The organism is Bacillus aerolatus (genome assembly GCF_009183655.1).
GTDB classification, from domain to species: domain Bacteria; phylum Bacillota; class Bacilli; order Bacillales; family Domibacillaceae; genus Pseudobacillus; species Pseudobacillus aerolatus.
In genome coordinates this window covers 1-57,671 of sequence record NZ_WEIO01000006.1, presented here as the reverse complement: position 1 = coordinate 57,671, position 57,671 = coordinate 1, and the positions used below count along the sequence as shown (strand labels likewise).

Here is a 57,671-nt window from a genome sequence, read left to right as displayed (position 1 = left end):
CCCATATATCGCCCGTTCCCCGCTTATCGAGATTGCCGCTCGTGGCGTGATGAACAGAATGGCTGTGCTGCCACTGACTGTATGGGAAAAATGTTAAAATCCCTGTGATTGTTCCAACAATTTTATTTGCTTTTCGGTTTTTAAAGAACGAGTGATGACAGCAATCATGGAAAATGATAAACATCCTCGTCATAAATCCTGCGCCAATTACAGCTAAAGCTAACGTAAGCAGGTAGGAAATGGACAAGCTTTGGTAGGCAAGGAACCAGATGAGGAAAAACGGACCCACTGTATTGATGATTTGCCATACACTGGCTTTCGTATCCGCTTTTTCATAAGGAGCCACTTGCTTCCGCAGCTGTTTGGAGTTTTCTTTATTCATGTTTTATTTCCTTTCCCTTTCTTGATACATTCATTATAAAAAAGGAAAAGAAGTTTTTGCAGTAGCACCCGTCATGTACAGAGTATGACAAATGTCATATCGTCGCCTTATGTTGGCTCTTAAATAATGATTTCAATAATAAACCAGGCAATCATAATGAGCTGTATAATAAACTTGGCGATTGTGCCGCTTAAAAAACCGACAAATGTGGCAAAGCCAATCATGACAGCTTTTCTTATATCTTTTTGGATAATCAGTTCAGTCACGAGAACAGCAGCGAATGGGACAAGCAAAATGCCGAATGGCGGAAAGACGAACGAGCCGACAATGACGGCAAGTGCTGCAATCCGTTCTCCCCACTTCGAACCGCCGTACTTCTTCACAAAATAACTGTTGGCAAGAATGTCGGACACAATAATTAAAATCGTGAACAGCCCCATGGCGATCCAAAAAATAATTGATAATTCATCTCTGTTTATCCCGAAATGATAAAGCAAAAATCCGCCCCACAAAAACAAAATAGAGGGGATCACCGGGAAAATCAATCCGGCGAAACTAATCACAAACAAAACAACAATGCCTATCCAGGCTGCGACATCCATCGCCATCACTCCTCAATTTTTATTATAATAAAATGCGAATTAATTCCGGCAGTTCATGGTAAATACCGACAATCTCATCTAGCTTCATTCGAACGAGACCGCTCGATGAAGGAGCGACGAAATCCTTCACACCTGGAACGACAGATTCTACCTGAAGGCCCCATGAAACGTCTTTTCGGCCGCTGTACTGCTGATACACACCTTTACCGACAAAACAGACAATCTTCGGCTTGTAAAAAGAAATTTTCTTTTTCAATTCCTCTCTGCCTTCATTATATTCCTCTTTCGTTATTTCTTGTGCGTTTCTCGTCGGCCTTGCCACGATATTCGTCAGTCCAAATCCTAAATCTAGCAGTTTGTCATCTTCGATTGGCCTAAACTTTGTGTCGGTTAAACCTGCCCTATACAAAATGGTCCAAAACCGGTTATTCGGGTTAGCAAAATGATGACCGGTTTCACCTGAACGAAGACTTGGATTAAAGCCGACAAACAATATATCCAGATTTTCTTTTAAATGATCCTTAATGGGTTCCAAACTTTCACTTCCTGTCTAATTGTTGATTGTTGTGATCACTCTTCCACTACCTTTATAATAAACGTACATAACGTAAAAGGAGCGTCCTGAATGAATAAAAAAGAAATGGAAGAACAAGTGATCAAGAACTACGAGCGTGATGAACAAATGATGGTATTTATTTTTGCGCAGTGGTGTGTAAATAATGATCTTGATCCTGCGGTGTTGTATAAGCAGGCATATCCGCAGCAATCAGCCAATGAAGCTTTGCAGCAGGCGATTGATTTAACGGTTTCAAAAGAAGAAGCGGGAGAAATTCTTGATGACACGTTATTAAATGTTCTCTCTTTATACGGAAATGACGAACTCGCTTTTATTGTTACGGAAGAAATCGGGCGGCGGAAAAGACGTTAATTACTATTACGATATTTCAAGCCATAAGTTTCAAATGAAAACAACCAAGCTTTGATCTGCTTGGTTGTTTTTTTGCCTATTCTATCTTCACCCGCGCAAAAGCGGCATCGTGCAGCAGCGAAAAGATCCGCCCGATTTAATGATTTCCGTGATGTCCACTTCGATCACTTTATATCCCCGCTCAGCCAGCTGCTTATTCACTTCTTTATTCACCGGAAGACTGAACACTTTTTTATGACCGATGGAAAGTACATTCGTTCCGAGGGTAAACTGTTCTTCTTCTGACACTTCAATTAAATCAAAGCGTGATTCGAGCAGCTGTCTTTCCTGTTTATTTAGTGCTTCCGGAAAAATTAAAGCATCCTCGGGAGATAAAATGTTAAAAACACAATCTAAATGCAGATACTTTTCGTTAAAAGGAATGGGAATCACTTCATACTCAGCCAGCAGTGATTGCAACTCGTCTATCGCCTTTTCATTCGTGCGGCTGCTGATTCCGACATAAATCGTCCGGCCGTCAATGATCACATCACCGCCTTCAATAATCCCTTCATTCAACTGAACGAAAGATAGATGTTCCGCTTTCAGCCACTTTTTCAATTCTTCCTCTTCCCCTTGGCGAATATCACTCGCCATATCAGCTACAAATAAGTGTGAGCCAAGAGTGAAACCAATATCTCGTGTAAATACTTGTTCAGGGTACTTAGGCCGCGGCGGCAGTTGGATTACTTCGACGCCATATTCACGAAGCATCTGTGAAAATTGCCGGTGCTGTTTCATCGCACGTTCAATTTGGATGTTTTCTTCCTTAAAGTGTTCCTGCGTTTCATTAATGACTTCCTCGATCGCCATATATTGCGGCTGACAGAGCACCACTTTATGTAACTTATCGTATTCGCTGCTGCAAGTGATTGGCTGACTTTGTTTAGAAACTAACTCCATGACCGTCCTCCCGGGAATATCTTTTACTAATACTATTCCCATTATGGAAAACGTTATAAACCGATCTTCTTGATAAAGTTTTACTTTTCCGCACTGGTCAAAACATTTACTTAATACCTTTTATTCCTGTAATACTTTTTCTCACGTCTTGAAGCGTGACAGCTATCGCAAAGTTGATAACGAAAATCGGAAGGAAGTTTTTTTCGGCAGCTCTTGCACGTTTTGCCTGTCCTCGTTTCTTCCGATTGCAATTGTTCATGGACCCCTTCACTAATCGTTTCCCGCAGGCGTTCCCAGTAGATCGCCTCCGTCTGCCGTTCCAGCCGATATAAAAAGAGCAGATGCAGGCCGATCGCTTTGTAAGACAGCTCAAGGTCTTCAAGAGTTCCTGTTTTCACTTGTGGTTCAGGAAGATCCGTGCTACTGACAACAGCTTGCATCGTAGCGAGCCATTGTCTCGTCATCTCCGGTTCTTTCGTTGAAAACGGCAAATGCAGGAAGCCATACAGATCTGTCATGGACAGCCTTGCCTCTATTTCACTGCCGCGAATGAATTCATATAAAGCACGTTCTTGAGAAAGGGAGGATTTTTTCGTTCCTTTTGGGCTTTTAAAGCGGTGCCACAACTCAAAAAACGTGCCAAGATCGCGGTAGTGTCTTTGAAATCGTTCAAACACTGCTGTTGTCGGTGCAATCGCAAAAGTCGTCACAGCTTTATCTTCTGTTTCAAGTAAATACGTCATCGTTTTAATATCAGACGTGAAGGCGACCTTTCCGACAGAGTACAACCCTTTTCTCCCGGCACGGCCGGCAATTTGCTTCACTTCCTGGGATGTAAGCAGCCTTCTTCTCGAGCCGTCAAATTTTTCATTCTTTAAAAAAACAATTCGGCGAATCGGCAGATTTAATCCCATGCCGATGGCGTCCGTCGATACAATGACAGATGTTTTTCCTTCAATAAACTGCTGCATTTGCTTTTTTCTCGTTTCCGGGGGCATACTGCCATAAATCATGCTGACAGAAAATCGATTTTTCTTCAGTCTTGCCGCTGTTTCGAGCACTTCCCTTCTTGAAAAACAAACGAGTGCATCTCCTTTTGCTGTTTCAAACAGTTTGAACGGAGCCGGTTCCACTTGAAGCGGGATATCACGGCTGTATTCAATCAGTTCATATTCGCTGTCACCTAGAAGCTGGATCAGCATCTCTTTCATGTTTTTACTGGCAATGATGTGAACTTCGTCTGCGCGGGCGCCTGTAATCGCTTTATACCAGGAAAAGCCGCGGTCTTTATCGGCAATCATCTGTGCTTCATCAATGACGACTACTTCGTAAAAATCTTTTTCATGAAACATTTCCACCGTACAGGAAGCATGGCAGGCAGCTTGAGTTGCCTTTTCTTCTTCTCCTGTTTTCAGCGAGCAAGGAATCCCTTCTTTATTTAATTTTTCATACACTTCAAGAGCGAGCAAGCGAAGAGGCGCTAGATAAAGCCCGCTTTTAGCCTGTTTCATTCTTTCCAGTGCCTGATGGGTTTTACCAGTATTTGTTTCGCCGATATGAAGAACGTAGCGAACGCTTCTTTCAGCTGGCGGTCGGTATGCCTGACCAAAAATCTCTTCAATCAGCCTTTCTTCTTCCGCCTTTCTCCGCTCCAATTCCGCTTGTTCCTGTGCTTTTTTCTGTTCCCTTTCCGCTTTACCTTTTTCATATAGACTTTTATGTACCGCCTCATCAAACGGCAATGAAGCTATATGCAAAAGGTCAGCCAACGCTTCTTCTTCAAGTTCTACGAAACATTTCCACTCTGTATCTGAGAGTAGATGGTCGATCATATCCATTAAAATGTCTGTCGTGAGCACTTCGCTATTCGCTTCTTTATAGTCATTCTTTATTTGCTCCGAAAGATTGTCGAAAATCATCTGTAAAATAAGATCAAATGCATAATTAGCAGCTAATTGTTCATACACAGAGTAATATGTTTCATATTCAAATTCCCAGTGCCACGTTTGTTCAATATGACCCGTCAATTCTCCAAAAAAGTCTCCGACAGTCTCATAGTCTCTTGGATCAAAGCTTCCGGCTTCCGTTAATTGTTCTTCCAGAGCAGCCGTATCTACTTGATAAAATCTTTTTTTCGTTTGAAGATCCTCGTGCAGACGAATCGCCATAGAGTGCCTGAACGGCAAGTAAAGACGTTCTTCGTTTTGTTCGACTATTTTCTCTGCTTCTGCTTCTATTTTGTCATGAAGGACTGTCTGTTCTTTTTCGCGGCGTTGTTCTTCCTGACGGGCAAAAAACTGAGCTCGTGCCTGCTCATAACAAACTTGCCATGTCTCCATCTGCTGTCCATACTTTTGATTCAGCCATTCATTCGGATCAAAAGGCTGATGATCTCTAATTTCATTTCGGAACAATTGATTGATCAGCTTGCGCGCTACATCCTTTGTGACAAAGCCTCTTTCTCTTAAAAAAGCTCTCTTTTCTTTACTGGGAATTTCATTTGACGCTTTGTTAATCCAGACATTCAGCCAAATTTGTTTTGTATATTCTCCTCTGTCTTCAAGGTATTGTGCAAATGAAGGCAGCTTTTCTTTGGTTTCTAAAAAGCGAATGATATCCTCATGAATCTTTTGTTTTGTATGCGAGATGGCTTTTATATGCGTATCGGTAATTTTTTTCATACACGTCTCCTTTCGCATGTTTACTAAATGCAATTATATATGATTGTATAATAAGAAATCGTTCTTGTTGGCAAATCCCAAACACTGGGGTATAATTTAAAAGAAATAACATATTTTAAAAAAGCCATTTCGATGCTGGTAACATCGAAACGGCCATGCAATAGCAGGTCCCTTTAAGGGGATCAGCGTCTAACGTGCTAAAACCGCCAGAGCTGGGTAAACTCAAGGGCGGTTTTAGTCTTTTTTATGGAATGACAAGATGGACACGACCAAGCCTGCAAAAGCGACTGCAAACATGAGTGCTTCAAACGTTGTCATACGGCATCACCTCCCTCCATACAAGTTGGAGGAGCTATGCCGACCACCCTTGAGAACCTATTCTATTGCCTCTTAATTATAACACACACGAGTACAGAACACACGTTCCAACCCACGAAACTCAAGGATAGATTGTTTTCTTGTTAAATGACAGAATCGCTATGACTAATCTTTTTTCCCTTCACTCAATTGATCCAGCATGCTGACTGTGTCAATCAAATGATTATTAAAAATTTGACGGGCAATGTCCAGCAAATCAATAATCATCGGATCTCTCAATGAATACACTACTCGATTGCCTTCTTTCGTGCCGAACACAATATTTTTACTGCGCAGTACGCTTAGTTGCTGGGATACGGAAGAGCCTTCAGACCCAATCATCGTTTGAATTTCATTGACATTTTTATCTCCTTCTGCCAACAGTTCTAAAATCCTTATTCGCACTGGATGAGAAAGTGCTTTAAAAAAATCAGCTTTAAATTGTTGTAATTCTACATTCATTTCGTTTCTCCATTCTATCATTGAACTAAGAATCGTTTTTCAGAACTCTTCTCTATACTGTTTCCTTTACATAATTCCGTGCATTCATGGAAAGCGTACTGCTTACAGCCGATACACTTATCTATATTTAATTTTGTTAAGGCGAAATCTATTGCTTCTCCAGTATGATCAAAGAAATGCTCTTTCCCGATCCTATCATGTAATTTTGTCCGCTTCATCACGGTAGTTGGTTGATGCTGCATACCTGAAAACAGGATGGTGCCGTCCTGTTTTTGAAAGTGCTTAACGATGCTTGTTAAAATGGCTTCCCCCGTCGTATCCATATACGGAACTTTACTCATTCTCAATATTAACACATTCGGGCGGTAATGAATGGCGCTCATGATTGATTGTTCAAACAGCTGAGTGGCTCCAAAAAAGAGCGGTCCTTCAACCGTGAAAAGGTTGATTTGCGGACAGTCGTAACCTCCATTGACCATAGTTGTCCGTACTTTTTTATCTGCAGGATCAAGCAGCACCTGCTCAACCTTAAGAGAGCCGCTCATCCGTTTCACAAAAAGAATGACAGACAACAACAATCCTACTTCTACAGCAATTGTTAAATTGGCAAATACGGTAAGAGTAAAAGTAACAAACAAAATGAGAGAATCGCTCGTTTTTGTCCGTAAAACACGGGTAAATTCTTTTCGCTCACTCATATTCCAGGCAACGGCCATTAAAATCGGCGCCATACTTGCTAAAGGGATAGTAGATGCATACGGAGCTAACAGCAACAGTACGAGCAGAACAGACAATCCATGAATAACACCTGACACAGGGGAAACAGCCCCATTTTTAATATTAGTCGCTGTTCTGGCGATGGCTCCTGTCGCTGCAATGCCGCCAAATAAAGGTGTGATAATATTGGCGATTCCTTGCCCTACTAACTCCCGGTTGCTGTTATGCTTGCTTCCCGTCATCCCATCAGCAACGACCGCTGATAATAAAGATTCAATCGCTCCGAGTATGGCGATCGTAAAGGCAGGGCCAAGTAATAGGTGAACTTTTTCCAAAGTAAGCTGCGGCAGATGAAAATCAGGTAAAGAATTAGGTATTTGACCAAATGCAGAAGCAATAGTTGCCACCTGTCCAGGAAAAAAATACGCAGCTGCAATACTTGAAATAAGAAGCCCAATTAAAGGGCTCGGAATCTTCGGTAAAAATTTAGGAGTAACCATGATGAAAAAGAAACAGATGATGGCGGTTGCTACACTATATAAATTAACCGAATCCAAGTGAATAACAATTTCTCTCATATTAGAAAGAAAGTCTTCATGCTTTTCAATATCACTGAGTCCTAAAAAATTGGCGATTTGCCCAGAAAAAATAATGACAGCAATACCTGAAGTAAAACCAATAATGACAGGACGCGGGATAAACTTTATTAACGCCCCCAGCTTCAGAACGCCCATTAAAAGCAGCATCACCCCGGCCATAAAGCCAGCAACCAATAAGTTTTCATACCCGTATGTCATGACAACTCCGAGGAGAACAGGGACAAATGCACCAGTCGGTCCGCCGATTTGGTACTTAGAACCTCCAAAAATAGAAATGAGGATCCCCGCAATGATCGTCGTATAAATACCGTACTCCGGTTTAACCCCAGAAGCAATCGCAAAGGCCATTCCAAGCGGAATCGCAATTACCCCAACGATGATCCCTGCTAACAAGTCTTTACGAAAATGGCGCATCGAATAATTATTAAAAGAGTGTAGCATATTACCCAATGTAATCCCTTCTTTTCTCGTTTATTAGTATATTCAAACTTTTGAATATACTAATATTATATAGTTAATACAAAAAAGTACAATGACAAAAAAGACCTTATACAAATGTATAAGATCAACTATCGATGGCATTGAAATTAGCAAAAAGTGCGAATGCACACGGGTCTGTCTCTTCCTTTTGGTCACATTTATTAATATAGGAAAAATCCAGCCGGACCGTGAAAATCAATAGTAACATGTTTACGTTTAAACATTGTTAAACTCGCCTAAGCACGATCGCAATTCCCTGCCCGCCGCCGATGCAAAGGGAGGCAAGTCCGTACTTTACGCCTCGTTGCTTCATCTCTAAAGCGAGAGAGTACGTGATGCGTGCCCCGCTTGCGCCGACCGGATGGCCGAGTGCGATCGCCCCTCCGTTGACATTGACTTTTTGCGGGTCGAGTTCAAGTTGTTTAATAACAGCGAGTGATTGCGCAGCAAACGCTTCATTCAGCTCAATGATATCGATGTCACTCCAAGTAAGGTTCGCTTTTTTTAGAGCGAGTTCACTTGCCGGAACAGGACCGATGCCCATAATATTCGGATCGACTCCCGCAATTCCCCACGAGACGATTTTTGCGAGAGGTTTTATATTGGCGCGGGACGATAAAAACGATTCAGAGGCTAGAACAACAGCCGCCGCCCCATCGTTAATTCCGCTCGCATTGCCCGCAGTGACCGTGCCTTCTTTTTTAAAAGCTGGTTTCAACTTGCTGAGGCTCTGCTGTTCGATTCCTTTTCTGATGTGCTCATCTTCTGAAATAGGTTGTTCTCTTTTTTTCTTGTCTGTTACAATCACAGGAACAATTTCTTCATTAAACCGGCCAGAAATTTGTGCTGCCTCCGCTTTTTGATGAGACTGAAAAGCAAATTCATCCTGATCTTCCCGGCTAATGCCGTATTTCTCGGCCAAATTTTCCGCTGTGACCCCCATGCCGCAGCCAATATATTGATCGGTCAGCGTCGACCACAGCATATCATCAATCGGCGGTGCCCCTGCGTGGGAACCGAAGCGGGTATTTCGCAAAACGTGCGGTGCCTGACTCATGTTTTCGGCCCCTCCGGCCAGCGCCGTCTCTGCATCTCCAAGAATGATCGTTTGGGCAGCAGAAACAATTGCCTGCAGTCCTGATCCGCACAGTCTATTGAGAGTAAGTGCCGGCGTCTGCTCAAGGATCCCGCTCTTTAAACCAATGTGCCGAGCTAAATAAGCAGACGCTTTATTTGTATGGATGACATTCCCAAAAACGACATCGTCAATTTCTTCTGGAGCAATCCCGCCCCGCTTCATTGCTTCTATTGAAGCCGCAACTCCCAAATCAATGTCGGAAATTTCTTTCAGTGCCCCCCCAAACGCTCCAAACGGTGTTCTTGCCCCTTCTATCAGATAAATAGATTTCATGTATCATCTCTCCTATCCAAAACTTCTCCTTAAATATACCATATTATGAGCGGTCATTCATTTTTTTGTTCGACTGCCGTACTAACTTGCTTCTTGATTCCAAAATTGGGAAATCGGACCTAAAATCCCCACCCTATTTTTTACTAATTTGTAACTAAGAAACTATTATATGAACAATAACGTTATTTTTATGAAAACTGCAGTACACCAAGCTTCACCTTTAAATTTTCCTATGCTAAAATGCTTTAGGGAGGGTTTAAACTTCCGTTTCTCAGGGAATAAAAAAGAGGGATAGTTTTTTTACAAATAAAAGAAAACTCCTAAAAGTCCCTGAGAGGACTTTTTTTGTTGGTTGATTATATATACAGGAGGTTGGAACTATGCATTTATTGCCACGGGAAATGGATAAGCTTATGATTGTGGTGGCAGCCGATCTTGCCAGGCGCCGGAAGGAAAGAGGCTTAAAATTAAATCATCCGGAAGCAGTCGCTCTTATTACGTATGAAGTATTGGAAGGAGCGAGAGACGGGAAAACTGTTGCTGAATTAATGGAGTACGGAGCGACTATTTTATCGCGGGAAGACGTCATGGAAGGCATTCCAGAAATGATTGATGACATACAAGTGGAAGCAACATTTCCAGATGGAACAAAATTAGTGACTGTCCACAGCCCGATTCGTTAAACATACTAAGGAGGGATCAATACATGGAGCCAGGACAATATATATTAAAAGATGAAGAAATTATTTGTAATGAAGGAAAAACAGTCTTTACAGTTTCTGTTACAAATACAGGTGACCGTCCAATTCAAGTAGGGTCTCACTTCCACTTTTATGAAGTGAATGAAGCTCTCCAATTTAATAGAGAAGAAGCATATGGAAAACGGTTAAACGTTCCTGCTGGGGCGGCAGTGCGCTTTGAACCGGGTGACGAAAAAGAAATTCAGCTCATTCAATTTGGCGGTGAACGCCGGGTTTACGGATTTAACAATAAAGTGGACGGCTCATTAGAAAGAGGGGATGAATCATGAGTTTTAAAATGTCAAGAAAGCAGTATGCGGAAATGTTCGGTCCTACGACTGGAGATTCTGTTCGGCTCGCTGATACGAATTTATTTATCCAAATTGAGAAAGATTATACCACGTATGGCGAAGAGGTTGTTTTTGGCGGCGGAAAAGTTATTCGTGACGGCATGGGACAGCATCCTCTCGCTACTCGTGCAGATGGCGTAGCGGATACGGTCATCACGAACGTCATTATTTTCGATTACACAGGCATTGTTAAAGCGGACCTGGCTATCCGGGATGGTAAAATTTCCGGTATTGGCAAAAGCGGCAATCCGCTCGTCGCAGACAATGTCGATATCATCATTGGCGCTTCAACGGAAATTATTGCCGGCGAAGGATTAATTGTGACAGCTGGTGCGATTGACACTCACGTTCACTTTGTTAATCCCCGGCAGGTTCAAGTAGCACTCGCATCTGGTACAACAACTTTAATCGGTGGCGGCACAGGACCTGCAACTGGCTCAAAAGCGACAACCGTGACGCCAGGAGAATGGAATATCCACCGTATGCTCGCTGCCGCAGAAGGCCTGCCTATTAACATTGGTTTCACAGGGAAAGGCCATGCGGCTTCCATCGCTCCGTTAGCAGAGCAGGTAAAAGCCGGAGTCATCGGTTTAAAGGTTCATGAAGACTGGGGAGCGACTGGCTCATCGCTCGACTATGCTTTGAAGACGGCTGATGAATATGACATCCAAGTGGCCCTTCATGCAGATACATTGAATGAAAGCGGGTTCATGGAACAGACAATGGCTGCCGTGAAAGACCGGGTCCTTCACATGTACCACACGGAAGGCGCAGGCGGCGGACATGCCCCGGATTTAATTAAATCGGCGGGATATCATAACATTTTGCCGTCTTCAACGAACCCTACCCTTCCTTATACCGTTAATACGATTGACGAACATCTGGATATGGTTATGGTGTGCCACCACTTAAATCCTTCTGTGCCGGAAGACATTGCTTTTGCTGATTCCAGAATTAGAAGGGAAACGATTGCCGCAGAAGACATCTTGCAGGACATGGGTGTATTTAGTATGGTGAGCTCGGATTCTCAAGCAATGGGACGTGTAGGTGAAGTCACTTTGCGGACATGGCAAGTGGCAGACAAAATGAAAATGCAAAGAGGTCTCCTTAAAGGTGACAGTAAGCACGCGGACAACAACCGGGCAAAGCGTTACATTGCCAAGTACACGATTAACCCAGCGATTACACACGGTATATCCAACCATGTCGGTTCGATTGAAGTGGGAAAAATGGCAGATCTTGTCCTGTGGTCGCCGGCATTTTTCGGCGTGAAACCTGAAATGGTACTTAAAAACGGTCTTGCTGTTACTGGTTTAATGGGAGATGCTAATGCATCCATTCCAACTCCGCAGCCATATATTTCCCGGCCGATGTATGCCCAATACGGAAAAGCGTTGTCGAAAAGCTCTGTTACTTTTATTTCACAAGCTGCGTTTGATGACGGCGTTCATGAAAAGCTTGGGCTTGAAAAAATCGTTCTTCCTGTTGGCGGCATTCGGACATTATCGAAAAAAGACATGAAACTAAATGCCGAGACACCTGATATTACGGTTGATCCGCAAACGTATGAAGTCAAAGTAAACGGTGAACTGCTCACGTGTGAACCAGTAGACACTGTACCAATGGGACAGCGATATTTCTTATTCTGAGGTGAATGCATTGATTATTGAAAAAGTAATTACGAACTTGGAAAACATGGATCCAAACGAAATTAACAAGCGCCATATGGAAAAAGTGTATTTAGAAAGTGCGCATTTAGTCAAACGAATTCAGCGCGTAAAGACGGATCACGGCAAGGAGCTCGGCATTCGTTTAAAAGAACCGCGTGATCTTTTAGCCGGTGATGTATTGTACATGGATGAGAAAAATATGATCGTCATTGACGTACTGTCAGATGACTTGCTCATCATCAGTCCCCGCAGCATAAAAGAAATGGGTACGATTGCCCACCAACTTGGCAATCGCCACCTTCCTGCTCAATTTGAAGAAGATGATATGCTTGTCCAATATGATTATTTAGTAGAGGAACTACTGCAAGAACTGGGCATCCCTTTTAAACGGGAAGATAGAAAAGTGAAGCAGGCATTCCGTCATATAGGTCATAGTCATGGATAAAAACATGCTCTCTTTGTTTCAACTGTGTGATTCCAACTTTCCAACCGGTGCTTTCAGCCACTCTTTCGGTTTGGAAAGTTACATACAGGCCGATGTAGTAAGAGACCAGAAAACGTTTTTTGAATGGCTTCAAGTGTATGTTCACGAACAGCTCATTTATACTGATGGTCTCGCCTGCCGTCTTGTTTATGACGCGTTGTTGCAGGAAGACCTTCAACAAGTATGGAATCTGGACCGTTTGTTAACAGTCCAAAACTTGCCTAGGGAAACGCGCGAAGGCACTCAAATGATAGGGGACCGTATGTTAAAGCTCTCTCAATCTTTGTATGACTTCCCCGTACTTTCATTATACCGGGAACAAATCAAGAAAAAGCAGTCGTTCGCCCACCCCTCCATTGTGTTTACAATGGTCGCTTATGGTCTTGAGGTTTCAAAGCCAAATGCCATCCTCTATTATTTGTATTCTGCCGTTTCAAGTCTTGTCCAAAATGCTGTACGCGCCATTCCCCTTGGCCAGACAGCCGGACAATTGATTACTCATAAATTTCATCCCGAACTGCAGCGGGCAGTAGAAAAAATTATGCAATTGCCGGAAGATGATTTCGGCATCGTTTCTCCAGGATTGGAACTCGCTCAAATGCAGCATGAGCGAGTCAATATTCGTATTTTTATGTCATAACATTTGATTTCAAAAGAAAAGGAAGTGTTTCAATGGAACCGATTAAAATTGGTGTTGGAGGACCTGTTGGTGCAGGGAAAACAATGCTCGTTGAGAAACTAACTCGTCATTTGGAAGGCGAAATTAAAATGGCTGTCGTCACAAATGATATTTACACGAAAGAAGACGCTAAATTCTTAATGCAAAACGGCGTGTTGGCTGAAGACCGCATCATTGGTGTGGAAACCGGCGGCTGCCCTCATACAGCGATCCGCGAAGATGCATCGATGAACTTTGCCGCCATTGATGAGTTAATTGAGCGGCACCCTGATGTCGAACTCATTTTTGTTGAAAGCGGCGGCGATAATCTGGCGGCGACATTCAGCCCTGAACTCGTCGACTTTTCTATTTATATCATCGATGTCGCCCAAGGAGAAAAAATCCCCCGAAAAGGCGGCCAAGGAATGATTAAATCCGATTTATTCATTATTAACAAAACAGACCTTGCTCCTTTTGTAGGCGCCAGTCTAGAAGTGATGGCTGAAGATACGAAAGTGTTCCGCGGCGATAAACCGTTTGTTTTTACAAACTTAAAAAACGATGAAGGTCTCGATGAAGTCATTGACTGGATTAAGAAACACGCATTATTAAAAGGACTGGATTAATATGACAGACTGGACAGGTGTGTTATCCCTGGACCTAGAAGACCGGAAAGGAAAAACCGTTGCCAAAAACGTATTTTTCCAAGGAGCGTTTAAAGTGATGCGGCCGGTTTACCACGACGATTCGGGACAGGTGTGTTATTACTTGCTAAATCCAGGCGGAGGGTACTTAGATGGCGACCGGTACAGCATGAAAATTACAGCTGATGAAGGCGCCAAAGCCACTTTAACGACCCAGTCTGCAACGAAAGTGTATAAGACCCCTAAAGATCATGCCTACCAGGAGACCGAGATTATCTTAAAGAAAGGCAGTTATGTGGAATTTCTTCCTGATCCGCTGATTGCTTATGAAAATGCCCGCTATCAGCAGAAGAATATTATTCGAATGGAATCCGGGGCTACTTTTCTTTATACAGACATTCTCACTCCAGGCTGGTCCCCAAGCGGAGAAAGATTCACATATGATACCATTCAATTAATCAACGAAATTTATCTTGATGAAAAGCTGGCGGTATTTGATCACATTAAACTGACACCAGCTAAGCAAAAAATGTCAGGTCTAGGCTTTATGGAAGGCTTTACTCACCTCGGCTCGATGATCGTCGTCGGTGAACAAACGAATAATGGCCTCCTCGACCGGTTATATGAAAGGATCGAAGCGAACGAATCTAATATGAAGTTCGGTCTTTCAAAGCTGGCCGTGCCTGGTTTCAGCATCCGGGTTCTTGCTAACTCTACTCAGGTTATCGAACGAACATTTGCGGAATGCCACCGGCTGATCAGCGAGGAATGGTTTGGTCTTACCCCGAATTCTCTAAGAAAATATTAATCGAATGACATCCGGCAGCTTTAACAGCTGTCGGATTTTTTATGAAAAAGAAGTGCTTTTCCTTGAAAAAGTAGAATATTTGTTTTAAATTAGGGAAAATACTGAAGTATAAAATGTCCTGAGGGGGTTTAGGAATTGTCTGAAGAAAATAATGAAGAACCAGTATTAGAAGACTTTGAAGTGGAACCTGTGTTTGAAGATCGTGTGCATGAAAGACATGCCTTTACGTTTAAAATTGAAGGAGACGAATTTAAAGGCCATTTCCATGAAGATGAAATTCACTGGCTGCATCCTCACCCAAAACAAATGATTGGTGAAGAGAAAGTAGATGCGATCGAGTCAACTATATACGAATTAATGAGACAATACGGTATTTCAAGCGGAGTGAATGACTTTGAAATAAAGCCTGCTTTCGAAGACAGGGTGCACGAACGCCACCAATTCACTTTGCAAGTGCAAGGAGAGGAATATAAGGGCTTTGTTCACGAAGGTGAAATCCAATGGTTCCATCCTCAGCCCCAGCAAAAGCTAGAAGAAGAACATGTTCAGGCAATCGAAACTGAAATCCATGAAAAAATAGCGGATCATAAAAAAGGGGTAAAAGAACAAGATTTGAAAAAGGCAGCGGAATAACTTTTCATCCATAGTCAACTTAAAAAAGGCCAGCTTTATCGGCTGGCCTTTTTTCCTGCATTTAGTTTACTTTTTTGTCCCATTCTTCAATGTTCCACAATACGCCAAAGCCATGATGACCGAGCGTGCGTGTACTGATTCCTGTTACATTCTTATTCAATCCGTAAAGAGCTTCCAGATAAACAAGAAAGTTATATGGCGGATCAACAGCCAGCTCTTCTTGGAATTGTTTATAATAGGTTTTTCTCATTTCCCTATTTGCCGTTGTCCGTGCTTTCATAAGCAAGTCATCAACCTTTTCATTTCGATAAGAACCGAAGTTATATTGGCCGTCTCCTATTTCACTGCTGTGGAATAAACGGTACGTATGATCATCGGGATCGAACTCACTGCCCCAGCCAATAATCAAAGCCTCTTCCCCGTCATACTTCACTGCATGCTGATCGACTGGTTTCGGCACGGCTTTAATGCCAAACGGCTTTAGCTGTTCAGAGACGACATTGGCAAGCACTACGCGGACAGTATCCTGTATAGGTGAAACAAGCTCAAACTCAAATCGTTTGCCATCTTTCACGAGTACGCCATCGCTTCCTTTTACCCATCCGGCATCAGCTAACAACTGTTTTGCTTTTTTCTCATTATACGTATAAGCTTCTTTTTGCGAAGCTCCTGCCCATGATTTTTGCAACGGCCCATAAGCCGCTTCTCCCTTGCCTGCCAGTACGCCTTTCACTAATTCTTCCCGATTCACCGCGAGGTTCATCGCCTGGCGTACCCGTTTATCCTGAAACAACGGCAGATCGAAGTTATACATCACTGCCCGGTAATCGGCCGTTGAAACTTCATGTACTGCGTATGGATCATTTTCTTTGACACCAGCCAATTGATTAGGTTCCATAATGGCCAAATCAATTTCTCCTGTTTTTAACTGCAGCGCCCGTGTATTGGCATCTGGCACCGCTTTAAACACCACTTCGTCTAATTTTGGGGCCGCACCATAATAATCGTCGTTTCTTTCCAGGATAATCGTGTGGTCGCTGCCCCATTCTTTTAGTTTAAAAGGACCATTGCCGACCGGATTTTGATTAAATTCCGTTTCATTCATATTTTCACCGCGCAAGATGTGTTCCGGCACAATGCCAATTTTCAGCTTGTCGAGCAGAGACGGAAACGGACGATGAAGAGTCATTTTCACTTCATAGTCACCAGTTGCTTCCACTGATTTAATTTCATTGAATTCTCCGGCAATCGGCGTGTTCGTTGCCGGGTTTTTTATTTGGTCAAAGGTAAACTTTACGTCTTTCGCCGTGACAGGTTTTCCATCTTGCCATTTAGCATCTCGACGAAGTTTAAACGTATAAACGAGCTGATCTTTTGATATCTCCCAGCTTTCTGCTAAATCGGGAGTGACTTGATTTTCTTTATCCGGTTTCGTTAATCCGCGAAAAAGAAGCGTATCAATTTCCTGGCTTTCATCAAGAACCGGATTAACTTTCTCAATTTCTGAATCCATCCCATAAATAAGCTGCTTTTTCTGAGTCGAATCAGCGGGCTTACTGTTTTCTTCGCTGCACCCTGCAAGCCCAGCGAGACCGGCAGCCGCAACTGCAGCTAAAAGAAATTTCCGATAGTTCTTATACATACGCAACCACCTTTGCTGTTTTGTTTTTGTTCCTTTTGCCGACTTCAAAACCTGGCATACACGATAAAAGCTGCTTCGTATATGGATTTTTTGTCAAGATCAATTCATCAGCAGCTGATTCTTCTACAATGGATCCTTTTTCCATTACGTAAATGCGTTGGCAAAGAGCCATGGCCGCCCTGATGTCATGTGTAATAAATAAAATAGCCAGCTGCTCCTTTTTATTTAATGACTGAATCAGCGAAATCATGTTAGCTTGTGAACTCATGTCCAAATTAGCAAATGGTTCATCAAGAACAATCAATTCAGGTTCCACTAACAGAGCACGGGCTAAAGCAGCGCGCTGTCTCATGCCGCCGGACAATTCGTGAGGGTAAAGAAACCGGACAGAAGGAGACAATCCAACTTTTTGGAGAACGGAAAGCACTTGCTCACTTTTGCCTTCCTGTCCTTTTTTCCAGTAGTCATACCCTTCGCCGACGATTTTTTCAATGGTCCAGCGAGGATCGAACGACGCAAGCGGGTCTTGATGCACCCACTGAACTCCTCTTCGCAGTGTTTGGTTTCCCATCCAGGCGACTTTGCCGCTCGTACACGGCTCAAGTTGAAGCATCAACCGGGATAACGTGCTCTTCCCGCCGCCGCTTTCTCCAATCAGCCCAACCGATTCTCCTGCGGCTATATAAAGCGACACGTCTTGAACTGCCGAAGTTATTTCTTTCGTAAACCACTTTTTCCTGACGTATCGCTTCGTCACATGTTCAATTTTCATGATTGGCTTGCCATCAGACTGTTTAACTGTTTCCACCGGGTTTGACAGCAGCCTATAATCCGCCAGCAGCTGCTTTGCCTGTGTTGATTCTGGTTCAGTAAACAGCTTTCCAGCCGGAGAACATTCGACTACTTCTCCATTGCTCATTACAATGACTTCATCCGCCATTTCGGCCGCCACTCCAAGATCATGTGTAATAAATAAAACCGAGCTGCCTGATTGCTGCTGCCATTCTTTCATAAGAGATAGAATATCGAATTGAATTTGCAAATCGAGTGCAGTCGTTGGTTCATCAGCGATTAATAGCGGGGGATTTAAAGCAATGGCAAGGGCTAGTTGAACCCGCTGCCTCATTCCGCCGGAAAGCTCGTGTGGAAAGGAACGGAAAACCCGTTCCGGATCGTGCATCTTCACTTGGCGAAGCAGCTTGACCGCTTCCTCTTTCGCTTCCTTTTTTGATAAAGGTGTATGGGCAGCAAACAATTCTAAAAAGTGATGTCCAATCGTTCGAAGCGGATCAAATGTTTGCCACGTATCTTGAAAAACAATACCTGTTTCTTTGCCGCGGTATTGTCGCTTACGGCTGCTGTTCATAGAAAGCACGTGCTCACCTAAAAAACGGACAGAGCCGGATGTAATTGCTACGTTTTCAGGAAGCAAGTCAATCAGCGCCCTCGCTGTCAAACTTTTTCCTGAACCACTTTCGCCGATCAGAGCCGTCACTGTTTCTTTTTGGACGGAAAAAGTGACATTCGATACAATTACTTTTTCATGATGTGAGACGGTGAGCTGCTCGACTTCAAGAAGACACCCGTTCATTTTCTCTCCCCTTTCTAAACTGCGGAGCCGCCATACGGTCTTGCAGTTTATCTCCTAAAAAGTTAATGACAAGAATCGTATAAGTGATACAAATACCCGGAAATACGGCTAACCACCAGGCTCCTGCGAGCAAGTGGCTCTGGGCCCCCATCAGCATATTTCCCCATGAAGGCTCATGCGGCGGAATACCGATACCAAGAAAGCTGAGCGTAGCTTCTGCAAGGATAGCATGACTGATTCCGCTGATGGCAAGCACGGTAATCGTCGGAATACATTGCGGCAGCATATGCCGGCGCAATAATTGGCCTGTAGAGGCTCCTACTACAGTAGATGCCTGGATGAATACCTCCTGTTTCATTGCTAATATTTCTGTCCGGATCAAGCGGGCAATCGGCATCCAGCTTGTTAAACTAATCACAAGTATGACTGTCGTTAAACTTGCCGGAAACACCATTTGAAGCCCTATCATTAACAGCAATGAAGGGATACTTAACAGCGCATCAATGACCCGCATCATCAGGCGGTCTACTTTGCCGCCTGCAAGGCCGCTGATAGCACCATAAACGACACCCGCCACAATAGATACGAACATGGCTGCCGCTCCAACAGACAAAGAAACCCGTCCGCCGTACAAGAGACGCGCAAACACGTCTCGGCCTAGCTCATCTGTTCCAAGTATGTGGCCGGAGCCTGGTGGCTGCAGAACACGATCCATTCGAATAGCGAGAGGATCATAAGACGTCAGCAGCGGAGCGAACGAAACGGCAGCTATGAGAATAAGAAATAAGCAAGTTGCCAAAATCAAAAACCAAGGGTGTTTTTTGCTCATCTTCTTCCCTCCTCAAGCAACTGACTTCGGAGACGCGGATCAATCCAGGCACAAATAAGGTCCACTAATAAATTAACAGTGATCACAAACACCATACTTAGCAATATAACGGCTAATAAAACAGGATAATCGTGGGCAAGAGCCGATTTCAATGCGAGACGTCCTATACCCGGCCAGGAAAAAATCGTTTCCACTACAATAGAACCCGCTAATGCGACCGCGAGTGACATCCCCGTATAAGATAATAAAGGAATCGAAGCATTAGGGAGCAGGTGATTTTTCAATATCGTCCACTCCGAAATACCGCGGGCTTTTAAAGCGAAGACAAATCCCGTGTCTTTTGTGATAGCAATGTGATTACGCAAGAGCCGGATATAATAACCGGCATGAGATAAAGCGAGGACAAGCGAAGGCATGAGTATAAAGCGAAGTTGTCCGCCTCCCTCTCCCATTCCGGACGTTGGCAAAACCCCTAAATAAACGGAGAAAAAGACCATGAGCATAAGAGCAAACCAGAAAGGCGGAATGGACATAAATATAAAGCTGATGACTGTTACTGCGTGATCGTATAAAGAGCGGCGGCACAGCCCGGACGTCACTCCGAAGAAAACAGCCAGTGTAAAAACGAAAAAATGAGCGGAAAACATCAATAAAAATGTCGGCTGCAGGGACTTTGCCACAACTATTGCAGCATCTTCCCCGGAAATAGAAGACACTCCCCATTCTCCTTGAAGAACTTGTCCGAGCCATTTTCCATACTGAATTGGCAGCGGTTCGTTCAATCCTAAATTTTCTGTAATGCGAAATCGGTCGGCCTCACTCAGTTTTTGAAGCTGATCTCCATACATAGCAGCGGCCGGGTCCCCGGGAAGCATGCGAATAAAAGCAAAACAAAGCATGCTGCCAATGATCAGAACAAGAAGTGATTCACCGAGACGCTTTAATATAAACTGACCCATTTCTTTCCTGCTTTCTATTAAAAATAGAGTGCTTTTCTATGAACAAAAGCATCACACTCCGCTCTTCATTTTATCATATGAAAACGTTAGTTAACATCTTTGTTCATCCAGGCGAATAATTGATTTAAATATTCCCAGTTTGAATGCTTCTAGTCATTGATCTTGGCCCGGTTCTCCCGTCCATTATGAAAATCAAGGGATTAATATAAAAACGCCTCCTTTTAAAGGAAACGTTTTTATCGGACTCTTTATTGTATTTTCACTTTAGCACGACGATTCCGGAATCCGTTAATAATTCGCAGCACCGTGTCATATTCCATGTGAAAAGGTTCCTCGTTTGTATATGAAAGTAACTCTCTAGTATTCTCATCTTGAAAATTAATCGAGCGATTTAAATAATCTTTAAAGACGTCGAGCGGCTCGTTCATTTTTTGTTCTTCAAGTGTTAACAATCCTCTATCTTCATACGGGATCATTTCGATTTGATCAAAATCGAACGCTTCTTTCACAGCTTCTACTAGCATCGAATTGGTGAGAGGAGCTGTATTCACAATATTGTAGATCTTATTTTTGTTTCCGTAATTCATGGCCCGGGTGATCACTTTTACCACATAATTCACCGGTACGAGATTAGACACCGTATCTTTGTCCATCAGCAGACGATAAGACGGCCGGACAGAAGATACGTTCCTCTCCAGTTTTTTCTTTAACAATTCAATTGTGCGCAAAATGCTGTACAATCCGAATGTTGTATCAGCCTTCCCAGTCATTGAATCACCGATAATGATCGACGGGCGCATAACCATGACATCAAATTTGTCTTTGTAAGTCATCACAAGATGCTCGGCATGGCATTTGCTTTCTTCATATGAATTAGTAAAAGAAGACTGCAGTGGATATAAAGTTTCTGTTCCGACTTTCCTGCTTCCTAACGTGTAGGCAGTACTTACATGGATAAATGTTTTCGCCCCCACTAATTCTGCCAGGTCAAGAACATGCTTCGTTCCTTGGACATTTACGCAAAATGACTTTTCGCGGTCATTCTCATCAAAAGACAACATCGCCGCCGAATGGCAAAAGACGTCTATGTTTCCGATGAGTCTTTGCAGCACAGGTGCTTTTAAGCCGAGGTTCTCTGTTGTTAATTCCCCTTCGACAGCGTGTACATGATTTATGTGTCTGCTGTCTAATTGATCTAACAGCTTATTAAACTTTATTTGATTTCTCATTAATACATAAATGTGATGTCCTTCTTCAATTAGCTTTTTAACGAGATTAGTTCCAAGAAATCCGGTCGCGCCGGTTATAAAAATATTCAATATGTATCTTCCCTCTCGCTGCTTTATTTCCCTCTACTTGTTGTGCCCATATCATTATCCGTTACAAAGCAATGAATGTAAACGGTTTATTCTCTTCTATCATACTATCACGTATGAGTGTGCCTTAAACGTGGGTATTAATGCCAGTTCTCCCTATTAATATACTCATATCCCAGGCGGCTGGAGACCTTTGGAGGGTTCTCTTCTTTTAACGTAAACATTATAGCGAAGCTTGGGTCATTCACTTATTTTTTTATCCGGTCATACAATGAAATAAAAATGACAGGAGGCAGTTTTGATGGCGAAAAAAGCAGGAAATAATGTTTCACGGGCTAAATGGCACTTTTATGAAATTTTAGGTCTTTTTCTCGTTGTATTTTCCCTATTTCTTCTATTGTTGAAGCCTGACTCACTGGCTGACTTATTTAACGCGATTCTTAATGAAGTGAAGCCTGTCGTCGTTGATATTTTCTTAACGAGTGAAATAGGCATTGCGATCATAGCAAGTGTCATCATGGGCCGGATTCTGGAGCGGCTTGGATTTACCGATGGCTTGATCCGGATTTTTGTCCCCGTCATGAAGTGGTTTAAAATTAATCCCGCCGTCATCATACCGAGTGTATATAACATACTTGGCGATATTAATGCCGCTGGAAAAATTGCCGGGCCAATTCTTGTCAAAGCAAATGCGACGAAAGATGAACAAAAGATTGCCGTTGCGACGATGATTCAATCTCCTCAATCGTTCGCCACCTTCGTATTGGGGCTGATTGCTTTAGCTGTTTTTGGTATCGACGCTTTTCCGCTCGTGATCTTATCCATTTTTCTACCGATCCTTGTTGTTCCTTTTCTGCTATCAAAAACAATATATCGGTCCACTAAAAGAGTAGAGTTAGACCAATTACCACGTTTTACACCGAAAATCCCATTCCTTCAAACGATATTTTCTTCTGCAAAAGAAGGAGCGGAACTTCTGTTTTTAACTATCATCCCGGCAGTTGCAGCCGTCTTTTTCTTTATCGGCATACTAAAATTTGCAGGAGTGTGGAGTGCGTTGGAATCCGGTTTATCCTCCTTTCTAATGTTGCTCAGCATTGAACCGTCGACAGGATTAGTTTCTGTATTAGCTGCGCCTACTCTTGCTGTTGCCCAATTGGCTGAATTAAGTCAAGGTATTGACCCAAGACTCATTGTCGGCTCCTTTGTTCTTGCCAATTCGGGTTTGCCGTTGTCGGTCATCTTTGGCCAGGTACCGGCTACATGGGCAGAATCATCACGCTTAAATGAAAAAGAAGTATTAACAGCGGCCGTGATTGGTTTAATTATCCGATTCATTACAGCATGGGCGCTTGGTATGTTTTTAACGCCTTATCTTATCGGGTAGCATATGAACAAAGTGTATTTAATTCGCGGAAAAAAACTGGTTACTGTGTCGGATCATGGGACGATATACAATGGGGGTCTAGTTATCAGTAATGGTAAAATACAAGACATTGGAGATTGGGAACAATTAAAAAACCGGTACTGCACAATTAAAGTGATAGATTGCTCAGACTATGTCATTACACCTTCACTCGTCGATTGCCACACTCATTTGCTGGAATTTGCCCCTTCTTCACTATATCCTGTTTCTCCGGCTACTCATTTATGGGCGGGGAGAGCGATTCTTTTTCATGCTTTATCCTCGGGGATCACGGCTCTCGGAGAACAAATATGCGGCCATCCTTACTGCGACTTTTCAATAGAAGATTATCGGAAAGCGGCTGCTCGTTTGCCAATGGACATTTCATTTGCCGCAACGAGCATCTCGATTGGCTTTAACAATTTGGCTCATTTCACAGCGGTTACGCAGTCTCAGCCAATTGAAAAAAACAGCTTGTCTGACCCGTTATTAGTACGAAAGATTGCCGAGAAAAGCGACTTCCCCGGTGAAAACATCTTCATCAATGCAACTCCTGCCAACTTTACCGCTGAAGATGTACCCCGGGCAGGAGAAATCATGTATAACTTACAAGAGCTCAAACAAGTGGCTGATCTTTATCATAAATTAAACAAAAAGATAGGAGCCCATGTGGCCGGTGAAAAAGGAATCGAATGGGCGCTTGAAGCAGGAGTAGATGTTTTGCATCATGCTCACGGGATTACCGATGAACAGATCGAAAAGGCCGCAAAGCAGCAAGTGAAAATAGTAGCTACTCCAATGGGCGGTACACATTTACCCCCAAATAGCCCGGAGGAAATCGTTAAGCTCGTCAAAAAGAACATTGTTGTGTCCATTGCGACAGATGCTTACCTTCCACCTTATCCGGGCGTTTCATGGCTGCCTTTTCAAACGAATTCATTGCAAGGCCCTGATGTACTCATGCTTATCGCCCAACCAGCTATGCAGCTGTTACAAAAACATCAATTTAACGAAAATGAAATACTCGCCTTGCTCACAGCGAATCCGGCTGCCATTCTAGGGAAAGAAAAGCAATTCGGCCGTCTGGAAAAGGGAATGGACGCTAATTTCATCATTTCAACTGGCATACCAGGTCTTGAGATTAATGATACAGATCAAATTAAAAAAGTATTTTTCCGTGGAGAAGAAGTCATTAACCGGCTTGATCATTGATTTGTTCCTCTTCACTACAACTTAAAAACATCCACCCGGGTTAAACTCCGGGTGAATGTATGACATTAATGGACATATCTGCGGGCACCCGCATATTCTTCTCCGTAACCGGAAGTTCCAATTCCATCAATCCGTACATGGGCCGAGCTGTTAGGCGAATGAATCATTTTTCCGTCACCGATATATATACCTACGTGATGGACCCTGCCTTTTCCTTGTTCTATTTTTTAAAAAGTGTTTTGCAAATTCTTCTTTGGTTATCATTCAAAAAAAGCAAGTGCCAGATTAAGATTTTTCTTCAGCAAATAATTCTTTTTCCTTCCATTTGCCGAACCGAAAATAAGCGAATGCAAAAGAACTGCTGATCACAAAGCTTATTCCCATGCCTAAAGCGATTCCTTGTTCACCAAACAAGCCGGCAAACAGTTCTGTCATCGGATATCTCAACACCCAAAAAGAGATTAGATTTAACACTAGCACTTGAAACATCGCTCCTGAAGCCCGGACAATTCCGTTTAATACAAAATTTAAGCCAAGGAATGGATAGAAAAAAACGACTGTCTTAACATAGTCACGGCCAAATGCTACTGCTTCTTTGTCTGAAATGAATAGCCGGATGCTCCAATTTGCAAGCAAAAAGATCACAATCGCTGCCAACAGCATAATAGCCATATTTAACAAAGTGGCATATAAAGCGATCTCATTCACCCGTTTCCATTTGCGGACGGCAATGTTTTGCCCCGCCATGCTGTTGACTGCAATGCTCAGAGCTTGAGCAGGTAGAATTAATAAACTATCAAGCCGCTGCGCAGCACCGAAGCCTGCTACTGCATGCCCGCCAAAAGAAGTGACAACGCTCATGATGGCAGCCATTCCGGCGGAAATAACCATCATTTGCAGACCTGCCGGAATTCCTTGTTTTAAAATAAGTGACACTTCTTCTTTGCTCGGTAGAAAAGGAACGGAAAACGGGATGAGCTTATTATGCATACTAATCAATAAACCATATAAAAAGGCCGTCCCCTGAGCTGCGATCGTCGCATATGCTGCCCCGTCAATGCCCAGCTTAAACACATGAATAAACAGGGGATCAAGCACCGCATTCAATATGACTGCAATAAGCACAAAACGAATCGGTGTCTTGCTGTTCCCCAATGCTCGGAATACGATGCCGATAAAATTATAGCCAAATAAAAAAAGAATACCGATAAAGTTTATTTGTAAATAACTGACTGCATCCGGGATCATAGAAGCAGGTGTACCGAGCAGCTGCAAAATATCTTTTGCCAGAAAGAAACCGGCCGCTCCTAAGCCAAGCGCCATGCCCGTTAAAATAACTGTAAAGGCGTTGACGTATCTTTTTAAATGATCCGGATCATCCTTTCCTTTTAACTGAGATAAAATAGTCAACGTGGCATTATTTACGCCAATGATAAATGATAATACAGTAAAAATCACAGTGCTAGAAACAGCTACCGCTCCAAGCGCGTTCGCGCCGAGCAAATTCCCCACCCATAAGCTGTCAATTAATTGATAAGAAACCTGCAAAAAATTTGTCAGCATAATAGGGGTGGAAAAAGCGATCAGCTGCCTCCAAATATTTCCGCTAGTAAAATCATGCTGCTTCATTAACTAACTCCTTTTTCTTCTATCATAACGAAGTGAGCTGTTAATTGTTATGAAAATGCCTGTCTCACTCTAGCCTTAACGTCAACGGCAAACTTTTTCTGTTTAAGCATGTTTAGCACCTGTATAAAAAAGGCGGGTTTTATTCAATGCTAAACGTCAGCTGATTAATTTTTTCCATGACATATGTACAAGCAAATCATCCTCCAAAGAATAAAATACATTATATGTTATGAAAATTTATAGGAGGATGAAAATGTCTAAAAATCAGCTTTTTATTGCCACGTTAAGAGGATCTGAAGAAGTTCCGCCTGTTCTCACTGATACAGACGGCTTCGCAAAGTTTAAAGTAAGCAGCGATGAAAGAAAAATTAAATTTCGATTAACAGTAAACAATCTCTCCAATTTTACTCAAGCACATATTCATATAGGTAGAAGAGGGGTGAACGGTCCTGTGGTCGTCTTTCTATTCGGTCCAGTTGACCCTGATATCAGCGTTAAAAAAGGAGTCGTAGAAGGGATCATTACCGAAAGAGACCTCGTCGGCCCCTTAAAGGGAAGACCGCTATCGACATTAATAGACCTTATAAGGGATGGAAAAACATATGTCAACGCCCATACCGCCCAAAATCCGAACGGAGAGATTCGCGGACAAATCAAGCCTTATCATCCTGAAACGGGATATGAGGATAAATAAAAAATTATTCTATCGATAATAAGTCAATTAAGAAAAAATAGACCCCTTTATGTTATTTAGCTAATGAGCAAATTTTCTTCCATAATATTCTTTCTTTAAATTGTTAAATAAAAAAACGCTTGGGTTGCTCCAAGCGTTTTTAGTGCTATTCTGTTTACTATTTTAATTTAAATGGCATTGTTATTAAGTATGCAAATCAAACTATTTTTTCTCTGTTTTCTCCACAGAAACGGAACTGCTTATATGTGAGAAGACTTCTTTTGTTTAAAAAAGAACATCACTTTGCAGCTGGTCAAGCAGTTGTCTGGAATAAGCAGTATCTGATTTCTCGGATAAGACAGCGAGCCTTCCTTCCACCTGTTCTTTTATTTGAGCAGTAGCATCTTCCCGCACGTGCTGAAGCAGATCAACATAAAACGGCAGAAAAGCCGCTGCTATTTTCTCCTCTTCTCCGCGAACGTGATCATGTACGGGGGACATCAGTGCTTTTTCAATTTCATCCCGGACGACTTTATTTCCACCTTCCGCAAAAAATTGTAGCGGTGTCTCGTATTCTTTAAACATAGATTGGAAAAGGCCGGAATGGACAGATTGCAGACCCGGTTCAAAAAACAAATCGGGAAAAGCCGGGAGATCCATTTCTTTCAAGTGGATCGATTCCAAAATGGGCTTCAGTTCTTTTTGCAATGACTGTTGAAGGTCCTTGATACTTTTTCGCATAAAAGTCTGTAAACGAAATGCAGCTGCTCTCATTTCCTGGGCCAGTTCGCCCGCGGCAAATCGAATGATTTCATTCGTCATTCGATGCAGCGCCGTGAATGTTTCATCGAAAGAGTCAAAAGCGGCCGGACTGAAAATCAGCTTGAATTCATCATTGTAGCGATAAAACAAGCGCTGCTTCGCGTAAAATAACAACTCCTCGATCTCTTGCCGCAACGCGTCTTCTTCCGCTGCGAATGAACGGGCTTCTAAATAAGATACAGCTTCGGCTAATTGCCGAGACACTTGCTCCCGGTGCTTTTGTTTAGCTGCTTCATCTTCTTCAGCAAGCCGCACACGTCTTTTTAATTCAATGATCGCTTGTTCGGTGTCCGACTGAGCCTGATGCAGGACAGAAATGACGAGCGCCTGCTTCGTAAACGGATAAAAGTGCTGTTCAAATAAAGCAAGTCCGGAAAGATCAAGTCCCTTCCCACCTGGGAGAAGCTCTTCATCTGCTGAAACCCGGAGAAGTGCCGCATAACGCTTTTTTTCCTCTGATGTAATTAAACGAGCGGCGCTTCTTTTAGCCAATAAAGCGAGATGGCTTGAAACGGGATAAATACGGGCTTGACGGATCCCGCATTTCACTAAATTTTGTTCGACGTGGCGAAGCACATCAAACAAATCACTTGTCGTTGCGGCGAGATCAGCGGCATTGACAATAAAAAACATTTTGTCTTTTTCGATAAAGCCTTTTACCTGGCCGAGCTGCATCAAAAATGCCTCGTCCGCCCGGGAAAAGGCATGATTATAGTACGTTACGAAAACAATGGAATCCGCACTTGTTACATAATTAAATGCCATTTCCGTATGCCGGGCATTCATCGAGCCTGCACCGGGTGTATCAACAAGGACCATGCCCTGCTCTGTCAGCGGCGACGAATAATATAAAACGATACGCTCGACGAAGCATGCTTTTTCTTCAACGCTGACAAATTCGGTATAGTTCTCTGCTGTTTTTCTTTCCGACAGGCCAAGCCGCGTTTTCATTTTTTCATAACCGGAAAGAGCTGCGCGCAAAAATGAAAACTGTTCAAGCGGCAAAGCAGCCAGTGGACTGAAAGATTTTTCCTTGTTCGGATCTTTTTCTTTCCCATCCTCCTTTTCTTGCTTATACTGCTGAATGTTGTGCATTATTTTATCGTGTTCTATTAAAAGCAGCTGAAGATCATCTATGTTGTTTACTTTCTTTCCGCTCAGTTCAAGTGCCTGGTTAATATCTTTCAGCAGCTGATCGGCTGTTTTAAATAAAAGCGTGACTGTGCCATGAGGATGAAAGTCATCAGGAGCGCGAATTTCATTAATAGCGGCCGTTGTCGGGTTAGGTGAGACAGGCAATACATGCTCCCCTAACAGCGCGTTGGCAAATGAAGATTTGCCGGCACTAAAGGCACCGAATAAGGCAATCGTATATTCATTTTTCTCCAGACGGCTGATCCGTTTGCTTAACTTCTCAATTGTCTGTTCCATGTGTCCCACTTTCGATAGCAGTCCTGCTTTTCTTTTTAACTCTATCACATGTCTGTCCAGATCCACTGGAACAAAAACATCTTCTTCCGCCTGACCCATCCACTCCACAGCCGCTTCTCCAATGGAAACGAACGGTTGACTCTTTTGCTCGCTGAATCGCGCAGGCTTTTCAAAAGCCCGAAACGGTTTTTTTTCGATTTTTTCTTTTCCTCGTACGGCAAGCATGGACAAAATCATTTCATATAACTGCTTTTCTTTTTCTTTTAAACGTTCCCTCTTTATCCAAGCGTCTATCTTTTGTTTGATTTCTTCTTTTTCTTGTGACAAAGAAGCTTTTTTCTTCTGGTTATTTACTCTTGCCTGCGGCTCAAGTGACTCAATCAAACCGGCAAACGACTGCCGGTACAATCTCTTCATCTCATGAGTAACATCTTTGGCATAGGTCAGCACATAGTCATCCGTTAACATTGCTCCGCCTTTAACGAGCTGAACTAACAAAGCAGGAGAAAATTCAATTTGGCACTGCCGCACTTTTTCCCTCAGTCGATCCGTTGTTAAATCAAATTCCGCCAAAAGCTTCACGACTGCTTCTTTCAAAGGGATATCGATATAGGACAGTCTGTTTTCGTTCAATGCTGTAAACAGCTGCTCCAGCCGGAATTCCCGTTCTTTCTTCGTTTTCTTTCCGGAAAATAAGCCGCGGACTTGAAACGAGAGTTCGCGGGATTCTAAAAATTGCCGCACGAAAATCCGCGTATAGTAATCCATCAGCTTTGCATTGTTAAATGTGTTAACCAGTTCTTGGTCGAACAGCTTAACAAAAAGAGTATCTCTCGCATCTATCGCTTCCATCTGCCGCTGTAATTCAGCTGTTTCTTCTTCCAACTCTTCCAAAGAATCTACGCCAACTAACAGCTCTTCATACTCGTCAAGTTCTTTTCTTACTTTTTGCTGCTGTTTTCGAAAAAAGTCCATTGCAACGATCAATGCTTCGCGGAGAGCGTGATGAACAATTTGCTGCTGGCGGTCGGAAATCTTACCGGATAAAAGGGCCTTCAACTCATTTATTTGGTTGCATGGATGTCTTTCATCTTTTATCGAGGTAAAATAAAGTCCGTCATAAGATAAGTTATGCTCATCAAATGCACGATGGATCCGTTGCGAAAATTCATCAAAAGACAGCTCACTGGCGATATGTTTGTCTATTTGATTCACGATCAAGTAATTGTTTTTACCTCTTTCCGCCAGCTGCCGGTTAAATTCGAAATTCACCGGAGACTGGACATGGTTGTAGTCCATCATATAAAACACGAGGTCAGCTAGATGAAGTTTTGACAAAGCGCTTATCCGGTGAGCATCATCGGTTGAATCAATTCCTGGAGTATCCAGAATCACTACTCCTTCCGGCAGCTGACCCGTCCGGTGGGATATTTCTACTTCATCTACGCTGTCTCCATTCACACAATACGCTTGAATGTCTTTCAAATCGTACGGGTACCCCAAAGTCTTTACCCCTTGATTTTTAAATTTCACCTTTGCATAGAGCTCTCCTTCTCTCAACTTAACAATATTGGCACTCGTCGGAATGGGGCTTGACGGCAGTACTTGCTCTCCCATTAGCTCATTGATCATTGAGGATTTACCTGCTGAAAAATGGCCGTAAAAAGCGATCACATATTCCATTTTCTCAAGCTTCTCTATTAATTCAGTACAAACTTTGGCGTTTTTTTCGTCCCGATACTCCATCAATAACGCATGAAGTTGTTTTAATTTTGGAAGCAACAGCGAGCGGGTCGGCTTCTGATTGGCCAGCCACTTCTTTAATTGTTCATTCAGCATGTGGGCCTCCTTCTTTCCACTTTTAGGAGTATTTCATCTATTGTACCGGAAATGCCGAATGATTTCTGCAGATGCCCGTCTTACAAATAAAAAAACAGAAGCTGATCCCTGCTCATCAGCTTCTGTTTATCTTTATTATATTTTTTCGGTTATTTGACAGGGGACAGACGGCGTTCGAGCCAGCCGAGCAGCAAATCGGCCATGACAGCCATAAGCGCGGTTGGAATCGCCCCTGCAAGAATAATCGCTGTACCGTTTGAAACATTCGTTCCCCGGACGATGATGTCACCGAGTCCACCTGAACCGACAAACGTGCCAATCGCCGTTACACCAATCGCTACAACGAGTGCCGTACGAAGGCCGGCCATGATGACCGACAAAGATAACGGGAGCTCCACCATGCGCAACAGCTGCATCTTCGTCATGCCCATTGCTTTTCCCGATTCTAAATAAGCATGTTCCACGCCCGTAATGCCGACATACGTATTACGCAAAATCGGCAGCAAAGAATAAAGAAAAAGTGAAAGAATGACTGTATTGGCCCCGAGTCCCATAACGAGCATTAACAGAGCAAGCATCGCCAAGGCAGGCGTTGTCTGAATAACATTGGCGATCGAAAAAACCCAGCCGCTTAACCGGTGCTTTCTGGCAATAAGAATCCCAAGCGGAATGGCAGCCATCGCCGCAAACAAGACCCCATAAGCCGACATTAAAAAGTGCCGATAAAATTCCGTAAGTACGTACGGCCAGTTTTGAGAATAATACGTGAGTAACTGTTCCAATGTTTCCACGGGAAGACACCTCCTCTTTTATTCAAAATAATTGTTTTCTTTGAGAAACTCAGCTGCCACAACAGACGGCTCTTTTAACTTGCCATCCACTTCATAGTTTAACTCTTGTATTTTTTTCGTATCGATTTTGCCGACGAGTTTTTCTAGCTGTTCTTCTATCTCAGGAAACTTCTTTAAAACTTCGCCAGTCGCTACCGGCGAACAATCGTACGGCGGAAAAAACCGCTTGTCATCTTCGAGCAAATACAAATTGTTCGCTTGAATACGGCCGTCCGATGAATACGCTAAGGCGATATCCATTTTGTCACTTTTTAACGCATCATACACGAGCCCGATTTGCATCGGAAAGACATGATCAAAATTTATTCCATACGCTTTCACAAACGCTTCATAGCCGTCCCCTTTTCTTTTCAGCCAAGAAGAGTCAATTCCGAGCCGCAATGTTTCTGCCTCACCGGCGAGGTCGGAAATCTTTTTGTAATTATTTTCTCTCGCAAATTCTTCTGTCACCGTAAACGCATATGTATTATCAAATCCGTAAGAATCAAAGAATTTATAGCCGAATTGCTTTTTAAATTCACGCTGGACAATGTCCATCGCTTTTTCCGGGTCTTTCTCAACTTCCTGTCCGAGCACACTCGTTAAATCTGTTCCGGTGTAGCGTGTGGCGGCAATGTCAATGTCCCCGCCTTCCATCGCTTTTTGCTGAACAAAGTTCGTGCCTAGATTTTTAATGATTACCGTTTCCTGATCGGTATTTCGTTCAATCAGCTGGGCAATCATGTTCGCCAAAATTTCCGATTCGGAAAAACTTTGGGCGCCAATTTTCACTGTCTTATCGGACGCTCCGCCAAGCCCCGGCAGCGAGCAGCCCGTCAATAGCACAGCACAAAGCAATAACGCTGAGATTTTCATGTATTTCGATTTTCTCCTCATGACTTCACCTCCTCAAACCGCTTGTTTCGTTCCTTTTAACCCTCGTGGAACTACTTTCCCTTCCACTCTGGCCAGGAAAAAATCAACGAAAATAGCCATAATGATCGCTGGAACTGCCCCGGCGATAATGTATTCTTCCTGATATAAATTCAGCCCCGTAAAAATATAATCACCGAGCCCACCGCCGCCGATAAACGAAGCAAGTGTCGCCCAGCCGATTAAATAAACGGTAGCTGTCCGGATCCCTGCCATTATGACCGGAAGCGCCAGCGGAAATTCAACAAAGCGGATTCTTTCCCAGCTCGTCATCCCAATGCCGCGTCCCGCTTCAAGCAAATTTTCGTTAATTCCTTTAATCCCTATATATGTATTTCGTAAAATGGGCAAAACAGAATAAAAAAACAGAGCAATAATGGCAGGCACTTTCCCGACTCCGAGGAAAGGGATGAAAAAAGCGAGTATCGCAAGACTCGGCAGCGTCTGCAAAATGTTGACAGCCCCGATCAGCACTGGTGCACTCCGTTTCATTCGAGTTAATAAAATCCCGAGAGGAACGGCGACGAGAATACCGAGAAGCACAGCAATCAAGGAAATATACAAATGCTCCCATGCTTTAATGAGCAACTCTGGCCCATTCGTTTTTAAAAAATCCGTAAACATGCTTTCTCCACCTCTCTACACGGATTCTGTGGTCATTGTATTTTCTTCTCCCCATAAGCTGTCGTACACAATATCAACGAGAGAAGCTCTTGTCATAATACCAACTAACCGCTGATGCTCATCAACAACAGGAACATATTTAAAGCCGCGTTTTAAAATTCGCTGCACCACATCGCGTATCAATGTGTCCTCTTTAACCGAAAATACCTCCCTGTTCACGACTTCAGAGATTAACGTCGCTTTTTTACGGAATTCACTGATCGTTTCAATGTCCACAAATCCTCTTAATACATTCATTTCATCCACGACGAGCAGCGAGTCCACTCGTTTGTCGCGCATAAGTGTGATCGCTTCCTGTAATGTTTTTTCTTCTGTAATGGAAATCGGAGAGCGGTTCATCATTTGTTTAACAAGCTCCACATTTGGTCTCGTCTGCAGCAGACGGTCTTTACCAATAAATTCTTCCACAAATTCGTTGGCCGGGTGGCGGAGAATTTCATCTGGAGTATCGACTTGGACAATTTTACCCGCTTTTAAAATGACAATTCTATCCGCTAGTTTAATCGCTTCATCCATATCGTGCGTCACAAATACAATTGTTTTATCAAGCGTACGCTGTAAATGTTTGAACTCTTCCTGCAAGGAATCGCGGGTGATCGGATCAAGCGCGCCGAACGGCTCGTCCATTAAAATAAGAGGGGGATTGGACGCAAGCGCCCGAAGCACACCAATACGCTGCTGCTGCCCGCCGCTCAATTCATGCGGATATCTATTAAAATACTCTTCGCCCATATCGACAAGTTTTAATAACTCTTTTGCACGCACCAGTTTGTCTTCTTCTTTCCATTTCAACAATTTAGGCACGAGTGTAATGTTTTCTAGAATCGTCATATGCGGAAACAGCCCGATTTGCTGGATAACGTAGCCAATTTCTCTTCTTAACTCTACCGGGTCTTTTTCCATAATATTTTTACCGTTTATGTAGATTGCCCCTTCCGATGGTTCAATGAGGCGGTTGATCATTTTCATTGTGGTCGTTTTACCGCAGCCGCTCGGCCCAATAAAACAAATAAATTCACCTTTTTCAATTTCTAGTGAAACATGATTAACTGCTTTTTTGCCTCCTTTATAAATTTTCGATACATTCTCCAGCTTCAACAAATGAAGTCCCTCCCTTTAACAATGACCTTTTATTATGATATCATCCGACATGATGTGAAGGTGTCCCTTCCAAAGGGAAACTAAAGAGCCACTCATCTTTCAGTAACCTTTGTCCTTCATTTTTTCGTTGTCATTAAATTTATTAACGTTATATTGCCCAATTTATGCATGTTACAAGCATGTTAATTTATGGTGAAATGTATCAATGTTTTAGCGTTTTAATGAAACCATATAAAATAAAAAAGCACAGATATTACAGGTATAAAGACCTGTAATATCTGTGCTTTTACTGCTTATTTATTAATAACTGGCTGAACTTCCTCCAATAGAAGAGGATTGCTTATAAAAGCGAGGCGCTGTTTTTTTCAAAAACACTAATACAGCCATTGTGATCAGCATTTCTGGAAGTAAATAGGAAAGATTGTACAAGAAAGAATATAAGGCAACCGGTGTTCCAGGCGGCGCATAGCTTCCAAACCAGATAACGCCTGAAAGAAAATGACATAATAGACGAAGCGATGTGCCTAATAATAAGCCAACGAAAATACGGGCCGTTGTGATCTGCTTATGAAAAACAGCAAGAGCGCCGAGCCCCAGCACGGCATAAGCGAGCGGATAATCGAGCACGAGCTGCACCGGGTGAACGACGTAGCCGCCTGTCATTAAACTGATTAATCCAGCTAAAAGTCCGGTAACAAATCCGGCCTGCCAGCCCCGGCGGAAAGCCATAATAAATATCGGTACCATCACGAGTGAAATAGAGCCTCCGAAAGCCCAAAGCGCGCCAAACTCCACATAACTTAATATTAATGACAATCCCGCCATAACAGCGATTTCAATCATTGTCACCAGTTTATTTCTCTCCATAAAAAATCCCCCTTTTCTCATCCAAAGGGGTGTGCGATACAATAAAGTTTCCGCTTTCACGAATCTTGTACCTGTCACACTTTCCTACGCTGGTATGACCCAGATCAGGTTCTTAGAGTTGAGGATGAACTCCTCTCTCAGTCTAACGACACCCCTAGTGGACTAATATGCTCTTAATATAGCATAAGTATAGAGGAAAAGAAACATCTCTCTAAATTGATCTTTCCTTCTAAAAGTACTCTTTCACTTCCATATCCATCGCTTTTTCTTTTTGTTCGTCCGACACGTGGGTGTATTTTTGCGTCGTATTTAAGTTCGTATGCCCGAGCAGCTCCTGCACCGTTCGAATGTCTTTGCCGTCACGCACTAAATGGGTAGCAAACGAATGACGCAGCTTATGGCTTGATACGTTTTTCCTTGTCCAGCTCCCTTCTGAGTTGCTCTGCAGGCTCCCGCAAATTTGCTCCGTAATTTCCTGAATTCTTCTTCTGGAAATTCTTTTGCCTTTCCTTGATATAAAGACAGCCTCTTCATGCCCTTTCATTGGATATTGCCGGTCATGTTCAATATAATCAGCCAGTTCCTTGAACAATGTTTTTGGCAGAGGCAAGTAGCGCATTTTGTTTCCTTTTCCCCTGACATTGATTGCTTGTTGAGCAAAGTGAATAGAAGATAAATCAAGATGATGAATTTCCGTCACCCGGAGACCGGCGAAAGCCATTAACCCCAATATCACTTTATTTCGTTTGATGTATTGATGTTGGGACACCTGTTCCACTTGACGGAAAAACTGCTTTAATTCTTCTTTTTCCAAATAAACGGGCAGCCGCCCCGTTGGTTCTTTCGCGGCTTCAAGTTCGGCTGCCGGATTATGGGTAACGAGTTCAAAGTCCATCAAACATTTGTAAAACGACCGGACGGCGGTCAGCCTCCGGTTACGGGTAGCGGCTGTGTTTTTTCGCTTCGTTTTTAATTCATTCATAAACAGCGTAATATGTATTTTCTTCACTTCTTCAAGCTCTGCTTTTTCTGCTTTTTTTCTCGTCAAATAAGCAAGAAAAAATAAAATGTCCCGCTTATAATTATCAATCGTAAAAGCAGAATACTCTTTATTGTCCATATGCGTTTCAAACAAAAGCAGCTCTTCTTCATACCATGATAAAATGAGCTCTTTCTGCACATCCATGTGTCCCGTCTCCTTAAAAGAATTCATCGTTTGCTTTTACTAGTGTACCTTAATTGAACCGCGCATAACAACTCTTATGCGCGGTATTGCAGCTGCGATGAATACAGCTCTCTTAACATCTCTCTCCCGTATCAATATATATATGGCTTTGTCATCGAAAAAGACGTGAAGTCCGTTGCTTGATGAAGATTTAGAACAAAATATTGAGCGTACCAAGAAAAGAGAAAAATGAGAAAACCTGCAGATCGGGAAGATCTGCAGGTTTTCTATTTTGCTAATAGATTGATGCTCGTGACGATGATCGGCATAGATACTATATCAATTAAAAACGAGCCTGCGATCGGAACAATTAAAAAAGCATTTCTGGACGGTCCGAATTTTGATGTAATAGCCGACATATTGGCCATCGCATTTGGCGTCGCGCCGAGTCCATGCCCGATAAAGCCAGAAACCATGACAGCTGCATCGTAATTTTTTCCAAGTACACGAAATAAAATAAATATACTAAACAACGTAACGAAAGTGACTTGTACAAGAATGATCAGCAGCAACGGCAAGGCAAGATCTGCAATCTCCCACAATTTAATGCTCATTAACGCCATCGCTAGGAAAATATTTAATGAAATATCTCCTATAACGAGAACACTTGGCATGTTGATCGTGTCTTCACTATAGCGGTCAATCAAAAAGCGAACGATGACAGCGACAATCATAGCGCCTACATAATTCGGCAAAACAAGTCCCGTGGAACTGGCAAATAGTCCACTTAAAAGTGTGCCAAGCGCCATACATAGGGTAACGAGAAAGATTTGGCGCATCCATGTGCCTTCATCACTTAACCGTTCAAAATGGCGTTTTTTCGGCTCTTCCATTTTTTCCACAACTTCAGTGTCTGACTTTAAATTGTATTTTTTCATTAAATACTTCGCCGTCGGCCCGCCGGCGAGTCCTCCGCACACAAGGCCAAGCGTCGCAGCAGCAAGTCCGATCGTCGTGGCAGTCGATAAGCCTGCGACTTGTTCGATCGTGCCGCCATAAGCAGTCGCGCCGCCATGGCCTCCTTCCATGGAGACAGCTCCCACAAGAATACCGATCAGCGGGTTAATGCCCATTAACTGCGCCATCGTGATGCCAATAATATTTTGCATGAAAGCAAGAATGGCGCACATGCCCCAATAAACGAGCAGCAACTTCCCGCCCAATTTAAGAAGGGTGGTGCTTGCCCCAAGCCCGACTGTTGTGAAAAATGCGAGCATAAATAGACTTTGCAGCGACGTGTCTACCGTTATTTCGATAATATTAAACTTGTTTAATATCGTCACAATAATAGCAAAAAGCAGGCCGCCGACGACTGGAGCCGGTATGCAAAACTTGTCGAAAATCGGCACTTTTTTAACTAAAAAAGACCCTATTAAAAAAACAAATACGGCCAGAAATAAACTCGTAATTTGGCTAAATTCCATTCAATACACTCCTTGTTGATTCTCTCTGTATGCGTTTGCCTTTCTGTAGTATACAAAATGTGATATATATAGACTAATATTATATTTCAATACTAATATAGAATTTGTCTATATCATCTGAAAGGAGTACAGAATGGACTTTCGAAAATTGCATTATTTTGTCGTGACCGCCCAGGAACAAAGCATATCAAAAGCGGCTCTTCTTCTTCACATTTCTCAGCCATCCCTCAGCCACTCCATTAAAAAACTTGAGGAAGAAATAAAATTTTCTTTATTTGAACGAACAGCGAAAGGCATTGAATTGACAGAATCCGGCGAACGCTTTTATATAAGAGCGAGGGAGATTTTACAGCACGTACATAACGTACAAATTGAAATGGAGGAAATCCAGCAAATGGGCGAAGGGAAACTGTCTGTCGGTCTAATCGAATCCGTTCGCAACTGGCTGCCGAAAAAGATTGCTGATTATACGAAAGAGCACCCCAAATTAAAAATAGAGTTAAAAGAGATACTGACACCGGAAGCGATCGAGCAGGCATTAAACAGACTGGACGTTCATTTTGTCATTTCCAATCAGCAGTTTACATCCGAACTCATTCATACACGTGAACTGTATATGGAGCCGCTTGTTATAGGAATGAATCGTCATCATCCACTTGCCCGTTCACGTCAGCTTTATTTAGATGATTTGGCGGCGGAATCTTTTATTGTCTCAAGCCATGGCCAGCAAACGGCTGAAAATTTAATACAATTATTCCAACGTCACAACATGACACCGAAGATTCAATTTGAAATTGAACGGTTTGAGATGGCTTGCCGTTTAATTGAACAAAATGTCGGCATCGCTTTATTACCGATCAACTCAGTCAAAAGCTACCACAGCACAGAACTCATTTACAAAACGATCCAAAACGAATCTCTTTACCGTACCATCTACTTAATGACTTTAAAAAAACGCTACCTCCCTCCCGTCGTCGACGAATTTATTCAGCGCCTCCTCACAACCGAAATCAGTGAACTCATTGATCACCACAGACTTATCGAGCCCTGCTAAAAATATGATAAATCCCGTCCTTTTTGGCGGGGTATTTTATTCTTAGACATGCCTTCTTTCTCTTTTAAAAAGAATGGACATATCAGTATTTACTAGTACATATATGTAAATGGATGCGGGTCATTTCTTTACCTGCCTGAACAACTATTCTTATTAAACGAGGTGTGTATATGAATCATATTGTGAAACCCGGGGAAACACTGTCAACGATTTCCGCTGATTACCGCATCTCTCTCTCTAGATTGATCGCGGCCAACCCGGGAATAAATATTCATCTTATTCATCCCGGACAAAAAATACGCATCCCTGGACTTCCGTCTCCAGGATCTCTTCCTTATGCTATTAACATTTCACTGTCACAGCGAAGGTTAACATTGATTCACAATGGAAAGGTGCAAAAATCATATCCAATTGGTGTTGGGAAAATGCTTACTCAAACGCCGACCGGTGACTTTGTCATTATCAATAAAGCGCCAAATCCGGGCGGTCCTTTTGGAACGATGTGGATGAGTTTATCAAAAAAATCTTACGGCATCCACGGAACGAATAATCCAGCTTCCATTGGAAAATTTGTCTCTCGTGGATGCGTCCGAATGTACAATCGCGACGTGGAAGAATTGGCAAGAATCGTTCCAATCGGCACTCCTGTTCATATTAGACCTTAGGCCGCCAAATAGATATTCATAAAAGGAGTCGAATAGAGCTATTCACATGTTTGAAAACCTTGGAAGGAGGGCATAAAGAAACTGTAAAGGAGGAATCGCAGATGACAGAAGAAAACCATGCCATTCATAAAGACGGCGAATTACGAACAGACAAAGTGGATGATACGCTTGAGCGGATAAGCGAAGAAAGAATGGACAGTATTCTGGCTGATTTTGATTCATTCAAATCGTACTTAAAAAAAAGACTCACAGTTGCTGAAAAAATTGGTTTAAATGAAGAACAGCTCGCACTCACTGCCGAAAAAATCGGCGATTATTTAGCAGAGCATGCCGAACCCAAAAACCGGGAAGAAAAGCTGTTGCAGGAGCTGTGGAAAACAGGCACCCAGGACGAACGCCACCATTTGGCCCACATGCTTGTCAAGCTTGTTGATAACGAATAAAAAGACGTCTGCCTGACGGCAGACGTCTTTTTATTATTTTGCTGTGATATACTGATCTACTTCCACTACCCAGTTAAACGGGTCAGGTTCTTTGCCGTTTTGAATGCTAGTGATGGTGTCATACAGCTTTTTAGCTGTCGGTCCTGTTGCTCCTTGATTAACCGTCATTTTTTCACCGTTCCAGAAAAATTCTCCGATCGGGGAAATAACAGCCGCCGTGCCGGTGCCGAATGCTTCTTCCAGTTGACCGGATTTATATGCTTCGCGAATTTCTTCCATGGAAATGCGGCGTTCCGCCACCGGCATTCCCCAATGTTTCAACAATTCAATGACAGAATTTCTCGTTATGCCTTCTAAAATACTGCCGTTTAAAGCAGGAGTAATAATTTCCCCGTTTATTTTAAAGAAAACGTTCATGCTGCCGACTTCTTCAATGTACTTTTTCTCCAGCCCGTCCAGCCATAGCACTTGAGAATACTCTTTGCGGCTGGCCACTTCCTGTGCTTTTAAACTGGAAGCATAGTTGCCTGCTGTCTTCGCTTCTCCGGTTCCTCCGGCAACCGCACGGACAAATTCGCTTTCTACTAATATTTTCACAGGGTGGATTCCTTCTTTATAATAAGAGCCCACCGGTGATAAGATAATAATAAATTTATATTGGCTAGATGGCGCCACCCCAAGGAAAGGCTCTGTAGAAATGATAAACGGCCGAATATAAAGAGATGTCCCTTCCGCATTTGGAATCCATTCTTTTTCCGTTAAAATTAGTTGTTTCAAGGCTTCGAGAGCTAGCTCTTCATCCAATTCAGGGATGCATAATCGTTCATTTGAACGGTTTAAGCGCTGAAAGTTTCTTTCCGGACGGAATAATAAAATCCGGTTGTCTTCCGTCATATAAGCTTTTAATCCTTCAAATACACTTTGGCCATAATGAAAGACCATGGAAGACGGATCTAATGTAAGCGGCTGGTAAGGCGTGATTCTCGGGTTATGCCACCCTTGTCCCTCCGTATAGTCCATAACGAACATATGGTCCGTGAAAACTTTCCCGAAACCTAGCTCTTCCGACTTTGGCTTCAGTTTTCTTTCAGGGGTAAGATCAAATTGGATAGTATGTTCTGCCATTTTGCACTGTCTCCTTGCTGTATATTAATTTGTTGAAAAGATAAAGTAAGTGAATATTTGTATACATAACATTTTACAATTATTTTGAATCTTTTCACAATAGGTTAGTGCAAAATAATTGTAAAACATTTTCATTTTTTTGTCCAATCGAACTTCTTCACTGCAAAAGTCCTTCTTTTTCCAAGAAATTTTTCGCGACATCTGCCGCTTGTTTGTTTTCCACATTCACTTCATAATTCATTTTTCGCATTTGATCATCCGTCACTTTGCCTGCCAGCTTATTTAACGCCTCTTTAAGCTCCGGGTGCTTTTCCATTGTTTCTTTTCTTAGCAACGGAGCTCCCTGGTAAGGAGGAAACAAGTGAAAGTCGTCTTCTAAGACCGTTAAATGAAACTGCTGCAATTCACTGTCGGTCGAATAAGCATCGATTAAATTGATGTCCCCAGACTTAATAGCCTGGTAGCGAAGTTTCGGCTCCATCGTCTTCACAGAAGGAAAATCGAGATGATACTTTTTTCGGATGCCGCGATAACCGTCTTCTCGGTCAGAAAATTCAAGTGTAAAACCGGCTTTTATTTGTGGTTCTGCTTTTTTTAAATCTGATATTGTTTTTAAGCCGAATCTTTCAGCGATTTTATCCGGTACAGCTAATGTATACGTATTATTGTAATCCATCGGGCCAAGCATGACCATATTAAATTTCTCAAGCATTCCTGTTCTTGCCTGCTCATAAACCTCTTTTCGGTCTGTGCTTGCCGCTTCTTCTTTAAGAAATTCTGAAATCGCCGTACCTGTAAATTCAGGATAAATATCAATATCTTTTGAACGAAGGGCATTAAAGACAAAAGAAGTCTTGCCAAGACCTGGTTTTAGCTCTACTTCTAGTTCAGTGTCCTGCTCAATCAACAGTTTATACATGTTCATTAAAATTTCCGGTTCGCTGCCAAGCTTCCCGGCAATGACAAGACGTTCTTGGTCTGTTTTCAGCAATGACGGAGCCATCATAACAGCAATAACAATAATAGCAGCTGCTCCTGAGGCAATCAGTGAACGTTTAAATGAAATTTTCTCGGCTGCCTTTAAGATGATATCGAAGAAAATAGCTAACAGCGCAGCAGGAATCGCTCCGAGAACGATTAAAGAAGCGTTGTTGCGGTCGATCCCAAGCAGGATAACATCGCCTAGTCCGCCTGCTCCAATTAAAGCGGCAAGAGTCGCCGTGCCCACAATCAACACCATGGCTGTCCGGATACCTGCCATAATGACTGGCATCGCCAGCGGCAGCTCTACTTTGATTAATCGCTGGTGGTTTTTCATCCCCATGGCCCGGGCAGCTTCTGACAGTGACGGATCAACCCCTGTAATGCCTGTATATGTATTGCGAAGAATCGGAAGCAGCGCATAAATAACTAAAGCAATGATAGCCGGCACTCTGCCTATGCCAAATAATGGGATCATTAAACCGAGCAAAGCGAGTGATGGGATTGTCTGCAGAACGGCGGTAATCCCGATTATTCCTTCGGCTGCTTTTCGGTGCCTCGTTAAATAAATGCCGAGCGGAATCGCTATGAGCACCGCGAAAAACAGAGCGATAAAAGATATTTGTACATGTTCAATCAACGATTGCAGCACGTCTCCTTTTCGCTCGTTGAATACGTTGATGAATTCATCCATGTTCTCTTCTCTCCTTTAACGCTTCGGACAAGTAAGCCAGTGCAGATTGCCTAGTCAGCAATCCGATAATCTCGCCATCCTTCTCTACTTGAATCCGATCTTCTTGAATGAGCTGTTCAATGGCTTCTTCGAGCGGAACGCCGGCTGCAATCACTTGGCTGCTTGTGAATTTTTCGCTGACAGACTGCTTTTGAACGGCACTTTCCACCGTTACTGTGTCCTTGAGCAGCGGATTGGCTGTCCCAATAAACTGTTTGACAAACTCATCGGCCGGACGATGAAAGAGCGCTTCCGGTGTATCGATCTGTACGATTCTCCCGTCTTTCATTAAACAAATCCGGTCTCCGAGCTTAAATGCTTCCTGCATATCATGTGTGACAAACACAATCGTTTTATTGATGCGCTGCTGTAGACTGATGATATCTCGCTGGATTTTCTCCCGGCTGACCGGATCCAGCGCACTGAACGGTTCGTCCATTAATAAAATATCGGGATCAGCAGCTAAAGCACGGACAACACCTACCCGCTGCTGCTGCCCCCCTGATAACTCAGCTGGCTTGCGTCCTCTGTACGTCTCCGGATCTAGTCCTACCATCGTCAAGAGTTCATCCACGCGTTTTTTTATTTGCGCTCGGCTCCATCTCTTTAATTCCGGAACAACAGCAATATTTTCTTCGATCGTCATGTGAGGAAAAAGCGCAATTTGCTGAAGAACGTAGCCGATATTCCAGCGAAGTTCATGAATGTCATATTCACTTATTTTTTTCTCTCCAATCGTGATGGTACCGTCTGTTGCATCAATTAATCGATTAATCATTTTTAGTGTCGTTGTTTTCCCGCAGCCGCTTGGTCCGACAAGGACGAAAAACTCTCCCTTACGGATATGAAGATCCACGGAGTCGACAGCAGCTGTCCCGTCTCGATAACTTTTTGAAACTTTGTTAAATTGAATCATTGTACTCCTCTTTTCTTTCTTCTTTTCTTCCTGTCCTTTCTCTAATAAGTCACATTAACAAACGTAGCTTTCTTTCACAACAAAAGAAAACATCCACCTGTTAATAACAGATGGATGCAAATTAAGATGGTGCAGTCGATTGTTTTTGTTCGGGGGGTGAAATCGTCAATATAGGATGTGCCCCGTCCGGCAAAAAGGTTTGTGCCGTTCCCTGTAGCATGGCCGCAAACAACACAAATAAAGCAGATAGCTTCTCTTTCACATGGAATTCTCCTTTCGCCCGCCGATGACTGTTATTGCCATTGATGATATCACAACTTTCAAGCAGTTTCTTCCTTATTTGCAGTCAGCGGTTGGCGGGTAATCGGATTTCCACTTTTGTCCCTTTCCCTTCTTCACTTTCAAAGAAAATCTTCCCGTTATGATGTTCAATGATTTTAAAACTAACCATTAGCCCGAGTCCGGTGCCTTTTTCTTTGTTCGAATAAAACGGTTCACCGAGCCTCGGAATCCGCTCTTGCGAAATACCGACCCCTTCATCAGCCACTTTAATACAGATAGAACCATCTACCGACTGCTTCGTGTGAACGGTGACAATTCCCCCATGTGGCATCGCATCAATCGCGTTTTTAATTAAATTCAAAATCACCTGTTTCAGCTGTTTTTCTTCCACGCGGGCGAGAGGCAGTTCTTCTGTCAGCAAAGGAATGAGTTCTACCCCGTAAAGCAAAGCTTCAGGACCCATAAACGCAATAGTCTCTCTTAAAATTTTATTTACATCTTTTATTTCAAAGTTGGTTTCCTGGTTTGGTTTTGCAAGCATTAAAAATTCCTGCATAATGGATTCGATTCGCTCAAGTTCTGAAAGAATAATTTCACTGTATTTATGATGCGTTTCCTGCCCCCATAGTTGAGTAAATCCCTTAATCGCTGTCAGCGGATTTCTTACTTCATGGGCGATCCCTGCTGCAAGCTGGCCGACAGCTCCCAGCTTGTCTTTTTTATTCAGCAAAATTTCTTTTTCTTTCAGACTCGTAATATCCTGAGTGATCGATGCCAGTCTATTTTGAAATTTACTGTCAATAATTTTGCGGGAACGGAGCCAGATGATGGAGCCATTTTTATGAATCGCCTGGTATTCAATTTCCGGCCCTTCCTCATGCTCACCTCTAATAAATTTTTTAAATCTTTCCCGGTCATCTGGATGCACGATGTTCATAAACACGTGCAAGTCTTTATAAAATTCACTTTTCGGATGGCCAAGCACTTTTTCATAAGAGGGACTGATATAAATAACTTTCTTGGTCAAACAATCATACACGCAAAATATGTCACTTATATTTTCGGATATTTCAAGAAACTTTTTTTCGTTTTCTTTCAGCTCTTCTGCTTTACGGTCAAGCAAAAGCGCTGCTTCAATTTTTTTCGTTACATTTCTTGTTACACAAACGGCTGCGATAAACTTTCCATTCGTATCTTGTACAGGTGAAGCAGAAACTTCCACATGAAGAAGAGAACCATCTTTACTTTGTCGAATAGTTTTAAAGTGCTGAAACGACTCACCAGATATTAACCGCTGTTTTAAAAATTTAAACTCTCCCTGCAGGTGTACAGGAACGATTGGCAAGCACCTTCCTTGCAATTCATTCAAAGTCCAGCCATACTGCTGTTCAAACGCTTCATTAACAGCAATGATGTTTTCTTCGCCATTAAAAATATAAACAGGGTCACAAATCGCACTGAGGAAGGCATCCCACCAATTCCCACAAAATTCTACTGTTTTGTCGGCTATGATCAGCCGTTCATTATTCGTTTCCATTTCTATCCTCTCCCTCTTACTACTATGTCTAAAATCCTCTCTTTTTTCATCAAAAACCGTTCAACAAATGATGAGTTATTCTGACAATCTTTTATATGACTTTTCACGGTTCAGAAGGCTTCTTTTCACAATTCTCGGCAGATGATTTATAATGAAATAAACATGTCGTAAAGCAGAGGTGCCGCTATGGAAATGAATGTATTGCTTCAGCAGTTTCAAGGCCGGACACCGGCGATTTTAGGAAGTGAAAATTTTGCAAAGTTTGCCGTTCTCCTTCCTCTTATTGAAATAGAAGGAGAGACTCATATTTTGTTTGAAGTCCGTTCGTATGAAATGCGCCGCCAGCCCGGGGAAGTTTGTTTTCCCGGCGGCAAGTTCGATCCTGAGGATGAAAATGAACGTTTCACAGCCATTCGCGAGACATCTGAAGAGCTTGGAATTGCTCCGTCAGATATCCACAGCATTTTCCCACTTGATTTTATGCTGTCTCCTTTTGGTACCATCATTTTTCCATTCGCTGGCGTTTTGCCGGCAGCCGATCAATTAAAGCCAAACCCGGATGAAGTGGCGGAAGTCTTTACTGTTCCGCTTGATTATTTATTATCGGCCGTACCGGATTGTCATCACATTCATTTTAAAGTTGAGCCCGAAGAAGGATTCCCCTTCGATTTAATTATCGGCGGAGAAGATTACAATTGGCAGACGCGCAAGATGGATGAGTATTTTTATTTTTACGAAAATCGGATTATTTGGGGGTTAACCGCAAGGATATTAAAACACTTTCTTGATATGATAAAAAAAGCGGGTATAGGCATTAAACCTTCTTTGCCTCTTGACAAATCGTGAAAATTATAGATAATTGTGAATAATTATTAATACGTAAATGATGAAGGGATTAGTAAATAAGTGAAATGCGCCAGAGAATGGAGTCCGCCGGCTGAAAGGCTCCTCGCAGGAAGCTGTCGAACCTGCCCTTTTTACTCATCGCTTATGACAACATAAGCCGTTTCCCTCGTTACGGGTTCAAAGCGGGCGCCCTCAGGCGCCAATAAAGGTGGTACCGCGGACAGCATGCCCTCCGTCCTTTTATCAGGAGGAGAGGCATGCTGTTTTTTTATATAATTGAAAAGGATGATTGACTGTGAAAAAATCCAGGGTTGTTGTGAAAATTGGCAGCAGTTCTTTAACTGACGAACAAGGAAATATCGTAGAAGAAAAAGTGTATGACCACGTGTCCGCTATCGCTAAGCTTCGGGAAAACGGCCATGAAGTGATTGTCGTTTCATCCGGAGCCATTGCTGCAGGCTTTCAATCACTAGGCTATTCTTCCCGCCCGAAGACGGTCGCAGCGAAGCAGGCAGCGGCAGCTGTCGGCCAAAGCCTGCTCATTCAAAAGTATATTTCCCTGCTGGCTCCTTTCCAGCTTGTCGCTGCTCAAATGCTCTTAATAAAAGAAGATTTTTACAGCCGCGACCGCTTTCATAATTTTTATACATCCATGTCTGAGCTTTTAAGAGCGGGAGCCATCCCGATTATCAATGAGAATGATTCGATTTCTATCGAAGAGCTAACGTATGGGGATAACGACATGCTGTCTGCGCTTGTCAGCGGCTTTACGCAGGCAAACGCCTTAATTATCCTCACTGATATTGACGGGTTATATGACAGCAATCCAGCTGTTAATCCGGCCGCGAAACGTTTTCACTTTATACCTGAAGTAACAGATGAGCTGTTGTCTTATGCAGGAGACAGCGGCACTTCAATCGGCACTGGCGGAATGCGCTCGAAGCTTTTGGCAGCGGAAAAATCGCTGTCCCTCGGAGTGCCAGTGTTTGTCGGCAGCGGCACTGGAGAAGACAAACTGCTGGACATTCTCGCAGGAAAAGGAAGCGGCACGTATATCGGCTCTCCATTTAAAAGTCATATGCAAATGAAAAAACAATGGCTCGCCTATCACGCGAAAACAGCCGGTATAATTATTGTGGATGAAGGGGCCGAAAAAGCGATTCTCTTAAGGGGGAAAAGTCTGCTTCCTGCCGGCATTTCAGCAGTCGAAGGTTTGTTTCACGCGATGGATGTGGTGACGGTCATGAATGAAAAAAGAGAGGTGCTTGGAAAAGGCCAAGTCTTTTATTCGTCAATTGACCTTGTAAAAGTAAAAGGCTGGCCGGGCGCAGAGGCCAAAATGTATTCCATCAACGAGCGGGCGGAGGTAATCCACCGCGACAATTGGGTAACAACAAAAATAATGATTTAATTAACAGAACGGAGTGGGACTAATGAGTGAGTTAATGGAAAAGGCGAAGCTGTTAAAACAGGCTTCTTATGAAACAGCAATGCTCTCTGAAGAAGAAAAAAACCTTGGGCTGGAACAGATTGCGGATGCTTTACTAGCAAATACTGATTTTATTTTACAGGAAAATTCAAAAGACATGGAAGCAGGAACATTAGCTGGCTTCGCGCCTCCTTTGCTGGACCGCCTGCAGCTCACAAAAGAGCGGATTCAGCAAATGGCAGATGGGGTCCGGCAGTTGGTTCAGTTAAAAGATCCAGTCGGCGAAACGACCGAAGAATGGACGATTGAAAACGGATTAACTATTCAAACGGTCCGAGTGCCTCTCGGTGTGATCGGCATGGTGTATGAAGCCCGGCCGAATGTCACGGTGGATGCAGCTGCATTATGTTTAAAAGCGGGAAATGCTGTGCTGCTGCGCGGCAGTTCTTCAGCTGCCCACTCCAATATCGCTTTAGTGAAAGTGATGAGAGCGGCCTTGCAGTCTTCTCCTGTACCGGAAGAGGCACTCCAGCTCCTTGAAGATACGAGCAGAGAAACAGCAGCCGAAATGTTCCAATTAAACGAGTACTTGGATGTGCTGATCCCCCGTGGAGGTGCAGGTTTAATCCAGACTGTCATTAAACAGGCAACCGTGCCCGTGCTCGAAACAGGCGTCGGCAACTGCCACATCTACATTGACGAAAGCGCACAAAAAGAAATGGCTATTGCGATTGCTGAAAATGCAAAGTTGCACCGCCCTTCCGTCTGCAACGCAGCAGAATCTTTATTAATTCATGAAGAGTGGCCGCATCGGGAAGAACTGTTGCGCACGCTCCATGAAAAAGACGTCGAGCTTCGCGGTTCTGCCAACTTGACGCAACAATTTTCTTTTATTAAACAAGCAGAGCAAGAAGATTGGCGAACAGAATTTTTAGCTCCAGTCCTCGCTGTAAAAACAGTAGAAGATGTGAAAGAAGCTATTTCCCATATTCAAACATACGGAACGAAACATTCGGAAGCAATCGTTTCTGAAACAGCTGACAATGTCCAGGCATTCTTTCGTGCAATTGACGCAGCTGTTCTTTACCATAATGCCTCCACCCGCTTTACAGACGGCGAGCAATTTGGATACGGCGCTGAAATCGGCATCAGCACCCAAAAATTGCATGCACGCGGGCCGATGGGCCTGCGTGCGATTACAACGGTTAAATCGCTTGTAAAAGGAACGGGCCAAATCAGGAATTGACGAAAAAACCGGCAGTCTCAACTGATGAACTGCCGGTTTTTTATTTCTCATTATTGAAAAGCAACGTGGATATAGTTGCTCTCCTTAAGCGTAAACCCTTGTTCAACGAGTGCTTCCCACATAAAACGATCAAGCGAATATGGACTCTTCTCTTGAAGCTTCGCTGCTTTTTCTTTTTCAATGGCAAATGAATATAACTCATTGTCAATGAAAAAAGAAACAGGAATCAGCTCCGCCGTTTCCTCCCAGTCAAATAACAAAATAGCTTCCTTTTTCCAATCATTCAACTGCATTTCTATGCAATTCACGACATGATAAAAGTAACTTTCATTGTCCATCATCTTTGCGAGGTAGCCTCTCAGCATCCCTGATGTGTTCATCTAATCCCTCCTGCATTAAAGTTCAATCTTGTTATAACCATTCTATTCCCTTCCTTTTAGGTTTTAATCAAAAAACAACAATATTCATTTTCTAGACAAAAAAGGATAAAAGAAGCAAAAAAGCTTCTTTTATCCTTTAAGTCTTGTTTGTTACTTCAGTTCTTGGATCACCATTTGTTCGCCTTCTTTTTTATAAACAAATGTAATCTCTGTTCCTTCTTTCATTTGATCAAACTTTTTCATCGCTTCGCTGTCAGGAGCAACTTGGAAAGCCTGCGGCTGGCCGTCGACTTCAATTTCTACTGTATGTGGATCAGCCACACCGTTGAAAACACCTTTCGTTTCCACAATATCAGCTGGCTGTTCTTCAGATGCTTGCTGGTTGTCCGTGTCTTCTGTTGCAGCTGGTTCCTTTTCTGGTGCAGCCACTTCTTCTTCTTCTGTTGTCGTTTCAGTGTCTGTGTTTGTGTCTGTGCCTTCAGTTGAATCTGTCGCTGTTTCCTCTGATGATTCAGGCGCCTCAGGTGTCTCAGTCGTTTCTGTATCTGCAGGCTCTTCTGTTACTTTCTCTTCTGCTGGCTGCACTTCTGTCTCTGTTTCAACTTCTTCTGTTGTTTCTTCAGCTGGTTCATCTGTTGATTGCTGTTTCGTTTCTGTTTCGGAGCATGCAGCTAACACTCCTCCGGCAAGCAAAACAGCTCCAAGAGTCATCGTCCACTTTTTCATATATATCTCTCCTTTCACCTACTTGTCTTTCCGCCTACATTGTAACATACATGGAATTTTTCGCTAAACAATTACTCACCAAAGCGAAAAAATAGGTCTCAGGATTGATACACACTTCTGTCCGCAAATGGAATGAGTTATCTTTTTTCCTATTCATTTGTCTAGAAAAAGAGATATAATATAAAATTGTATATAGAAATGAGGGGTAAATAATGAAGCAAGAAATTATTCCTGCATTCGATCCGTGGGAATCTTACTTGGATGTGCAGCAAACGGGTCAGCTGCAATTATCGAATGTGGAGTTCACAACGACCACACTTTGCAATATGAGGTGTGCTCACTGTGCCGTCGGCTATACGCTGCAAACGAAAGACCCGGATGCCTTGCCATTTGAGCTGCTAAAAAAGCGGCTTGATGAAGTGCCGAATTTACGGGCCTTAAGTATTACCGGAGGCGAGCCGATGCTGTCGAAATCGTCTGTCCGGAACTATGTGCTGCCGCTCTTAAAATACGCGCATGAACGAGACGTTTACACACAGATGAATTCCAACTTGACGCTGGATCTTGCCCGCTATGAAGAAATCGCTCCTTACTTAGATGTCCTGCATATTTCCCATAATTGGGGAACAACAGAGGATTTTGCTGAAATCGGGTTTGCTAATATGGCGCGCAAGCCATCACTACAGCAGCGCGAAGCTCTTTTCCAGCGGATGATTAACAACAGCCGCGAGCTGTCCCGCATGGGTGTCATGGTATCAGCTGAAACGATGTTAAATAAAAGCACCTTGCCTTACCTTGAAAAAATCCATCGCCAAGTAGTAGAAGAAATGGAATGTGCCCGCCACGAAATTCACCCCATGTATCCGAGTGATTTCGCGAGCGCTCTGGAATCACTTTCCTTAGATGAGATGAGAGAGGCCATTAATGATTTACTGACCTTTCGCGATCCAAATGTGTGGATGTTGTTCGGCACACTCCCTTTTTACGCTTGCAATACAAATGAAAAAGATCAACAGTTGCTTCAGCGGCTGCGCACTGAACGAAATGTGACGGTCCGCAATGATCCTGACGGCCGCTCCCGGCTGAACGTTAATATCTTTAACGGAGATATTATTGTTACAGATTTCGGTGATGCTCCAACTCTGGGGAACATTCAAACAACGACTTTGCAGGAAGCTTTTGAAACGTGGAACCACTCAAAGCTTGCTGCCGAGCTGAACTGTCACTGTCCACATGTTCAATGCCTTGGACCAAACATTTTAGTCAAGCACGCCTATTACAAACAAGAAGATTTTACAACGAAAACAGCCACTGTTTACTAGAACACAAAAAAAGCGACCGGATTCAATTCACTGGTCGCTTTCCTACTATATGTTAAATTTTCCATTTGCTTTTAATAATGCCTGCTTCTCTGAGTGTATCGTAAATAATCACGAGAGCCGGGCCGACAAAAAAGCCGATAAACCCGAGCAGTTTAAATCCGACGAACAAACTCACTAAAGCAGCGAGCGGCGAAATACCCATATTGCTTGAAAAGACTTTTGGTTCCAATATCCGGCGGACAACAGTAATAATGACAAATAACACGATTAATCCGAAGCCAAGAAACTGGTTTTCTTGAAAGAAACTGATGACTGCCCACGGAACAAGAACAGAACCCGTACCAAGGATCGGCAGCACGTCTACAAAAACAATTAATATCGACAGAAGAATAGCATACGGCACTTGTAAAATAGACAAGCCGATAAACGCCATAAAAAAAGTGACAATGCTAAGAAAGACTTGCGCCTTAATGAAACCCACTCCAGCCCGGTTTAACTTAGAAGTGATTAAATACAATTTTTCTTTCGTCGTCTCCCGCAAGTGCCTTTCTGTTTTAATCCGTAATCGAGATAATTCCAAACTGAACAAAAAGACAGCGATTAAATACACTAAAAATTCAATTAAAAATCCCGGTATAGCTGCAGCTAGTCCAAACAACCACTCAACGATCGCTTGCAGCATTCTCGTTACCGACTGCAATGCATTTTCCAGCGTTCGTTCAAACGATGAAAACACATCGATAGGCAGAGATTTAAAGTATTGCTCTGACTCCTTAAGAAACTGCTTCAACGACTCTTCATAAAAGTTATTGGCAAAAGCTGGTCCTTTTTGGGCAAGCGTCACTACCTGGTCAATGACGAGCTTAACAATAAACCAGACAAACAAAACAATAAATAGCAAGTAAAGCAAAAAAGTAACGAGTACAGCCCGAAAACGCGGCCATTTAAAACGCATCATAAACCATTTAACTGAATTCTCAAGCATTATGGCCGTCAGCAACGCTAATAAAAATGGCAATGAGTACGGGATTAAATAAATAATTAATATTACTATAGCGGCTGTAATGATCCATCTCTTTATCATCTTATTATCTACTGCTCCTCATCTAAACGTCTCACTATGTATAACTACTATAATAAACTATTTCTCTTCATAAAGTCACTTTTTAGATTTGATCAAATTAGACTTTTCACAAAGCTTTATTAGTGACAATACAAGAATGCGCATGGTAAGATGAACTATTATTTCTAATGATGTATAAAGAGGTGCAGATCAGTGACAGAAAAATTAGAAAAAGCTACTTTTGCAGGCGGATGCTTCTGGTGCATGGTGAAACCTTTTGACCAATGGGATGGCGTCTGCCAAGTGCAGTCAGGATACACCGGCGGCCATACACAAAACCCAACATATGAACAAGTAAAAACAGGAACAACAGGCCATCTTGAAGCCGTTGAAATTACATATGATCCAGAAATTATTTCATACGAAACGATTCTCGGTTTGTACTGGCCGCAAATTGATCCTACCGATGATGGCGGCCAGTTTCAGGATCGGGGAGATTCTTATCGCACGGCCATCTTTTTTCATACAACAGAACAAAAACAATTAGCAGAAGCGTCAAAAAAAGCGCTTGAAAAAAGCGGGAGGTTTCAAAAGCCTATCGTTACCCGTATTCTGCCCGCCGCTCCATTTTATCCAGCGGAAGACTATCATCAGGACTTTTATAAAAAAAAGCCGAATGAATATGAAGCAGACCGGCTTAAATCTGGGCGGGATGAATTTATCAGTGCGCACTGGACTCAGAAGCATAGCAAGCAGTAAATCGGAATGGTATCATATAAACAGCAACAATGACAGGGAGAAGAAAAATTGCTATGGAGCCAACTCTTACGAAATATGAAAAAGTGATGAACTACATAAAAGAATGTATTGCCAGCGGTGAATGGCCAGTTGGCAGCAAAATTCCAAGCCAGCGAAAACTAGCCGAGCTTTTTTCCGTGAATCGTTCGACGATTGTCACAGCACTTGAAGAATTAAAAGCAGACGGGCTGCTCGAAGGCGTCATGGGAAAAGGCACGATTGTCGTAAATAATACATGGACGCTCCTGGCAGCAAGTCCTCCGTCTGATTGGAATGAATATGCGTCTGTTTCTTTACCAAAACCGTCACCGGCTGCGGAGACAAGTGAAGCGGAACAACCGGCGCATTTGATCGAACTGAGCAAGGGCGAGCTTGCTCAAGATATTTTCCCAACAGATAATATGCAGCAAGTGATGATGCGCCTTGCCGAAAGCTTGGAGCCTTTCGGTTATGAAGAACCAAAAGGCTATCTTCCTTTAAGACAGGCAATCAGTGATTATATGGGAAGACAAGGTACGGAAGTTTCCCCTTCCTCCATTTTAATCGTCTCTGGGGCTCTCCAGGGACTGCAGCTAATCTCCGCCGGCCTCCTGCACAGAGGCTCCACTGTCTTGCTGGAGAAACCTTCTTATTTATATTCGCTTCATGTCTTTCAGTCAGCCGGCATGAACTTGTGCGGTCTGCCAATGGATGAGGAAGGGCTGCAGGCTGCAGCTATTTCAAAAAAAGCGGAGGCTGGCCCTTCTTCTATTTTATACACCATTCCCTGTTTCCATAATCCGACCGGTATATTAATGTCCGAATCACGGAGAAGGGAACTGCTCGACATTTGCGAACAGAAACAGCTGCCTGTTATTGAAGACGACATTTACCGTGAACTTTGGATCGACAGCCCTCCTCCACCGACACTTAAGTCACTCGATGCGAGTGGACATGTTCTGTACATCGGCAGTTTCTCGAAAACTCTCACTCCCGGACTCCGTATTGGCTGGATTGCAGGACCGGACCAAGTGATTGAGCGGCTGGCAGATATTAAAATGCAGACAGACTACGGCTCCAGTTCGCTTTCACAGCTCGTTGCAGCTGAATGGATTTCAAGCGGTCTGTATGAACAGCATTTGTCTTTTGTACGTGAGGAACTAAAAAAGAGACGGTCTGCCGCCCTGGAAGCGCTCAACCGGTATATGAGCGACCTGGCAGAATGGGACGTCCCTTCTGGCGGCTTTTTAATTTGGCTTAGACTAAAGGCAAATATCCAGGTGAAAGAGTTAAATTTAAAAGCATACAAAGAAGGCGTCTTATTAAACCCGGGAAGCATTTATACGGGAGAATCTATTCAGGCGATTCGGCTGTCATACGGCTATGCATCTATCGAAGAGTTTGAACAAGCAATCAGCAAATTGCGGAAAATTATCCTTGACGACAATTAAATGAGAACAACAGAAAAAACAGGTGATGAAAGTGGACTTTACGATACATTATTTATCTTTCTTTGTCATCCGCGTCGATGACAAAGAAGAAAACAAACGAGCTCAGCATTTTCAAACTTTGAATGAAGAAGAATATGAAAACAGCTCCTTAAAAGATTTTCTCGATGGCGAATTCACAAAAATTGCGAAACGAAAAGCGGATCGTCATCCAAAAGCAGAACAAGTCCCGACGAAAATTGGTTTTTTTACGGCTGAACCAGGACATGACTTATCGTCCAACCCAAACTATAATTTATTTGCCAAAGCAAAAGCAGCCTATTCCCTTCTGGAGTTTCAAGAAGCAAGTGAACAATTTGCGACGCTTTACACGCAAACGAGTGCCGCTCGCGGCGGCGTATTCATCGTTGCGAAAGCACAAATCAAAAAGTATTTTGATGATTCGTTCGTCTTTATTTTAAAATGCGACTTCGAACCAAAAGTCGCTTCTATCGCAGATCCTTCTTCTTTGATCCAACACGTGGAACTCGCTATTACAACGAAAAATATGAAATCCATCCAATACCCGTACATGCCCGAAGAAGGAATGGTCGAAGAAGGCGAACTGAAAATCCACCAGGCCTCCCACGCCCGTTATTTCGAGGATTTCTTAAAATACGTCGGCTACGAACAATCGATGCCTGAAATTGTGAAAACACAAGTCATCGACTTCGTACGGGAAACAGCGATTGAAGACTTGGAAGATGAAAGCCCCGAGCGGGCACAGTTTGAAGAAGCAATGGAAATCTGGGCGGAGAGTCCAAAACGGGAATTGCAGGAGCGGTTTACGACCGAAGAAGTCGTTGAAGCCGCCAGTCGGATGGTCGAGCATACACCGGAGCTTGAGCTAAAAATGAAGCTTGACCATATGAGCGTGAATGCCATGCTGTCGGACTTCGGTGAATCTGTTCATCTAGCTAAGCTCGGCGATCGCTATGTCGTTCTTATGGAAGCCGATTCGGTTGTGTTTGAAAAAGGATTTTCGCCGATTGAGTTTCATAAGCCTGAGGATTTGCATGAGGTGATTGAGAGGATTCGGGGGAAGCAAGGAAGCTTTTCAAGATGATTTATTGGATTGAGGGAATCGCTTAAAGTGTTGAAGTAACTAGGATTGCAAGGGTTTTTTTGACCACGAAAAGTATAAAAAGGCGATCTTCTTCTAACTATGGCATTTGTCCACTAAAAATCCTATCTCCTTTATGGGAGGCAGGATTTTTTAGTGGAATGATAAGTTGTCCAAATCCATACACATTAGTCATTCTAGCATTAGCAATTTCTCCTGGCTTATTTTGTACCGTTTAATCGATAAATAATCAATGCCAGCTCTCCTCTAGTTAAGCGCTCATGAGTGCCGAATTGAGTTGCATTCTTACCCATAACTGCTCCAGATTCCACGAGACGATTCACTGCATCCTTATATCTCTTGGGTACATCTGTAAAAGGACTTTCCCTCGTTGTGGCAGGAAGATTATATGCTTTTGACAGGATAAGAGCTATCTCTCCTCTAGTTAATACTGCTTCGGGATCGAACTTAGTAGATGTTTTTCCATTGACAATTCCTGCTTTTTGAAGAGCGGCAACGGTCGGAATAGCACGTTTTGGAAGATCTGTGAACGCTGTTTTCGCATCGTGTGGTGTATTGATCTTAATGCTCCTTGCGATCACCACAGCTCCGTCTACACGTTTAACGTGCTGATTAGTTCCAAAGTATTCTGGTAAAATTCCATAGATAATACCCTCTTCCCACAGATAAGAGACTGCAGGGCGATATCTGTCATTTACATCCTTGAACGATAAAGGCGACGCACTCGCAGATGATAAGCTAGAAGTCAATACCGCTCCTGCCATTGTTACTACAGCTAAAATACGTTTAATCTTTTTCATGATAATTTCTCCCTTGTTCTTTTTGTGAATATTTACATTAATTCATACTTTAACCATTGTATCAGTATTTTCTAGATACGGAATTAGATATAATGAGAAATTGATATATAAGACATATAAGACATATAAGACATCTCTATCTTTATCATTAGTTTACATATAATATTGAATTAATATTTGAATTTAGCACATAAATCATTTTTCACTCAAAATTATCTCTTATATCCAATGTAGTCACTCCTTAAAATTAATTTAAATGATAAATTGCTCTAAAAGCTCTAACAGAGTAGAAACTAGGAAAATTGTTACATTAATGTACAGGTTAGCTTGGAAGCAAAATCTATATGAGAAACTCTTCTTGGGGTCCTGCCGACAAAACGCGGATATTATAAGAAAATCAACAACATTTTTATGTGCATATGATCGCCCCTGCTTTATAAATCAAAGTGATCATCTGACAGCAGCTTGTGTCCTTTATAGGCGTTTTTTCATTTTTTCATACATTAATTTCAAACACCAAGAAATCAAATTTTAACTTTTCCCGTTACTGTTCTAGGAGATATTCTGCTCTTCTTTTTGATTGTCCACTCAGGATTAGTAAACTTACCTCTGATGGGATGATAAAGTCTTTTACATCTGATTTTCTATACAAAATATGAAATCCACCTGCGAATAACCAAAAAAAGCCTTATTCCCTGGGACTGACCCCCGTTTTTGAGACAGGGATCAAAACACCTTTTAAGCAGCCAGTTGCCGGTATTGTACCGGCGACTGGCTGTTTAGTTTCGTTTGAATACGGGTATTGTTATAATAAT

Annotated in this window: 54 protein-coding genes, 1 pseudogene and 1 riboswitch (1 of these 56 running past the window's edge); of the genes and pseudogenes, 22 read left to right on the top strand and 33 right to left on the bottom strand. The window is 42.8% G+C overall.

From position 1 onward, the window contains the following. The 3 genes from F9802_RS11320 to mug all read right to left on the bottom strand — a co-directional run. On the bottom strand, nt 1–382 hold the 5' portion of the coding sequence (locus F9802_RS11320) for a fatty acid desaturase (RefSeq protein WP_152152008.1). It extends 665 nt beyond the left edge of the window; the window shows 382 of its 1,047 coding nt (coding positions 1–382); its start codon is at nt 380–382; its stop codon lies beyond the left edge, outside the window. A 119-nt stretch (nt 383–501) separates the two neighbouring features. Further along, nucleotides 502–984, bottom strand: a complete 483-nt coding sequence (locus F9802_RS11315; protein ID WP_152152006.1) for a DUF456 domain-containing protein — start codon at nt 982–984, stop codon at nt 502–504. 22 nt (nt 985–1,006) lie between these two features. Beyond that, nucleotides 1,007–1,519 carry a G/U mismatch-specific DNA glycosylase gene (gene mug / locus F9802_RS11310; protein ID WP_152152005.1) on the bottom strand — a complete coding sequence of 171 codons (513 nt, stop codon included), beginning with the start codon at nt 1,517–1,519 and terminating at the stop codon, nt 1,007–1,009. 90 nt (nt 1,520–1,609) lie between these two features. Between mug and F9802_RS11305 the strand changes: the two genes are divergently transcribed. Then, nucleotides 1,610–1,912, top strand: coding sequence for a hypothetical protein (locus F9802_RS11305; RefSeq protein WP_152152003.1), 303 nt, complete (start codon nt 1,610–1,612; stop codon nt 1,910–1,912). 87 nt (nt 1,913–1,999) lie between these two features. Here the strand turns inward: F9802_RS11305 and F9802_RS11300 are convergent, their stop codons facing one another. From F9802_RS11300 to F9802_RS11280, 5 genes are all read right to left on the bottom strand, one after another. Beyond that, nucleotides 2,000–2,854 carry a dimethylarginine dimethylaminohydrolase family protein gene (locus F9802_RS11300; protein ID WP_152152001.1) on the bottom strand — a complete coding sequence of 285 codons (855 nt, stop codon included), beginning with the start codon at nt 2,852–2,854 and terminating at the stop codon, nt 2,000–2,002. Nucleotides 2,855–2,964: 110 nt separating this feature from the next. Then, nucleotides 2,965–5,535, bottom strand: coding sequence for a helicase-related protein (locus tag F9802_RS11295; protein WP_152151998.1), 2,571 nt, complete (start codon nt 5,533–5,535; stop codon nt 2,965–2,967). 483 nt (nt 5,536–6,018) lie between these two features. Continuing rightward, a complete protein-coding gene (locus tag F9802_RS11290; RefSeq protein ID WP_152151996.1) occupies nt 6,019–6,354 on the bottom strand; it encodes an ArsR/SmtB family transcription factor in 336 nt (111 codons plus the stop codon). Between the two features lie 17 nt (nt 6,355–6,371). After that, nucleotides 6,372–8,111 (bottom strand): SulP family inorganic anion transporter, encoded by a 1,740-nt coding sequence (locus tag F9802_RS11285; protein ID WP_152152263.1) that lies wholly within the window; start codon nt 8,109–8,111, stop codon nt 6,372–6,374. Nucleotides 8,112–8,376: 265 nt separating this feature from the next. After that, nucleotides 8,377–9,561, bottom strand: a complete 1,185-nt coding sequence (locus F9802_RS11280; RefSeq protein ID WP_152151994.1) for an acetyl-CoA C-acetyltransferase — start codon at nt 9,559–9,561, stop codon at nt 8,377–8,379. Nucleotides 9,562–9,941: 380 nt separating this feature from the next. Here F9802_RS11280 and F9802_RS11275 point away from each other — a divergent pair, with 380 nt between their 5' ends. From F9802_RS11275 to F9802_RS11240, 8 genes are all read left to right on the top strand, one after another. Beyond that, nucleotides 9,942–10,244 carry an urease subunit gamma gene (locus F9802_RS11275; protein WP_152151992.1) on the top strand — a complete coding sequence of 101 codons (303 nt, stop codon included), beginning with the start codon at nt 9,942–9,944 and terminating at the stop codon, nt 10,242–10,244. A gap of 23 nt (nt 10,245–10,267) precedes the next feature. Further along, nucleotides 10,268–10,591 (top strand): urease subunit beta, encoded by a 324-nt coding sequence (locus F9802_RS11270; RefSeq protein WP_152151990.1) that lies wholly within the window; start codon nt 10,268–10,270, stop codon nt 10,589–10,591. Further along, on the top strand, nt 10,588–12,300 hold the full coding sequence (gene ureC, locus F9802_RS11265; protein WP_152151988.1) for an urease subunit alpha: 1,713 nt from the start codon (nt 10,588–10,590) through the stop codon (nt 12,298–12,300). The genes F9802_RS11270 and ureC overlap by 4 nt, the downstream gene beginning before the upstream one ends. A 46-nt stretch (nt 12,301–12,346) precedes the next feature. Further along, complete coding sequence (gene ureE, locus F9802_RS11260) at nt 12,347–12,766, top strand: urease accessory protein UreE (RefSeq protein WP_404799165.1); 420 nt, start codon at nt 12,347–12,349, stop codon at nt 12,764–12,766. Continuing rightward, entirely contained in the window at nt 12,759–13,445 is a 687-nt protein-coding gene (locus F9802_RS11255) for an urease accessory protein UreF (RefSeq protein ID WP_152151985.1), read from the top strand. The genes ureE and F9802_RS11255 overlap by 8 nt, the downstream gene beginning before the upstream one ends. 32 nt (nt 13,446–13,477) lie before the next feature. Then, a complete protein-coding gene (ureG, locus tag F9802_RS11250) occupies nt 13,478–14,089 on the top strand; it encodes an urease accessory protein UreG (protein ID WP_152151983.1) in 612 nt (203 codons plus the stop codon). A gap of 1 nt (nt 14,090) precedes the next feature. After that, complete coding sequence (locus tag F9802_RS11245) at nt 14,091–14,915, top strand: urease accessory protein UreD (protein WP_152151981.1); 825 nt, start codon at nt 14,091–14,093, stop codon at nt 14,913–14,915. 135 nt (nt 14,916–15,050) lie between these two features. Next, nucleotides 15,051–15,548 carry a hypothetical protein gene (locus F9802_RS11240; RefSeq protein WP_152151979.1) on the top strand — a complete coding sequence of 166 codons (498 nt, stop codon included), beginning with the start codon at nt 15,051–15,053 and terminating at the stop codon, nt 15,546–15,548. A gap of 61 nt (nt 15,549–15,609) precedes the next feature. On the opposite strand, the gene F9802_RS11235 is transcribed toward F9802_RS11240, so the two are convergent. The 5 genes from F9802_RS11235 to F9802_RS11215 all read right to left on the bottom strand — a co-directional run bounded on the left by F9802_RS11235 (nt 15,610) and on the right by F9802_RS11215 (nt 21,888). Further along, nucleotides 15,610–17,190 (bottom strand): ABC transporter substrate-binding protein, encoded by a 1,581-nt coding sequence (locus F9802_RS11235; RefSeq protein ID WP_152151977.1) that lies wholly within the window; start codon nt 17,188–17,190, stop codon nt 15,610–15,612. Continuing rightward, complete coding sequence (locus tag F9802_RS11230; RefSeq protein WP_152151975.1) at nt 17,183–18,781, bottom strand: ATP-binding cassette domain-containing protein; 1,599 nt, start codon at nt 18,779–18,781, stop codon at nt 17,183–17,185. The genes F9802_RS11235 and F9802_RS11230 overlap by 8 nt, the downstream gene beginning before the upstream one ends. Then, entirely contained in the window at nt 18,762–19,610 is an 849-nt protein-coding gene (locus F9802_RS11225; RefSeq protein ID WP_152151973.1) for an ABC transporter permease, read from the bottom strand. The genes F9802_RS11230 and F9802_RS11225 overlap by 20 nt, the downstream gene beginning before the upstream one ends. After that, nucleotides 19,607–20,569 carry an ABC transporter permease gene (locus F9802_RS11220; RefSeq protein ID WP_152151971.1) on the bottom strand — a complete coding sequence of 321 codons (963 nt, stop codon included), beginning with the start codon at nt 20,567–20,569 and terminating at the stop codon, nt 19,607–19,609. Before F9802_RS11220 ends, F9802_RS11225 begins: the two co-directional genes overlap by 4 nt. Nucleotides 20,570–20,817: 248 nt before the next feature. Next, nucleotides 20,818–21,888 carry an SDR family NAD(P)-dependent oxidoreductase gene (locus tag F9802_RS11215; protein ID WP_152151969.1) on the bottom strand — a complete coding sequence of 357 codons (1,071 nt, stop codon included), beginning with the start codon at nt 21,886–21,888 and terminating at the stop codon, nt 20,818–20,820. 298 nt (nt 21,889–22,186) lie between these two features. Here F9802_RS11215 and F9802_RS11210 point away from each other — a divergent pair, with 298 nt between their 5' ends. Next, a complete protein-coding gene (locus tag F9802_RS11210) occupies nt 22,187–23,272 on the top strand; it encodes a hypothetical protein (RefSeq protein WP_152151967.1) in 1,086 nt (361 codons plus the stop codon). 3 nt (nt 23,273–23,275) lie between these two features. Further along, complete coding sequence (locus tag F9802_RS11205; RefSeq protein ID WP_152151965.1) at nt 23,276–24,502, top strand: amidohydrolase family protein; 1,227 nt, start codon at nt 23,276–23,278, stop codon at nt 24,500–24,502. A gap of 65 nt (nt 24,503–24,567) precedes the next feature. On the opposite strand, the pseudogene F9802_RS11200 reads toward F9802_RS11205, so the two are convergent. Then, nucleotides 24,568–24,720: pseudogene (locus tag F9802_RS11200) on the bottom strand (NlpC/P60 family protein); the annotation flags it as partial. A 67-nt stretch (nt 24,721–24,787) separates the two neighbouring features. Beyond that, complete coding sequence (locus F9802_RS11195) at nt 24,788–26,131, bottom strand: MATE family efflux transporter (RefSeq protein WP_152151963.1); 1,344 nt, start codon at nt 26,129–26,131, stop codon at nt 24,788–24,790. Nucleotides 26,132–26,384: 253 nt separating this feature from the next. Here F9802_RS11195 and F9802_RS11190 point away from each other — a divergent pair, with 253 nt between their 5' ends. After that, complete coding sequence (locus F9802_RS11190; protein ID WP_152151961.1) at nt 26,385–26,825, top strand: CHRD domain-containing protein; 441 nt, start codon at nt 26,385–26,387, stop codon at nt 26,823–26,825. A gap of 264 nt (nt 26,826–27,089) precedes the next feature. On the opposite strand, the gene F9802_RS11185 is transcribed toward F9802_RS11190, so the two are convergent. From F9802_RS11185 to gltS, 8 genes are all read right to left on the bottom strand, one after another. Continuing rightward, nucleotides 27,090–30,896, bottom strand: coding sequence for a dynamin family protein (locus F9802_RS11185; protein ID WP_152151960.1), 3,807 nt, complete (start codon nt 30,894–30,896; stop codon nt 27,090–27,092). Nucleotides 30,897–31,045: 149 nt separating this feature from the next. Further along, entirely contained in the window at nt 31,046–31,687 is a 642-nt protein-coding gene (locus F9802_RS11180; protein ID WP_152151958.1) for an ABC transporter permease, read from the bottom strand. Nucleotides 31,688–31,705: 18 nt separating this feature from the next. Continuing rightward, a complete protein-coding gene (locus F9802_RS11175; RefSeq protein WP_152151956.1) occupies nt 31,706–32,623 on the bottom strand; it encodes an osmoprotectant ABC transporter substrate-binding protein in 918 nt (305 codons plus the stop codon). 12 nt (nt 32,624–32,635) lie between these two features. Beyond that, nucleotides 32,636–33,283, bottom strand: a complete 648-nt coding sequence (locus F9802_RS11170) for an ABC transporter permease (RefSeq protein ID WP_152151954.1) — start codon at nt 33,281–33,283, stop codon at nt 32,636–32,638. A 15-nt stretch (nt 33,284–33,298) separates the two neighbouring features. Further along, nucleotides 33,299–34,444, bottom strand: coding sequence for a betaine/proline/choline family ABC transporter ATP-binding protein (locus tag F9802_RS11165; protein ID WP_152151952.1), 1,146 nt, complete (start codon nt 34,442–34,444; stop codon nt 33,299–33,301). A 300-nt stretch (nt 34,445–34,744) separates the two neighbouring features. Beyond that, nucleotides 34,745–35,311, bottom strand: coding sequence for an energy-coupled thiamine transporter ThiT (gene thiT, locus F9802_RS11160; RefSeq protein WP_152151950.1), 567 nt, complete (start codon nt 35,309–35,311; stop codon nt 34,745–34,747). Nucleotides 35,312–35,375: 64 nt separating this feature from the next. Further along, a riboswitch (TPP riboswitch) is annotated at nt 35,376–35,477 on the bottom strand. A 63-nt stretch (nt 35,478–35,540) separates the two neighbouring features. Next, nucleotides 35,541–36,497, bottom strand: a complete 957-nt coding sequence (locus F9802_RS11155; protein WP_191991892.1) for a tyrosine-type recombinase/integrase — start codon at nt 36,495–36,497, stop codon at nt 35,541–35,543. Nucleotides 36,498–36,763: 266 nt separating this feature from the next. Continuing rightward, nucleotides 36,764–37,960: a sodium/glutamate symporter gene (gene gltS, locus F9802_RS11150; protein WP_152151946.1), complete on the bottom strand. Its 1,197-nt coding sequence runs from the start codon at nt 37,958–37,960 to the stop codon at nt 36,764–36,766. 133 nt (nt 37,961–38,093) lie between these two features. Between gltS and F9802_RS11145 the strand changes: the two genes are divergently transcribed. The 3 genes from F9802_RS11145 to F9802_RS11135 all read left to right on the top strand — a co-directional run bounded on the left by F9802_RS11145 (nt 38,094) and on the right by F9802_RS11135 (nt 40,122). After that, on the top strand, nt 38,094–39,014 hold the full coding sequence (locus tag F9802_RS11145) for a LysR family transcriptional regulator (protein ID WP_152151944.1): 921 nt from the start codon (nt 38,094–38,096) through the stop codon (nt 39,012–39,014). A gap of 170 nt (nt 39,015–39,184) precedes the next feature. Further along, nucleotides 39,185–39,679, top strand: coding sequence for a L,D-transpeptidase family protein (locus tag F9802_RS11140; protein ID WP_152151942.1), 495 nt, complete (start codon nt 39,185–39,187; stop codon nt 39,677–39,679). Nucleotides 39,680–39,780: 101 nt separating this feature from the next. After that, nucleotides 39,781–40,122 carry a DUF3243 domain-containing protein gene (locus F9802_RS11135; RefSeq protein WP_152151940.1) on the top strand — a complete coding sequence of 114 codons (342 nt, stop codon included), beginning with the start codon at nt 39,781–39,783 and terminating at the stop codon, nt 40,120–40,122. Nucleotides 40,123–40,155: 33 nt separating this feature from the next. Here F9802_RS11135 and F9802_RS11130 read toward each other — a convergent pair whose 3' ends face one another. From F9802_RS11130 to F9802_RS11115, 5 genes are all read right to left on the bottom strand, one after another. After that, complete coding sequence (locus tag F9802_RS11130; RefSeq protein WP_152151938.1) at nt 40,156–41,247, bottom strand: branched-chain amino acid aminotransferase; 1,092 nt, start codon at nt 41,245–41,247, stop codon at nt 40,156–40,158. A gap of 157 nt (nt 41,248–41,404) precedes the next feature. Then, nucleotides 41,405–42,922 (bottom strand): osmoprotectant update ABC transporter permease/substrate-binding subunit OpuFB, encoded by a 1,518-nt coding sequence (gene opuFB / locus F9802_RS11125; protein WP_152151936.1) that lies wholly within the window; start codon nt 42,920–42,922, stop codon nt 41,405–41,407. Further along, the gene (locus F9802_RS11120) at nt 42,915–43,877 is read right to left on the bottom strand and encodes an ABC transporter ATP-binding protein (protein WP_152151934.1); all 963 of its coding nucleotides are present in this window, start codon (nt 43,875–43,877) and stop codon (nt 42,915–42,917) included. The genes opuFB and F9802_RS11120 overlap by 8 nt, the downstream gene beginning before the upstream one ends. Nucleotides 43,878–43,998: 121 nt before the next feature. After that, entirely contained in the window at nt 43,999–44,139 is a 141-nt protein-coding gene (locus F9802_RS19665; protein WP_191991889.1) for a hypothetical protein, read from the bottom strand. 84 nt (nt 44,140–44,223) lie between these two features. Then, nucleotides 44,224–45,696, bottom strand: a complete 1,473-nt coding sequence (locus F9802_RS11115; protein WP_152151932.1) for a PAS domain S-box protein — start codon at nt 45,694–45,696, stop codon at nt 44,224–44,226. 186 nt (nt 45,697–45,882) lie between these two features. Between F9802_RS11115 and F9802_RS11110 the strand changes: the two genes are divergently transcribed. From F9802_RS11110 to F9802_RS11100, 3 genes are all read left to right on the top strand, one after another. Then, a complete protein-coding gene (locus F9802_RS11110) occupies nt 45,883–46,542 on the top strand; it encodes an NUDIX hydrolase (protein ID WP_152151930.1) in 660 nt (219 codons plus the stop codon). A 295-nt stretch (nt 46,543–46,837) separates the two neighbouring features. Then, entirely contained in the window at nt 46,838–47,953 is a 1,116-nt protein-coding gene (gene proB, locus F9802_RS11105) for a glutamate 5-kinase (protein WP_152151928.1), read from the top strand. A 22-nt stretch (nt 47,954–47,975) separates the two neighbouring features. Next, entirely contained in the window at nt 47,976–49,217 is a 1,242-nt protein-coding gene (locus F9802_RS11100) for a glutamate-5-semialdehyde dehydrogenase (RefSeq protein ID WP_152151926.1), read from the top strand. A gap of 50 nt (nt 49,218–49,267) precedes the next feature. On the opposite strand, the gene F9802_RS11095 is transcribed toward F9802_RS11100, so the two are convergent. Together F9802_RS11095 and F9802_RS11090 are read right to left on the bottom strand one after the other, a co-directional pair. Then, nucleotides 49,268–49,597 (bottom strand): hypothetical protein, encoded by a 330-nt coding sequence (locus tag F9802_RS11095; protein WP_152151924.1) that lies wholly within the window; start codon nt 49,595–49,597, stop codon nt 49,268–49,270. Nucleotides 49,598–49,747: 150 nt separating this feature from the next. Next, nucleotides 49,748–50,323, bottom strand: a complete 576-nt coding sequence (locus F9802_RS11090) for a hypothetical protein (protein WP_152151922.1) — start codon at nt 50,321–50,323, stop codon at nt 49,748–49,750. A gap of 212 nt (nt 50,324–50,535) precedes the next feature. Here F9802_RS11090 and yfkAB point away from each other — a divergent pair, with 212 nt between their 5' ends. Further along, complete coding sequence (yfkAB, locus tag F9802_RS11085; RefSeq protein WP_152151920.1) at nt 50,536–51,645, top strand: radical SAM/CxCxxxxC motif protein YfkAB; 1,110 nt, start codon at nt 50,536–50,538, stop codon at nt 51,643–51,645. Nucleotides 51,646–51,697: 52 nt separating this feature from the next. Here the strand turns inward: yfkAB and ytvI are convergent, their stop codons facing one another. Next, the gene (gene ytvI, locus F9802_RS11080; protein WP_152151918.1) at nt 51,698–52,729 is read right to left on the bottom strand and encodes a sporulation integral membrane protein YtvI; all 1,032 of its coding nucleotides are present in this window, start codon (nt 52,727–52,729) and stop codon (nt 51,698–51,700) included. A gap of 192 nt (nt 52,730–52,921) precedes the next feature. Here ytvI and msrA point away from each other — a divergent pair, with 192 nt between their 5' ends. The 3 genes from msrA to F9802_RS11065 are packed head-to-tail and all read left to right on the top strand — an operon-like array spanning nt 52,922 to nt 56,038. Further along, nucleotides 52,922–53,467: a peptide-methionine (S)-S-oxide reductase MsrA gene (msrA, locus tag F9802_RS11075; RefSeq protein ID WP_152151916.1), complete on the top strand. Its 546-nt coding sequence runs from the start codon at nt 52,922–52,924 to the stop codon at nt 53,465–53,467. Between the two features lie 53 nt (nt 53,468–53,520). Continuing rightward, the gene (gene pdxR / locus F9802_RS11070) at nt 53,521–54,936 is read left to right on the top strand and encodes a MocR-like pyridoxine biosynthesis transcription factor PdxR (RefSeq protein ID WP_225435307.1); all 1,416 of its coding nucleotides are present in this window, start codon (nt 53,521–53,523) and stop codon (nt 54,934–54,936) included. Nucleotides 54,937–54,967: 31 nt separating this feature from the next. Then, entirely contained in the window at nt 54,968–56,038 is a 1,071-nt protein-coding gene (locus tag F9802_RS11065) for a DUF3900 domain-containing protein (RefSeq protein ID WP_152151912.1), read from the top strand. Nucleotides 56,039–56,256: 218 nt separating this feature from the next. Here F9802_RS11065 and F9802_RS11060 read toward each other — a convergent pair whose 3' ends face one another. Both F9802_RS11060 and F9802_RS20270 read right to left on the bottom strand, forming a co-directional pair. Then, entirely contained in the window at nt 56,257–56,856 is a 600-nt protein-coding gene (locus F9802_RS11060; protein ID WP_152151910.1) for an S-layer homology domain-containing protein, read from the bottom strand. A 738-nt stretch (nt 56,857–57,594) separates the two neighbouring features. Next, nucleotides 57,595–57,651: a hypothetical protein gene (locus tag F9802_RS20270; protein ID WP_404799162.1), complete on the bottom strand. Its 57-nt coding sequence runs from the start codon at nt 57,649–57,651 to the stop codon at nt 57,595–57,597. Nucleotides 57,652–57,671 lie beyond the last annotated feature (20 nt).

Excerpts from the sequence above, each read along its gene's own strand:
- F9802_RS11170 (WP_152151954.1), bottom strand. The coding sequence starts at position 33,283 with ATGTTTACGGATTTTTTAAAAACGAATGGGCCAGAGTTGCTCATTAAA.
- ytvI (WP_152151918.1), bottom strand. The coding sequence starts at position 52,729 with ATGATAAAGAGATGGATCATTACAGCCGCTATAGTAATATTAATTATT.
- F9802_RS11175 (WP_152151956.1), bottom strand. The coding sequence starts at position 32,623 with ATGAGGAGAAAATCGAAATACATGAAAATCTCAGCGTTATTGCTTTGT.
- F9802_RS11060 (WP_152151910.1), bottom strand. The coding sequence starts at position 56,856 with ATGAAAAAGATTAAACGTATTTTAGCTGTAGTAACAATGGCAGGAGCG.
- F9802_RS11140 (WP_152151942.1), top strand. The coding sequence starts at position 39,185 with ATGAATCATATTGTGAAACCCGGGGAAACACTGTCAACGATTTCCGCT.
- F9802_RS11155 (WP_191991892.1), bottom strand. The coding sequence starts at position 36,497 with ATGGATGTGCAGAAAGAGCTCATTTTATCATGGTATGAAGAAGAGCTG.
- F9802_RS11195 (WP_152151963.1), bottom strand. The coding sequence starts at position 26,131 with ATGAAGCAGCATGATTTTACTAGCGGAAATATTTGGAGGCAGCTGATC.
- F9802_RS11315 (WP_152152006.1), bottom strand. The coding sequence starts at position 984 with ATGGATGTCGCAGCCTGGATAGGCATTGTTGTTTTGTTTGTGATTAGT.
- F9802_RS11225 (WP_152151973.1), bottom strand. The coding sequence starts at position 19,610 with ATGAGCAAAAAACACCCTTGGTTTTTGATTTTGGCAACTTGCTTATTT.
- F9802_RS11230 (WP_152151975.1), bottom strand. The coding sequence starts at position 18,781 with ATGAACGGGTGTCTTCTTGAAGTCGAGCAGCTCACCGTCTCACATCAT.
- F9802_RS11115 (WP_152151932.1), bottom strand. The coding sequence starts at position 45,696 with ATGGAAACGAATAATGAACGGCTGATCATAGCCGACAAAACAGTAGAA.
- ureC (WP_152151988.1), top strand. The coding sequence starts at position 10,588 with ATGAGTTTTAAAATGTCAAGAAAGCAGTATGCGGAAATGTTCGGTCCT.
- gltS (WP_152151946.1), bottom strand. The coding sequence starts at position 37,960 with ATGGAATTTAGCCAAATTACGAGTTTATTTCTGGCCGTATTTGTTTTT.
- F9802_RS11130 (WP_152151938.1), bottom strand. The coding sequence starts at position 41,247 with ATGGCAGAACATACTATCCAATTTGATCTTACCCCTGAAAGAAAACTG.
- F9802_RS11275 (WP_152151992.1), top strand. The coding sequence starts at position 9,942 with ATGCATTTATTGCCACGGGAAATGGATAAGCTTATGATTGTGGTGGCA.
- F9802_RS11120 (WP_152151934.1), bottom strand. The coding sequence starts at position 43,877 with ATGATTCAATTTAACAAAGTTTCAAAAAGTTATCGAGACGGGACAGCT.
- F9802_RS11185 (WP_152151960.1), bottom strand. The coding sequence starts at position 30,896 with ATGCTGAATGAACAATTAAAGAAGTGGCTGGCCAATCAGAAGCCGACC.
- F9802_RS11095 (WP_152151924.1), bottom strand. The coding sequence starts at position 49,597 with ATGAACACATCAGGGATGCTGAGAGGCTACCTCGCAAAGATGATGGAC.
- F9802_RS11285 (WP_152152263.1), bottom strand. The coding sequence starts at position 8,111 with ATGCTACACTCTTTTAATAATTATTCGATGCGCCATTTTCGTAAAGAC.
- F9802_RS11110 (WP_152151930.1), top strand. The coding sequence starts at position 45,883 with ATGGAAATGAATGTATTGCTTCAGCAGTTTCAAGGCCGGACACCGGCG.
- pdxR (WP_225435307.1), top strand. The coding sequence starts at position 53,521 with ATGGAGCCAACTCTTACGAAATATGAAAAAGTGATGAACTACATAAAA.
- F9802_RS11100 (WP_152151926.1), top strand. The coding sequence starts at position 47,976 with ATGAGTGAGTTAATGGAAAAGGCGAAGCTGTTAAAACAGGCTTCTTAT.
- F9802_RS11210 (WP_152151967.1), top strand. The coding sequence starts at position 22,187 with ATGGCGAAAAAAGCAGGAAATAATGTTTCACGGGCTAAATGGCACTTT.
- ureE (WP_404799165.1), top strand. The coding sequence starts at position 12,347 with ATGGATCCAAACGAAATTAACAAGCGCCATATGGAAAAAGTGTATTTA.
- F9802_RS11220 (WP_152151971.1), bottom strand. The coding sequence starts at position 20,569 with ATGGGTCAGTTTATATTAAAGCGTCTCGGTGAATCACTTCTTGTTCTG.
- ureG (WP_152151983.1), top strand. The coding sequence starts at position 13,478 with ATGGAACCGATTAAAATTGGTGTTGGAGGACCTGTTGGTGCAGGGAAA.
- F9802_RS11295 (WP_152151998.1), bottom strand. The coding sequence starts at position 5,535 with ATGAAAAAAATTACCGATACGCATATAAAAGCCATCTCGCATACAAAA.
- F9802_RS11280 (WP_152151994.1), bottom strand. The coding sequence starts at position 9,561 with ATGAAATCTATTTATCTGATAGAAGGGGCAAGAACACCGTTTGGAGCG.
- F9802_RS11145 (WP_152151944.1), top strand. The coding sequence starts at position 38,094 with ATGGACTTTCGAAAATTGCATTATTTTGTCGTGACCGCCCAGGAACAA.
- thiT (WP_152151950.1), bottom strand. The coding sequence starts at position 35,311 with ATGGAGAGAAATAAACTGGTGACAATGATTGAAATCGCTGTTATGGCG.
- F9802_RS11300 (WP_152152001.1), bottom strand. The coding sequence starts at position 2,854 with ATGGAGTTAGTTTCTAAACAAAGTCAGCCAATCACTTGCAGCAGCGAA.
- F9802_RS11190 (WP_152151961.1), top strand. The coding sequence starts at position 26,385 with ATGTCTAAAAATCAGCTTTTTATTGCCACGTTAAGAGGATCTGAAGAA.
- F9802_RS11270 (WP_152151990.1), top strand. The coding sequence starts at position 10,268 with ATGGAGCCAGGACAATATATATTAAAAGATGAAGAAATTATTTGTAAT.
- F9802_RS11235 (WP_152151977.1), bottom strand. The coding sequence starts at position 17,190 with ATGTATAAGAACTATCGGAAATTTCTTTTAGCTGCAGTTGCGGCTGCC.
- F9802_RS11305 (WP_152152003.1), top strand. The coding sequence starts at position 1,610 with ATGAATAAAAAAGAAATGGAAGAACAAGTGATCAAGAACTACGAGCGT.
- F9802_RS11290 (WP_152151996.1), bottom strand. The coding sequence starts at position 6,354 with ATGAATGTAGAATTACAACAATTTAAAGCTGATTTTTTTAAAGCACTT.
- F9802_RS11255 (WP_152151985.1), top strand. The coding sequence starts at position 12,759 with ATGGATAAAAACATGCTCTCTTTGTTTCAACTGTGTGATTCCAACTTT.
- F9802_RS11135 (WP_152151940.1), top strand. The coding sequence starts at position 39,781 with ATGACAGAAGAAAACCATGCCATTCATAAAGACGGCGAATTACGAACA.
- yfkAB (WP_152151920.1), top strand. The coding sequence starts at position 50,536 with ATGAAGCAAGAAATTATTCCTGCATTCGATCCGTGGGAATCTTACTTG.
- F9802_RS11245 (WP_152151981.1), top strand. The coding sequence starts at position 14,091 with ATGACAGACTGGACAGGTGTGTTATCCCTGGACCTAGAAGACCGGAAA.
- opuFB (WP_152151936.1), bottom strand. The coding sequence starts at position 42,922 with ATGGATGAATTCATCAACGTATTCAACGAGCGAAAAGGAGACGTGCTG.
- F9802_RS11090 (WP_152151922.1), bottom strand. The coding sequence starts at position 50,323 with ATGAAAAAGTGGACGATGACTCTTGGAGCTGTTTTGCTTGCCGGAGGA.
- F9802_RS11205 (WP_152151965.1), top strand. The coding sequence starts at position 23,276 with ATGAACAAAGTGTATTTAATTCGCGGAAAAAAACTGGTTACTGTGTCG.